The sequence below is a fragment of the Actinoplanes sp. NBRC 101535 genome (assembly GCF_030269225.1).
Classification (GTDB): Bacteria; Actinomycetota; Actinomycetes; order Mycobacteriales; family Micromonosporaceae; genus Actinoplanes; species Actinoplanes rectilineatus.
The window spans coordinates 686054-743479 of record NZ_BSSY01000002.1 but is presented as its reverse complement, the minus strand read 5'-3'; the positions used below and the strand labels follow the sequence as shown (position 1 = coordinate 743479).

The window sequence follows — 57426 nt, the reverse complement described above, 5'->3', positions numbered from 1 at the left end:
CCCTTGGCGAGGCTCTGGAAGCCGGCCGCCATGGCCGACAGGTGTTCGGCATCCTCGCGGTCCATCGCGGCGGAGGCGCCGAGCATGAGCCCGTCGGCCGAGAGGACCACGGCCTGCTGTGCCGTCGGCACCCGTTCGACGAGGTCGTCGAGGAGCCAGGTGAGGTTCGCGCTCTGCTTCGTCTGTGCCACTATGCGTCCTTCTCCAGCCTGAGATTCTCACCGGGATCGCCGGCGCGGTCGCCGGCCGCGCCCGTGTCCGTCCCGGATGGTGCTTTCTCCCGCGCCGCCGCGACATCCACGAGGGCCGGGAAACTGACGGTAGCCGCTGCGGAAAATGCCGTTCCGTCCGGATCAGCGGCGTTTCCGGTGCCCTGCGGCGCGGGGGTCGAGGCTTCGACACGGGCTGCTGCGACACGGCCACGGTTGGTGCCCAGCTGCAGTGCACTCATGATCGTGCGGACCTGTTCCGGGGACCGGGCCGGCGCGGCAGCGGACGGCTGGGCCATCGGCTGGCGTAGCTGCGGGGCGAGACTGGCCTGGCGTACCCGACGGGGCAGGTTGTCGTCGGTGGCGGCGACGGGCATCGCAGCGGTGATCTCGTCCGGCTCGCCGGGACCGGCGTCCGGCTCCCCGGCCGCGACAGGCTCGGAGCCCCGCGGCACCGAACGCAACGGCTGTACCACGGTCGGCTCGTCGATCGGCTCGTCGATCGCGGCGGGCCCGGAACCGCGGGGAACCGCGCGTACCGGCTGCACCATGGTCGGCTCCTCTGCCGCGGCGGACTCGGAACCGCGGGGAACGGCCCGGGGTGGCGGTGGCACGGCGGCCGCCGTCCCCGAGTTGCGCGGCACCGACCGGGCCTCGGTGTCCTCCACCGGCTCGGTCTCGATCTGCTGGGGAACCCGCTTCACCCGGCGCCGCTGGACCAGGCCGTCGGCGCTCAGCTCGGGGGCGACCACGCTCGGCGCCGGGCCGGTCGGGTCGACCGCCGGAACGGGCGTCGGCACCTGTGCCGTGGCGCGGTTGCCGTTGACCGGAACCTCCTGCAGCTCCTCGCCACCCTGCCACTGCAGTTCCGCGAGAGAGCCCCGGGCCGGGTCACTGGTGCCCGTGCCGACCAGCGGCGCGTTCCAGCCCTTCTCCGGGCCGCTCGGGCCGCCGGAGGACCCGGTCCGCGGGCCCGCGGTGACGAGCTCGCCGGGCACCAGCACGATCGCGGTCACACCGCCGTACGCCGACGCGCGCATCGAGACCCGGATGTTGTGCCGGTTCGCCAGCTGGGCCACCACGAACAGGCCGAGACGGGCGCTGTCGGCCGGGTCGAACTCCGGCGGCTCGGCGAGACGGCGGTTCGCCTCGGTGATCGCGTCGGGCTCCATGCCGAGCCCGCGGTCCTCGATCTCGATCGCGTAGCCGTTCGGCAGCACCTGCCCGACCACCTGCACCCGGGTGTGCGGCGGCGAGTACGACGCGGCGTTCTCGATCAGCTCGGCGAGCAGGTGGATCACGTCGCCGACGGCCCGGCCGAGCAGCGCGGAGGACGTCACGGCCCGGATGTCGACCCGTTTGTACTCCTCCACCTCACTGATCGCGCCGCGGATCACGTCGATCACCGGGACCGGGTTGCGCCAGCCGCGGCCGGGTGCCGCGCCGGCCAGGATGACCAGGTCCTCGGCGTGCCGCCGCATCCGGGTGGCCAGGTGGTCGACCCGGTAGAGGTCCTCCAACTCCCGCGGCTCGGTCTCCCGGCGCTCCATCTTGTCGAGCAGCGAGAGCTGGCGGTGCAGCAGCGTCTGGCTGCGCCGGGCGATGTTGAGGAACACCTCGTTGATGCCGCGGCGGACGTTGGCCTCGTCGACCGCGGACTGCACGGCGGTCCGCTGTACGTCGCTGAACGCGTGCCCGAGCTGGCCGATCTCGTCCCTGCCGTACTCCAGCGGAGGCGTCTCCACGTCGACGTCGACGGCCTCGCCCCGCTGCAGGCGCTGGACCACCGAGGGCAGCCGCTCCGAGGCCAGTTCCAGGGCCTCGCGGCGGAGCCGGATCAGCCGGCCGACGATCGAGCGGCCGACCCGGACCGACACCCAGATCGACAGGACAAGGGCGACCAGGCCGAGCAGTCCGGAGAGGGCGAGCCAGAGCAGCACGCTGAAGGCCACCGGGATGGCGTCCTGGGAGACCTCGTCGACCACCCGCGTCCCGAAGTTGCGCAGCTCCTGCGACACATAGTCGTAGGTGGGCTGCCAGCGGGAGCCGGAGACCGGCGGCGCGCCACCGGCGTAGCTCTGCCCGATCAGCATGTTCTGCATGATGTCGAGCTCGATGAAGGTCGGATGGGTGATCAACCGGGAGTAGTCGCCCTGCGCGTCGGCGGGCATGTCGGCCACACCGGAGGCGATGAGGTATCGCGAGGTGCTGATGTCCTCGATCATCGTCTCGCGGGCGACGGCGTCGATGCGGCCCTCGGTGTTGGCGCCGGCCAGCACCGCGTCCACCCGGCTCAGGTACTCCTGGCCGCGCAGCGCGCCGATCAGGCCGCGGACCTCACGGTCGACCCGTTCCTCGAAGAAGACCGCCGCGGTGCTGAACACCTCGAATCCGGCGTCGATCGCCCGGTTGAAGTCCTGCACGGCGTTGAGCAGCGTGATGCTGCGCTGGTCGATCTCGGTGCGGGTGTCCTGCACGTCCTCGAGCCGGTCGAGCAGGTCGGTGACCCGGCTCTGCACCGCCTCGTCGAGATCGGCGCCGGAGACCGCCTTGCGGAACTCGGCGCCGACGGTGTCGGTGGCCGCGCGCTCACGGGCCAGTTCGGTGCGGGCCGGGCGTTCGGCGGAGATGTAGATGGTGGAGAAGTGCCGCTCCCGCTGCAGCTGGGCGATCAGGCGCAGGCCCGGGTCGCCGAGCTGGTGCACCGCGTCCCGCGCGTTGAGCAGGGTCACGGCCGGACCGGAGGTGGCCACGATCGCGAAGATCCACAATGCGAAGAGCGCGGTGAGCGGCACGGCGCTCATCGCGATGATCTTCGAACGGATCGACCAGTTGCGGCTTCTCATCAGGCTCCGCCCGAGGGGTTCGGCAGGAAACGATCAACGCGCCCGCCGGCGTGCGGACCGATCAGAAAGGGACGGTCGACACGTCTGAGTGACGCGCTCCGGCAGAATACGTAATGACGTCCATCTCAGCTAGCTCTCGGTGACACCAGATCCTAGGCTTAGATCCCGTTTGTCCAGCCAGATTGGCACGCGATCTTTTTGCGAGATCGTCGGGGTTACGACAGCGGAGCGAGGCGGCGTCAACAAAGCGCCACCGTCCGTGATGTACCCGCCCGACTTCTGACGGGTTTCGTCGATAGGGATTGGTGAGTGGGTGCGGGTGGGAATACCTCCTTACGAAGAAGGAGGGACCAGATGTCCGCCACCGCCACCATCGTCCTGATCATCGTCGTTCTCCTGGTGCTGGCCGCGATCGTCCTCGGTGTCCGGGCCACGCGGCGACGCCGGCTCCAGCAGACCTTCGGCCCGGAGTACGACCGCGTGGTCGCCGACACCGGCAACCGCACGGAGGCCGAGCGCGAACTGCTCGAACGCACCAAGCGGCACGCGCAGCTCGAGCTCACGCCGCTCTCCGCGGAGTCCCGCGCGAAGTACTCGGCCGCCTGGGAAGAAGTGCAGATCCGCTTCGTCGACGACCCGAAGGAAGCCGCCGAGACCGCCGACGAGCTGGTCACCCGGCTGATCGCCGAGCGCGGGTACCCGACCGGCGACTACGACGAGCGCCTCGCCGACCTCTCCGTCGAGCACGCCGCCACCCTGGAGCACTACCGCGCCGCGCACGAGATCACCGCGCGCAGCAAGAACGACGAGACCGAGACCGAGGACCTGCGCCAGGCGCTGGTCCACTACCGCTCGCTCTTCGCCGACCTGCTCGGCGAGGAACCGGTGCGGTCCACCACCCCGGCGCCGCGACCGGCCACAGAGGACACGCCCGGAACCGGTGCGACCACGCGCGTCGTGCACGACACTGAGAACACCTCCACCGAATCCGGCGTCGCCCGCCCGCGGCCCGACGCCACCAGCCGCTGAGGAGCCCCACGATGCGCTTCTTCTCGAACGAGGCCAAGGACAACGACACCGACCAGCGCACCGACGACGATCGCACGGAGCCGTTGCGCACCGAGCCGTCGACGGTTCCGCAGCAGCGCGCCGGCTCCCCGTGGCAGCACGGCCCGGCGGACAACGCCGTCAAGGACGAGCAGGACGACCGGACCGTCGCCTTCAGCAGCGGCGCGGCGCAGGACCGGGCCGGCTCGCAGGACCCGACCGTCGCGATCAACGACACCGGCCGGAGCGACACGGACCGGCTCGACAGCGACCGGCTCGACACCGGCAACGACAGCGACCGGCTCGACACCGACCGGACCGTCACGGACCGGCTCGACACCGACCGGACCGACGCGGACGCGGACGTGGACAAGACCGCTCCGCTGAACGACGGCCGCCACCGCCAGGAGAACGACGCCGACGACACCGGCGCCGGGACCTCGTGGGCCGGCCCGACGGTCACCCACCCCGACGAGGCCGGCGTCACGGACGCCGGCGTCAAGGACTCCACGGTCAAGGACTCCACGGTCAAGGACGCCGACGAGGCGAAGCGGGACGACGAGCCGGTGGACCTGCCGCTCGACGACCACGACACCCCGAAGGACCGCGTCGAGGACCCCGCGCCGGTCGACACCACCCCGGCCGTGGTGACGCCGGTGACGCCGGTCGAGGAGACCCCGGTTGCGGAGACCCCGAAGGAGACCACGATCTCCGGTCCGGCGCCCTTCTTCCCCGAGTCGGACACCCAGGCCCTGCGCGAGCGCTGGCGTGACGTGCAGCTGCGGTTCGTCGACGACCCCAAGGCCGCCACCTCGGACGCCGCCACCCTGGTGGACGAGGCCGTCGACAAGCTCACCACCGCGCTCAAGGAGCACCGCGGCGCGGTCGTCAAGGGCGAGGACGACACCGAGGGTCTGCGGGTCGAGCTGCGCAGCTACCGCGACATCCTGGACCGCCTGCTGGGTCTCTGAGGACCGCCACCGATCCCCGGCCGACGGAGGATCGACGGCACGGAAGCCGAAAAAAGGAGCTCCGAGTTCGGGGCTCCTTTTTCATGACTCCTGGACGTCGGGTGCCGGCTCCGCCGAGAAGGCCGGCTCCGCCGAGGTGGGCCCGGTGGAGACCGGGCCGGACGACGCCGACGGCTCCGGTGGTGCGGGTGGTGGGCTGCTCGACGGCGGGACCGACGCCGAGACGGAGACCGGTGGCGACACCGACGGGCTCCGGGTGATCGACACCGACACCGACACCGTCGGCGAGGCGGACGGCCGGGCCGGGGGCGGCGTCGTCGCCCGCGCCCGCGGTGTCGCCGATGACGGGCGGGCGGTGTGGTCCGTGACGGCGTCGATCGAGTCGGCGGTCTCCCCGGCCCCGACCCCGCCGAAGTCCCTGTCGTTGTCCTGCAGTTGTTCGCCGACCGTGTTGGGACGTTGATCCGGCGCGATGGTCACGGTGCCCAACTGGGCGCCCAGCCAGAGAGCCGGACCGATTCCGATCGCCACGATGGTCCCGAACGCGAGCAACGGCCCTCGCTCCATGAGCGCCTCCCCGGACGTCGAGACGATCGTCGCGCCTCACCCGGGACCGTGCTACCCATTCCGGGCAATGCCGAAGCGAACAATCGCCGAGGTTATTGTGACCCAAAGTGACGTAAGAGTTACTCCTGCGTCGCAGACACGACTCGGCTCACTCCGGTGTACGAAACCGGTCCCCGGGCGGGTTCACCGGCGCCCCCGATCAGGGCACCCGATTCAGCGCGATCCGGTCAGATAGGCGACCGTGTCGTCCCACGCGGCCCACCCGCCCGGCAACTCGTCCGCGTCGAGAGCCGGTTTCAGGGTCATGCTCCCGCCGTCCCGCAGTCCGATCACCCAGCCCTTGCGCCGTCCGGGCAGGGTGGTCACCCCGGCCACGTCGGCGAACGGCACGAATCGGCCGTCTCCGTGGCGTTCGGGCTTCGGCTCGTCCTTCGGCACATCCTTGGGCCCGTCCGTCACCTCGGTCTTCGGGTCCGTCACCCCGGCCTTCGGGTCCGACTCCTTCCCGGCCTTCGGCTCGGTGGGCGCCGGAACCCCGGGCGACGACGGCACCCCGTCCGACGCGATCCGGGTGAGCCGTTTCTTCGCCTCGATCACCCGGCCACGCGGCAGCCCCGGCACCAGGAACAGACCACGGTCGGTGATCAGCAGATCGGTCCGCTCCCCGTCCGCCGACAACCCGACCAGACCGCCGAGCACCTGCGCCCGGGCGGCGGCCGTGGCACCCGCCGGGGCGGCCAGGTCGACCCCGATCTGCGCGAAGTACTCCCGCACCGACCCGACCATCTCCGGCACCGCGGCCGCCTGGGACAACTCGGCGAGGTTCAGGTAGGCGCCCTGCACCCCGACCACCTCGGCGGCACCCGTCCAGCTGTGCCGCCACCGGACCACACCACTGCGCAGGGCGGCCAGCGCGAACATCAGCCCGAGCAGTTCCACGATCCGTTCGGTGGTCTGCTCGGCCGGCTCCTCCGGGAAGATCGATTCGGCGGCGGTGCGCAGCCGCCCGTCGGCCGCCAGTTCGAGGACGCTCGCGGCGTCGGTGACCGTCGTGCCCGCGGCCCGGGAGATGGTGGCGAGCGCGGCGTCGGCCTCCCGCTCCATCTCGGTGGTGCGCGCCACGCTGAGGCATTCGTCCCAACTGACGACGGTACGCCCGCGCGGCGGGAACGCCACGGCCTGCAGGGCGCGGCCGAGCGCGGGTAGGTCCGGCACCAGGTCCCCGGCCGGTTCGGCCGTCTCGTCCGATGTCGATGCCGAGCTCTCCGGTGCGGATTCCGAGGAAGCGGATTCCGAGGAGGCAGAGGGAGCGGGAGAGGGGGCGGAGGGAGGAGAGGAAGGATCGGAGACAGCGCCCGACGGCTCCGGGGCGGGAGCCGTCAACGCCGCCAGACGCTCGGCCATCGACGGATGCGTGTCCCACGCCCCGTTCGCCTCCGGCTGCTGCGTCCGCAGCATCTCCATCTCGCCGGTCCGGGCCGCCAGCACCCGCAGCAACCCGCCGAAGACGTCGTCCGGCACGTAACCCGCCTGCCAGCCCGGCCCGAGGTACTCGGCGTGGAACAACCGCTGCATCCCGGCCAGCGCCGGCAGGTCCCGGATCGCGGTGACCGCCGCCTCCGTCCCGGCGTGCGCGGCGGCGATCCGGTCCGCCGCCAGCTCCTGGGCCCGGCTGAACGGAGCGTCCACCCGCCGGTAGAACCCCGCGTACGCCCGGAGCACCACCCCCGCCGGATTGCGCCGGGAGATCCGCGGCACCTTCCGGCCCACCACGATCCGCCCCCGGTACGCCAGCGGCGCCCACCGTCCGAGCTTCGGCGACCCGTGCGCCAGTTCGTGCGCCACGGCGGCCCGCAGCGTCGCCGGTTCCCACGCCTGCAGCAGGGGCAGACCGAGGTAGAGGTCGCGCCGCCCGCCGACGAGTCCCAGGGCACGGGCGCGTTCGCCGAGCACCAGGGTCGCGTCGGCCACCACGGTCACCCCGTCGGGAGCCGGCACACCCGCCGCCTTCGCCGCGCCGTCGATCAGTTCCCACAGCTGCGGCGCGCGGTCCCGGGGCACCACCGCACCGGCCGGCACCCGCATCCGGGTGTGCACGGCACGCCAGGTCGCGTACGCCAGTGCGCCGAACGTGGCGATGCTCAGCGGCACGCCGGCACGCAGCGCGAACGTGCTCGGCAGCAGCTTCAACACGATCCAGAGGGCGAGCAGCACCAGGGCGAGTTGCAGCCCCGCGACCACCAGGAATCCGGCCAGCGCGGCAGCCGACCTGGCCGCCGCCCGTGCGTCGTTGCTCAAGCCGCTCTCCTCCTTCGAACCGGGCCCCCAGGGTAGGTGCCCGGTCTGCCCGGCGCGTTTCGCGTCCGCGCAGCAGGAAATACGAGCGATATGGCCGACCTGGATCAGACTCTCGCGCTCGCTCTCAAGGGCTACGCCTGGCTGCCCGATCTGCGCCGCCGCTCGCCCGGCGAGCCGGTGCGGATCCGCGTCATGGGGCAGCCCGCCGTGGTGATCTGCGGACCCTCCGCGGCGCGGTTCTTCTACGGCCACGGCAATCTGGAGCGGCACTCGGCGCTGCCCGGGCTCGTGGTCCGCACGCTCTTCGGCCGGGGTGCCGTGCACACCCTGGACGACGAGGCGCACCGGCACCGGAAGGCGCTGTTCACGTCGCTGCTGCTCGGCGATGGGATCGAGCGGCTGGCCGGGCTGGCCGGTACGGCTTTCGACGAGGCGGCGCCGCGATGGCGGGGCGAGACGCCGGTCCGGCTCTTCGACGCGACGGCCGGTGTCCTGACGACGGCCGTGTCGCGCTGGGTCGGCGTACCCCAGAAGGAGCGTGAGCGTGCCGTCCTGGCCTCCGATCTGATCGCGATGGTGGACGGTTTCGCCACGGTGGGTCCGCGTGCCGCGCGGGCCATGATCGCGCGGCGGCGGCAGGAGCACCGCTTTTCAAAGATCATTGCGGGGGTACGCTCCGCGCCCCCGACCTCGGACCCGTTGTCGGTGATCGCGCACCACACCGACGACGGCGAACTGCTGGATCCGCGGACCGCGGCGGTGGAACTGCTCAACATCATCCGGCCGACCGCGGCGGTGACCTGGTTCGTCACGTTCGCCGCGCATGCTCTCGACCGCTGGCCGCGGCATCTGGAACCGTTGCGGGCCGGCGACGAGGAGCACATCCGGGCGTTCGTGCACGAGGTGCGCCGGTTCTACCCGTTCGCGCCGTTCCTCGGTGGGCGCGCCACCCGTGACCTGTACTTCCGCGGTGAGCCGATCGCCGCCGGGACGCTGGTGCTGCTCGACGTCTACGGCCAGAACCACGACCCGGAGCTGTGGGAGGACCCCTACCTGTTCCGGCCGGAGCGTTTCGCCGGCCGGGTGCTCGGCGAGTTCGACCTGATCCCGCAGGGCGGCGGTGATCCGCGGACCGGGCACCGCTGCCCCGGCGAGCAGATCACCATCGCCCTGCTGGAGACCCTGCTGCCGCGGCTGGCCCGGCTCGACCACTACCTGCCGCCGCAGAACACCGACATCGATCTCAGCCGGATCCCGGCCCGGCCGCGCGACCGTATCCAGATGGTCTTCCCGGACTGGGCGCCGGCCCGGGACCACGCCGCCCGTCAGCGCCAGTCGATCTCCGGCGACCGGTAGTAGTCCACCCCGGCCGCGTCCCAGCGCGGACCGTACGCCGCGAGCCGTTCCCGGAACGACGGCCAGTCCCGGGCGGCCCGCGGCGACCAGGCCACCTCGGCGACCGCGGGCAGCCGGGGGAACGTCATCCGGTGGACGTCGTCCACGCTGCGCAGCGTCTCCGACCAGAGCGGCGCCTCGACCCCGAGCAGCGACTCCTCGCCCACGCCGGGCAGGCGGTCGGCCGGGTCCCAGTCGTACGCCCGCTCGACCCCGATCAGTCCGGCCCAGTCCAGGCCGAGCGGGGTGTCCGCGTCGTACTTCATGTCCAGGTAGACCCGGTCGGCCGGGGACATGATGACGCGCCGGCCCTCGGCGGCGGCCCGGGCCGTGCCCGCGTCGTCCGCCTCCGGCCGCCAGTACTGGACGACCACGTGGTCCGGCAGGTCCACGGCGGCGATCTCGTGCCAGCCGATGACGGTTTTGCCGTACTTCGCCGGTATCGGCAGGACCCGTTCGAGGAAGGCGCGGTAGTCGGCGGCCGGTGTGGAGTGGCACTCGTCGCCGCCGATGTGCAGGTACGGCCCCGGGGTCAGGTCGGCGACCGTGCGGATGACGTCCTCGACGAAGGCGTATGTCGTCTCCGGGCCGGCCGGCAGCGAGCTGTATCCGACCGCCGTGTCGGTGCGCGGCGCGACCGGCTGCCCGTCCGCGGTGAGTTCCGGGTAGGCCACCTGGGCGGCGTTGACGTGGCCCGGCATGTCGATCTCCGGGACGATTCCGACGAACCGGTCGGCGGCGTACGCGACGACCTCCGCGTACGCCGCGGTGGTCAGGAAGCCCGGTCCGGCGCCGTCGACGCCGGTGCCCGGTCCGCCGCCGATCTCGGTCAGACGGGGCCGCCCCGGGATCTCCAGCCGCCAGCCCTGGTCGTCGGTCAGGTGCAGGTGGAGGTGATTGATCTTGAACGGGACGAGCTGGTCGATGTGCGCCTTGATCTCGTCGACGGTGAAGAAGTGCCGGGCCAGGTCGAGCATCGCCCCGCGGTACGGGAACCGGGGACGGTCCTCGATCACGCCACCCGGGAGTACGCCACCGCTCTCCAGCTGGAGGACCGTCTGGACGCCCCAGAACAGCCCCTGCGGGCTGCCACCGGTCAGGGTCACCGCGCCGGCCGTGATCTCCAGCCGGTACGCCTCGGCGCCCAGACCCGGATCCAGTGACAACCGGATCGATCCGCCGTCACCGGTGGTGACCGGCAGTCCGGTCGCCGTGCTCAGGCCGGCGGCGAGACGGCCGGCGACCGCCTCGGCCTCGGGGACCGTGCTCACCCTCGTACTCGAAACGATGGTGAATGTCGTGGTGGTGACCGGCCGCACCACGGCCGGGACCGGGATCACATCGCCTAGCTGCTTCGTCGGAAGAGGCACTCCCAGGACTCTAAACTGTTTTGCCATGACGATCACCACGCGTCACGGCGTCATCGGCGATGACCAGCTGTTGCGCGACCTGGCGGCACGAACGTTCGGTCTGGCATGTCCCCCCGGCACCGCGCAGAGTGACATCGACGAATTCCTCGCGGCGCACCTGTCCGCGGACAACTTCGCCCACTACCTCGCCGACCCGAACCGGATCATCCTGCTGGTGTCCGACAGCGATCAGGTGGTCGGTTACTCCATGCTGGTCCTCGGCCCGATCGCCGATCCGGACGTCACCGCGGTGATCGACGAGGCGACCAGCGTCGAGCTGAGCAAGTTCTACGTCGCCGAGGAGTCGCACGGCAGCGGCGCGGCGAGCGTGCTGATGGCCGAGACACTCGACGTGGCGTCCAAGATCGGCGCGCGGTCCTGCTGGCTGGGCGTCAACCAGCAGAACGAGCGGGCGGCGAGGTTCTACACCAAGCACGACTTCGCGATCGTCGGGACGAAGCGTTTCCTGGTGGGCTCGGACTGGCACGACGACCACATCCGGCGTCGCGAGTTGGGCGCCTGAGGCCCGGCGCGATGGCATCGGTCCGGGCCGCGCACGACGGCGACGTCGCGGACATCCACGACATCTGCCTGCGGGCCTACGTCGCTACCTACGACGGCGTCGCCCCCGAGTCGTACTGGCGCCGGATGCTCGCCGAGCACTACACCCCCGCCCGGGTGGCCAAGTCGATCGCCGCGCAACCGCCGGGCTGGCTGGGATATCAGGTCGTCGAGGAGTCCGGCCGGGTCCGGGGGTTCGCCGCCGGCGGCCTGGTCCCCGCGTCGGCCTTCCCCACCTCCCCATCGGAGGTCCTGGGTGAGCTGCACGTGCTCTACCTGGACCCCGAGGACCTCGGCCGGGGTCTGGGCACCCTCCTGCTGGACCGGGTGACCGGCCAGTTGCGCAACCGGGGCGCGACCGCCATCGGCGCCGCCGCCCTGGCCGGCAACACCAAGGCCATCCCGTTCTACCAGGCACGGGGATTCACGCCGATCGGCCGCCGCCGGGCCGCGGGCTCCAGCGAGGCCGAGGACGTCTGGTCGGTCCTGTTGCTCCGCCGGCTCTCGCCGAAATGACTTGAGATTTATATAAGCGTGGAGTCATAACTTTACGCGGAATTGTCGCACCCGGGCGCTACTTTCTCTCCTGCGGACCGGCGCCACGGGGGCACCGGTCCGTCCACGCTCGACAGCGAGGCGCTGCTCGGCCGTGCCCGGACGGCGGGACCCGCCGGGCACGCGACCGGCCCGGCGGCCTCGTCGGCGAGCAGGCCTGGGGCATCGGAGTCCCCTCCCCATCCGATGCCCCGAGGCCGGTCATCCCGCCGCGTGTCGGCCCGGCGGCCGGGCGCCCCGCAGCAGGGTCTCGGCCACCCTGCCGACGTGCTCACGCAACTCGGGCGGCGACTCCACCGTGAACGGTGCGCCCAGCACCCCGAGCACCATCACCGGCCACCCCAGATCGTCGACGCTCATCCGGATCCGGCACCGCGCCCGGTCCGTCAGCGGTTCCACCTTCGTCCAGTCGCCCATCACGGCGCGTACCCGTTCGGCCGGCGCCGCCACCACGACGGAGACGTCGTACCGGTTCGGGAGGGTGGCCAGCCGCTCGCGAATCCAGGCCACCGGGTCGCCGCCCGGCAGCTCCCGCGGACGGAACCGCGCCCCGGCCGGCTCCGGATCCGTCAGCCGGTCCAGCCGGAAATTGCGCCAGTCGCCGCGGTCCAGGTCCCAGGCCACCAGGTACCACCGGCGCCCCAGCGACACCAGACGGTGCGGCTCCACGTACCGGCGCATCGGCTCCCCACCGGAGGCGGTGTGCGTGAACCGCAGACGCTCCTCGCCCCGGCACGCCAGCGCGATCGTGGTCAGCACCCCCGGATCCAGGATCGGGCCGTCACCGGGGACCGCCGGCGCGGTCACCGCCCGGACCGCGTCGACCCGGCGGCGCAACCGGGGCGGCAGCAGCTGGATCACCTTGGCGAGGGCACGGACCGAGGTCTCCTCGAACCCCGCCACCGAACCGGCGGCGGCACTGCGCAGTCCGACCACGATGGCGACCGCCTCCTCGTCGTCGAGCAGCAGAGGCGGCACCGCCGCCCCCGCCTGCAGCTGGTAGCCACCGGCCACACCACGGCTGGCATCGACCGGATAGCCCAGGTCACGGAGCCGGTCCACGTCACGGCGCAGGGTGCGGGGGCTGACCTCGAGACGGCCGGCCAACTCCGCGCCGGGCCAGTAACGGTGGGTCTGCAGCAGGGACAGCAGCCTCAGCATCCGGGCACTGGTGTTCGCCATGCCCGCAAGGATCCCGCGGATTACGGCCGGAACCCGACCGCTACCTTCTCCCGATGCGGCGGATCCTCATCGTGCCGACGGCACGCCGATTACTCGAAGGACTCACCCGGCCGGTGATCGCGGCACCGGCCCCGCACGGCACCCGTGCGGACGCGGTGGTGGACTGCGCGATCTACCAGGCGGGCGGGCGCCGGCCCGGCGCGCCGCCCTTCCGGGAGGCGGCCCGGATCGCCCGGCGCCGGCGGGGCGCGTTCGTCTGGCTGGGCCTGCACGAGCCGGACCGGGCGGCGATGGACGCGGTGGCCGAGGTGTTCGGCCTGCACGAGCTACTCGTCGAACAGGCGGTGGCCGGCGGGCACCGGCCCGGGGTGGAGAAGGTCGGCGAGGTGACCCGGCTGGTGCTGCGGACCGCGCGCTACGTCGAGCACGACCGGCTCACCGCGACGTCCGAGGTGGTGGAGACCGGGGACGTGACGGTGCTGATCGGCCCGTGGTTCGCGATCACCGTGCGGCACGGTCCGGTGGGCGCGCTGCGGGCGGTCCGCACCGAGCTGGAGTCCCGTCCGGAGGTGCTGTCCCAGGGGCCGTGGTCGGTCGCGTACGCGGTGGGCAGCCGGATGGTGGACAGCTACCTGGAGGTCGCCGAGCACGTGGAGAGCGACCTGGACCGGATCGAGGAGGAGACCTTCGCGGCCGTCCGCACGTCCGACTTCGCCCACCTCTACCAGCTGAAGCGGGAGATGGTGGAGTTCAAGCGGGCGGTGCTGCCGCTCGCCGATCCGCTGTCCCGGCTGCTGGAGGACCCGGCGCTGCCCGCAGGGCTGCTCCCCTACCTGGTGGACGTGCGGGGCCGGCTCGCACGGGCGGTGGACCGGGTGGCCGGTTTCGACGACCTGGTGAACTCGATCCTGCAGGCCCGGCTGACCCAGGTGTCGGTCGACCAGAACCACGACATGCGCAAGATCGCCGCATGGGCCGCCATCGCCGCGGTGCCGACCGTGATCGCCGGGGTGTTCGGGATGAATTTCGAGCATTTCCCGGGACTCGCCTCGCCGTACGGTTTCCCGGGGTCCGTCCTGGCGATGCTGCTGATCGGTGGATTCCTGTACTGGAAGCTGCGAAAGGGCGGTTGGCTGTAGCAACCATGATCACTGACGGTTACAGAGATGAAGGTCACAGTCTCGACGCGCGCCGGATTCGCCCGCGATGCGCGAGTTGAGGACCCCCAACGTGGTGCACTCATTCAACCTTCCGGGTGATGGCAACCACCGATACGGCTAGTCTCCACACCGGACGGTTGGCGAACCCCGGGCGTCTTGCCGTAGCCCACGAACACGGCGAGTTACTAGTTTTTGTGACTGCGTCGATCTTTGGGGGATTTTCGGAATGACGGCAACCGACGCCGCACCGCAGCACGCGGAGTCGCCGGGTAAAAGCGGCATATTCGCGGCCCTCAAGGGCCACGTCGACCTCTTCTTGAACGCCGGCTCGCTGATGGCGACCACCCTTCTCACCTCGCTCTTCGGCTTCGCGTACTGGTGGGTCGCCGCCCGCGTCGCACCGATCGACGCGGTCGGCGAGGCGTCCGCCGCGGTCGCGGCCATGACGACCATCGGCACCATCGGCATGTTCGGCATGGGCACCATGCTGATCGGCGCGCTGCCGAGCATCCCCCGCGGCAAGTGGGACCTGATCTCCACCTGTCTGCTGACCGCGGGCACGGTGGCCACGGTGGGCGGCATCGCGTACGTGGTCGTCGCCGACCTGTGGATCCCCAGCCTGCGGGAGGCGTTCGGCGGCACCGCCGGCATGATCCTGCTGATCGTCGGCATCGCGCTGAACGCGATGACCCTGGTGCTCGACGAGGCCATGGTCGGCCTCCTCCAGGGCCCGCTGCAGCTGATGCGCAACGCCTGGTTCTCGGTGATCAAGCTGGTGCTGCTGGCGCTGGCGGCCCTGCTGCCGTTCACGCTGACCGGCGAGATCCTGCTGCTGACCTGGGTGGCCGGCATCGTCATGTCCACCGCGATCCTGTTCCGCACCCTGCGCAAGCGCGGCATGATCGACTCGATGCGGCCCCGGCCCGGCCTGATGCGCGGCCGCGGCAAGGCCACCTTCGACCACAACCTGCTGAACCTGGCGACCTACCTGCCCCGGGCGGCACTGCCGCTGGTGGTGACCGCGACCCTGTCGAAAGAGGTGAACGCGGCCTTCTACACCGCGTTCATGGTGCTGTCGTTCCTGGCGATGGTCCCCGGCAACGTGGCGATCACGCTGTTCGCGGTGACCGCCGGCGACAAGGCGGCCCTGCGCAGCAAGGTCCGTGTCGGCCTGCTGATCTGCCTGATCGTCGGACTGCCCGCGGCACTGGTCGTCTACGGGCTCAGCGACTTCATCATGTCGCTGTTCAGCTCTCAGTACGCCGACCTGGCCGGCAACGCCCTGGCCATCCTGACGCTGTCGTACCTGCCGTTCGTCTTCCACCACTTCTTCCTGGCGATCTCCCGGGTGCAGAACCGGCTCCGCGGCGCCGGGATCTTCGCCTGCTTCGCCGGTGTGGCCGAGTTGGGCGCCGCCTGGTACGGCGGCACCACCGGCGATCTGGACACGCTGGTCACCGCGGTCGTCGTGGTGATGGCGATCGAGATGGTGCTGGTCGCCCCGATGGTCCTGAAAGTCGTCTTCGCCCCTGTCGTCGACATGTCCGCTGCGGCGGAGGGAGTAAACGTCGTGTCCACCACCAGCATGACCCTGCGCGAGCGGTCCTGGCTGCCGCTGGAGTACATCCGCACCGTCGGCCCGCTCACCGGGGTCACCGCGGACCGGGTACGCCACGCACTGATCGGCCTGCACGCCGCCGACCCGACCCACCGCGCCGTCTCCCGGCTGGACCGGTCCGGCGCCCGCTGGCAGCACATGGACGCCGCGTCGTTCGCCGCGTTCGTGCAGCACGCCGTGACCGACCTGGGCCCCGGCCCGGTGGACTTCGACGCGATGACCCGACAGCTGCAGTCCGAGCCGCGGGCCCACCACCCGCTGCGGATCCTGGTCGGCGGCGGCTACTTCGCCCTCAAGGTGTCGCACGCGTACGGCGACGCCGGCCCGGTCGGCACCCTGGTGCACGAGCTGGTGCAGGCCGCCTACGAGCAGCGCCCAGCCAGGATCGCCCCGTCCCGGCGGCACCGCACGGCCCTCGTGAAGGCGTGGTGGAAGCAGTTCGGACTGCAGCCCGGCCGCTGGAAGGAGGGCCTGAGCTTCGCCCGCCCGCCGCACCCGGAGGAGTCGGCGACCCGCCCGTGGCAGGCCGACCTGACCGTCCGCACCGCCCGCTCCGGCCGGGTCCTCGGCCAGATGCGCGGCTGGCGCGACGACCACGCCCCCGGCGTCACCACGTCGGCCATCACGTTCGCCGCGTTCACCTCGGCCCTGATCGAACTCGGTCTGCGCCCCGACCTGCGCGGCGGCACGTTCCTCGCCGACGCCCGCCGGTACCTGGACAAGGGCGTCAGCATCGACAGCAACTTCTGCATGGGCCCGTTCCTGACCCCGCAGAGCCTGACCGACCCGCTCGCCATCCACACGACGCTGAAGGCGGAACTGGCCACCGGCCGGATCCTCACCATGCTGCTGCTGCGTGAGGGCAAGATCCTGCTGACCGGCGCGCCCGGCATGCCGGACCCGTACCCCACCGAGGCCCCGGTCGAGCCCCGCCCCAGCCTGACCTTCAGCAACCAGGGACGGCACGACTTCCTCAGCGATCTGCCGTGGGCGGTCGAACCGGCCGGCCGGATCAACCAGAGCGTGCCGACGCTGAACGGCCCGGAGGGCATCACGCTGACCACCAGCGAGATGAACGGCGTCCTGCACCTGGAGGCCACCTTCCACGCCAGCACGTACGACCCGGCGCTCATCGCCCGGGCCCTGGACCTGGTCTGCACCGACCCGGCCGGCCTGATCATGGCCCGCCGCTGACCGTCACAGCAGCACAGCGCCCGCGTACTCGAGCCCGGCCGGCACACCCCCCGATCGGCCGGACTCTCCCCCCGGCCGCCGGACCCTCGCGGGGTCCGGCGGCCGGCCCCTTTCCGTTCCCTCCGGAGAACGGTGAAGTGGCACCGGCTGGAAACGGCGAAGCGGCACCCGCTGGAAACGGCGAAGCGGCACCCGCTGGAAACGGCGAAGTGGCGCCCGACCGAAGTCGGACGCCACCCTCGAGCAGCCGGAATCAGATCACGGCCGCGGGGTACCTCCGTGCCAGGGGCCGCCCTGGCCGTTCTGACCCCCACCGGGCTGTCCCTGTCCGGGACCGCCCGGGCCACCCTGCATCGGCCCACCCTGGCCGGGCCCGTTCTGACCGCCGGGGCCGCCTTGGTTGTTTCCGGGCCCACCGGGACCGTTTCCAGGACCGCCGGGACCGCCTGCTCCCGGTCCGCCCGGCTGCCCCTGCCCCGGTCCGCCCGGCTGTCCCTGCCCGGGACCGCCTGGCTGGCCCTGACCCTGTCCCTGCCCGCCCGGCTGGCCCTGCCCGGGACCGCCCGGACCGCCCGGACCGCCCGGCCAGTTGTCGGCCCGCAGCACCGGCAGCGACAGCACCGCCGTCCGCGTCTGGGGCCGGGCCTTGAACCCGCAGTCGTCGTACGTCATGGTCGTCCAGAGCTGTGTCACGCCCTGCCGCTGCAGGAACGGCGTGACCCGGATCCGGGTGAAGTCGGTGCGCCCCGGGAACAATGAGTCGCCGCGGGAGAAGGTCGCCGAGCGCGCGTTCCCCGGGTAGTCGACGCGGGCCTGTTCGGCCCGGACGCGGACTTCGACGTCGCAGATGCGACGGTCGGTGCGCCAGTAGATGTTGACCCAGCTACTGGTGTTGGCCCGGACCGATTGCAGCCAGGTCGAGACGGGCTGCGGGCCGCGGGGTGCGGCGGCGGCCGGGGCCGCCGCGACCGCGAGGAGCCCGGTGGCCGCGGTGGCGAGGGCGACGATGCGCCTTGTGGTCTGCATGGGAATTCCTCCGTGCCATGTCGTCAGCCGTGAAGCCGTGCGGGAACTGGCCTGACAAAACGGACACTATGGGAATTCCGTCCATCCCATTGCAGGCTTCGCAATGTTTCGGGACAAAAGACGGATTCTGTACAAAACGTTTAGGGCGGATCGGCCGAAAAGATGATGTCCCTCACCACGTGCCGACGAGCCGGAACGCGGGTAAGGAGAAGGGTCATGACCCAGCACAGGAACACCACGTCGGAGGACCTGGGCGCGCCGGTGGCGTACCTGGTCGTCAAGAACGGGACGCCGGTCTACGACCGGTCGGGCGCCACGGTGGGCACGGTCGAACACGTGCTCGCCGACGTTCCCGAGGACATCTTCCACGGACTGCTGCTCGAGACCGGGCTCGGACACCGGTTCGCCGCGGCCGACCGGATCGACGGGCTCTTCGAGCAGGGGGTGATCGTCAGCGAACCGGCCGAGAACCTGCCCGAACCGGACGAGTCGCAGCCCGCGATGAGCGGACTGCGACGCGCCTGGGACTGGCTGATCCAGCCCAAAGGTTGATCAGAAAAGGTCAACGACCCCAGCGCAGCAGGCAGGAACCCATCGACATGCCACCACCGAAGCCGGCGAGCAGCACCAGCTGACCGTCGCGCAGCGAGCCGTTGCGTGCCGCGTCGTCGAGGGTGACCGGGATCGAGGCGCTGCCCACGTTGCCGTACCACGGCAGCGTCAGATGCGTGTGCGCGTTCTGGAAGCCGGCCGCCTCGACCAGTTCCTGCAGCATGATGCCGTTCGCCTGGTGCGGGACGAAGTGCTCGACGTCGTCGGCCTTCAGTTCGTTACGGCGCAGCAACTCGTCGAGGGCCGGCGGGACCGCGCCGGCGACGAAGTCCCGCACGCCCCGGCCGTTCATCCGGAAGTAGTGATCGCCCGCGGCCACCGTCTCGGCCGTGGGGGGCATCCGGCTGCCGCCACCCTTGACATAGATCAGGTCGTTCGCCTCACCCTTGGAGGAGAGATCGATGTCGATGATGCCGTGTCCGTCGGCAACCGAACCGACCACCGCGGCACCGGCGCCGTCGCCGAAGAGCACCGAGGTGCGCCGGTCGCCGAAGTCCAGGATGCGCGAGTAGATGTCCGACGCGATGACCAGGACGAGTGCGCCCGGGTTCGCCGCGACCAGGCCGTTCGCGATGTTCAGCGCGAAGACGAAGCCGGCGCAGACCGCGTTGACGTCGAAACAGGCGGCCTTGTCGGCGCCGATCGACTGCTGCACCAGGTTCGACGTCGGCGGCTGCGGGGAGTCCCCGGTGGACGTCGAGACGATCAGATAGTCGATGTCGGCGGCAGCGATGCCCGCCCGTTCCAGTGCCGCCTTGGCTGCGTTCGTGGCCAGGTCGGACGTGGCCTCGTGAGGCGCCGCGAACCGGCGGGCCTCGATCAAGGTCTTGCGCGACACCCATTCCGGGTCCGCATCCGGCACCAGCGTTCGCAGGTCCACATTGGTCACGACCCGCTCCGGGAGGTAAGACCCTGTCCCGAGTATGCCGACCGCCACGCGTTCCCCCGTTTGCTCGGAGCTTTCGCTTACAAGTTTCATGTTTTGCCCCACGACCCTAACCAGCGACACTGCTGTCGTGCGGATCGATCCCATGGCGGTTCGGCTGATAAAAGCCGCCCCTCCGGCCTGCGGTTCTGCTCTACTGAGGACCGCGATCGCGGTATGTCCAGTCGCCGTTACCGAGCGCTGAACGCCTCGGTCCCGGATCGGCCGGCTGACTCGGCGGGCGCTGACCCCACAGCTGCCCCGGCTGCACCCCGGTGGCGGGCGCCTGCTCCCGCGCCTCCAGACGGCTGGCCAGGTATTCCGCTGCCGCACGGTCGTCCTCGTTGGGCGCGGCCATCAGCGAATACCCCATGCCGATCACGGCGAAGAGCACCGCCGCACCGATCGGGATGAGCATGGTGGTGGCGTTCGCGCCGGACACCGAACCGAAACCGGTGTCCCGCGTCACCGACATGGCGAGCATGCCGGTGAAGTGCATGCCGTTCACCGCGACGCCCATCAGCAGCGCGGATCCGGCAATGGCCAGCGGCCGGTGCACCACCAGGGCGAGCCAGAGCGCCACCGTGGCGGCGACCACGGCGATGGCGATGGAGAGCACGACCTCCCCGCCGGCGTAGTGGATCTCGCCGTGCAGCCGCATGGCCGCCATGCCGGTGTAGTGCATCGCGGCCACCCCCAGACCGGCGAGCAGACCGCCGGCCAGGATCCGGACCTGCTGCGCGGCGGTGCCGAGCAGCGCGATGGCCAGGCCGGCGCCGACCGCGACGAACGCGATCACCGCACTGGCCACGGTCAGGCCGACGTCGTAGCGGATGGGCGTACCGTCCACCTTGAACCCGGTCATGGCCACGAAGTGCATGCTCCAGATGCCGGTCGCGCCGATCGCCACGGTGGCCAGGATCAGCCACCAGATGCGCTCGCCGGACCGCGTCGAGCCGCGCAGGCGCACCGCGGCGGTGAGCCCCAGCAGCGAGCCGAGAACGGACAGCAGATAGCTGACCGCCGGGGTAATCCATCCATGATCGAAATGGTGGATCTCCGCCATGACGCCGTCCCTCTCGCTCACGTGATTCGCTGGTCTGCATCCTGCCCGCACCTATCTCATGGGCGTGACTGATTGTGACGCAGCTTTCGTCGCAAGAGAACGTGCGGCGCATCTCGATTTAGATCCCTAGCGATGAAACGCCGGGCGTTTTGAGCTTTGTCGTCCGTGTTTCCACACTTAGAAACACACATGCCGCGCTCAGTAACCGCACCGTCACTCAAAGACGGGCAGATGAACGCGGCGACAACTTATATAACAATCGGTAACATCGGGCGATTCGCCACCGGCTCAGCGGGGCCCCGGCTTCATCGAAAACCTTCTTTGGGGGTACGCGCTACGCCAACCGGATGATCCAGGATCGACGTTCGGTCGCACCCATACTCGGTCGGCCGGCCGGACTTCGCGCCGTCCGGTCATCCCGCCCGGGACAACAGGTTCAAAGCGGGCGCGCGCTGCGAATGCAGGATCTGCACGGTGTCCTCGGTGCAGGTGCCCGGCTTCTCGTCCATCACGCACAGGGTCCCGACCACGTGCCCCTCGGCGGAGTTCAGTGGCACGCTGGCATACGACCGGACACCACTGATCGCGAAGAGCGGGGTGTCCGCGTACTCGTCGTCGGTCGCACTGTCACCGATCAGCACCGGGACGTCCTCGGCCACCACGATGGTGTCCGGCGACCACTCGACCGGCACACCGCCCGCCTCACGGACCCACTTGGGCAGGCCGTGCGAGCCGGTCACCACCACACTGTCGTTGAGGACCAGGCTGATCGCCGCCATCGGCACCCCGGTCAACTCGGCCAGACGCTCGGCGAAGGTGTCCAGCGCCGCCGCGTGCGCCGGGCGGGTGAGCAGGTCGGAGACGGCGAGCAGCCGCTTCACGTCCACCAGGTGGGCTGCCGCGTCCGGGCTCGTCCGACGTCCCGCCTCGCGGGCCGCCAGCAACTCCTTGGCCGCGACGACCACATGCCGGGGACGGACCGGCTTGGAGATGGTCACGTCGCACAGTCCGCGGGCCGCGGCCGGCGCGGCGGCGGACAACATGATCACCGGAATGCCGGCGGTGTCCTTCTGCGCGCGCAGACGCTCGGCCACGTCGAGACCGCTCATCCCGGGCATGTGGTGGTCCAGGATGATCAGATCCGGTCCGGACTCGGCGATCAGATCGAGGGCGGCGGCGCCGGACGGTGCGGTGCGAACCGCGTACCCCTCACTGCTCAGCACGGTGGCGAGCAGATCGGCGATGTCCGTGTCGTCCTCGGCGACCACGATCGACGCCATGCCTGCCCTCCTCCTCGAGTCGGCTGGTGGATCGACCTTAACCCGCGGAAGGCACACCATCCGGGCGAAACGGCAACCCGGCCGATTGCTCGGAGCCCCAGGACTGCTCTCCCGACCGAATCCGCCCCACCAGCGTCGCCAGCCAGTCGATCTCGGCCGCCACGATCCCCCGCCAGTAGGCCTCCTCGAGCGGCGCGGTCCCGTCATCGGCGACCTCACCGGCCAGCCGCCGCGCCCGGTCGTCGAGGATCCCGGCGGCCCGGTCCGGGGCGAGCGCCTCGGCGAAGCCGACCGCGAGCACGAAGTCGACCGAGGCGGCCGGCGTGTCCCGGAGGCCCACCTCGAGCTTCTCCCTGAAGCAGGCGACCCCGGCGGCGGTCGCCTCGTAGACCGTCCGGGGTGGTCGATTGCCCACCCGTCCGGGCTTGCGCGCCCGCACCAGACCGGCCCGTGCCAGCGACTTGAGCAGGGTGGTCACCGTGCTGCGGGTGACCGTCAGCGGAGCACATCGCTCCCGCAGCCGGGTCGACAGGTCGTATGCGTGAGCGGGCTGCTGGACGAGAAGGCCCAGAATGGGTAGCACAAGGCTGTTCCGAGAGGCATCCAGCGGCATCGCCCGATTTTAATAAGCGTATACATCTAAAGACAACCGTGCAGGTCGTCGTAGGGTGAAGCGATGCGGGAATTGACCAACTGGGCCGGCAACATCGTCTTCGGCGCGCATCACGTGCACCGCCCCACCTCCACCGCCGAGGTCCGCGCGATCGTCACCGCGGCACCGAAACTGCGCGTGCTCGGCAGCGGCCACTCGTTCAACCGGATCGCCGACACCGACGGCGACCTGATCTCCCTCGCCGACCTCCCGCGCACCGTCGAGATCGGACCGGACCGGACCACGGTCCGCGTCGACGGCGGCATCCGGTACGGCGAACTGGCCACCGCCCTGCAGGCCGAGGGCTTGGCCGTGCACAACCTGGCCTCGCTGCCGCACATCTCGGTCGCCGGCGCGGTCGCCACCGCCACGCACGGCTCGGGCATCCGCAACGGCAACCTGGCCACCGCCGTCGCCGCCGTCGAACTGATCCGCGCCGACGGCGAAACGGTCACCCTGCGCCGGGGCGACCCCGACTTCGCCGGCGCCGTCGTCGGGCTCGGCGCGCTCGGCGTGGTCACCGCCCTCACCCTCGACGTGGTGCCGTCGTTCCCGCTGCGCCAGTACGTCTTCGAGAACCTGCCGGCCGCCGCCCTCCGCACCGACCTGGAGGAGATCCTCGCCGACGGTTACAGCGTCAGCCTCTTCACCAGCTGGACCGGACCCGACATCGACCAGGTGTGGCTGAAACGGCCCGACCCGCTGACCGGCGACGACTACTTCGGCGCCCGCCGCGCCGACGGCCCGCGCCACCCGGTGCCCGGCATGCCCACGGTGAACTGCACCGAGCAGGGCGGCGTCCCCGGCCCGTGGCAGGAGCGCCTGCCACACTTCCGGATGGAGTTCACCCCGAGCAGCGGTGAGGAACTCCAGTCCGAATGGCACATCGCCCGCGAACACGCGGTGGCCGCCCTCGACGCGGTCGGCGGACTACGCGGACGGGTCGCCGACGTCCTGCAGATCTGCGAAATCCGCACCATCGCCGCCGACGACCTGTGGCTCAGCCCCAACCACGGGCGGGACAGCCTGGCCCTGCACTTCACCTGGATCGCCGACACCGAGGCGGTGCTCCCGGTCGTCGCCGACCTGGAGAAGGCGCTCGCCCCGCTGTCCCCCCGCCCGCACTGGGGCAAGGTCTTCACGATGGCCCCGGCCGACGTGCGAGCCGCCTACCCCCGTTTCGACGACTTCGCCGCCCTGACCCGCCGCTTCGACCCGTCCGGCACGTTCCGCAACCCGTGGCTGGACGCCCTCCTCGACTGACCCGCACCCAGCAGAGGGAGTCCCCGGAGCGCGAGCCCCTTGCCTTGCGGTCCCCTTGCCTTGCGGTCCCTTTACCTTGCGGTCCCGCAGCGCGAACCCCTCGCCGTGTGACCCCGCAGGGCCGCCCCAGCCGTCGGCCACGGTTACCTGCAATCCGAGCACAGCCGTGGGCGACGGCCCACAAACACGAGCCGTCGCCAGCGGTCGCCCGACGCCGCAGAAAGAACCCTGAAGAACGGCTGACGACCCCGAGCCGTCGTCCACGGCTGAACCCCACCTCCCGAACAGCCGTGGACGACGGCTGAACCACCCCCAGCCGTCACCCACGGCTGATCCAAGAGCCGGAAACGACCCTCAACGACGGCCGCCCATCCCGAGCCGCCACTCAGGGCTGAACTTCGCCTCCTGAACAGCCGTGTCCGACGGCTCCGCCAACCCAGCCGTCGGACACGGTCGAGCCATGGACTGACGACGACCGTGGACGACGGCTGACGACCCAAGCCCGGCACGACCCCGGCCCGGCACAACCCGAACTCGGCACGCCCCGAACCCGGCACGCCCCGGAGTCGGCACGATCCGAACCCGGCACAACCCAAACCCGGCACGATCCGAACCCGGCACGCCCCGGAGTCGGCACGATCCGAGAGTGCGGGTGCCGACGCCGGGCGTGACGGAGCACCAGCGCGGTCAGCGTGACCGGGCGCCAGCAGTCAACAAGACGGGGACTGCTGCTGGGCAGCGCTGAAGGCACGGCGGTAGGCGGACGGCGACGTACGCATCGCCCGGCTGAAGTGGTGGCGGAAGGTCACCGCGGCGTCGAAGCCGACAGCCGCCGCCACCTCCTCGATCGGCAGCCCGCCGTCCTCCAGCAGGGCCAGGCTCGCGTGTACGCGCTGCGCGATCAGCCACCGGATCGGGCTGGTGCCGGTCGCCCGGGCGAAGTGCCGCAGGTACGTCCGCGACGACATGTGCGCGCGCCGGGCCAGTTGGTCGACGGTGATCGGGGTGGCGAGGTGGCCCAGTGCCCACGCGATGCTGCCCGCGACCCGGTCGTCGTCCGCGTCGGCGGGCATCGGCGTCTCGACGAACTGGGCTTGGCCGCCGTCCCGGTGGGGTGGGACGACGAGGCGCCGGGCGACCGCGTTGGCGATGCCGGTGCCGTGGTCGCGGCGTACCACGTGCAGGCACAGGTCGAGTCCGGCGGCGCTGCCCGCGCTGGTCAGGACCGTGCCGTCGTCGATGTAGAGCACGTCCGCGTCGACGTCGACGGCGGGGTGCCGCCGGCGCAGGGCGGCCGCGTATCGCCAGTGGGTGGTGGCCCGGCGGCCGTCCAGGAGTCCCGCGCCGGCCAGGGCGAACGCGCCCGAGCAGATCGACATGATCCGCGCGCCCCGGGCGTGGGCCCGGCGCAGCGTGGACACCAGGGCCGGGGAGGTCGCTGCTTCGACGTCCGGCACCCCGGGCACGATCAGCGTCTCGGCCTGCTGGAACACCTCCAGCCCGTGCGTGGTGTGCAGGGTGGCGCCGCCGACGAGACGGATCGGTCCGGGCCGTTCGGCGCAGATGGTCAACTCGTACCAGGGCACGTCGAACTCGGGCCGGGGCAGCCCGAAGATCTCGGTGACGATGCCGGTTTCGAACACCGACATCCCGTCGTATGCCAGCACCGCCACCGCGTGGCCGCGCCGTCCCACCGTCAGCATGGCGCGATGTTAGCGCCCGCCGTCGTTCCCGCCACTGGTCCGGCCGGCCCACGACATCGCAGGATCGGATCATGAACAACAGCGCTGAGGCCTTCTTCGCCGCGAAACTGGCCTTCGAGACCGACGTCAGTGACGTGCACGCCGCCCTGGAGTCCGGCCGGCCCGGACTGATCCTGATCGACTCCCGGAACACCGCCTCCTGGGATCAGGGGCACCTCCCGGGTGCCGTCCACCGGCCCGATCCGGCAACCCTGCCCCGGGACGCCGAGCTGGTCGTCTACTGCTGGGGGCCGGGCTGCAACGGCGCGACCAAGGCGGCCCTGGAACTCGCCCGGCAGGGCCACCGGGTCCGCGAGATGATCGGCGGCTTCGAGTACTGGGCTCGGGAGGGTTTCCCGGTGGTCACGTCGACCGGCGAGGTGACCCGTCCGGTCGACGAACTGACCGCCCCCTGCGGATGTTGATCAAGCCAAGAGATCGAGCCACAAGAGATCAAACCGAAAAAGATCAAACCGCAGAGAGCCGCGCGATCAGACAGCCCCCACCGGCGACCGTGACGGCACCGTGCAGCGGCCGGCCCGTCACCGCGTCGACCGCCGGACCGGGCAGCGGCAACGACGCCGCGACCGGTCCGTGGTTGAACAGGTACAGCAGGTCGTCCCGGCGTACCGCCTCGACGTCGCGGGGCAGCCCTTCCAGCACCGGCCCCACGCCCGCCTCGGACGCCACCGTGCCGAGCAGCCGTTCCAGGCTGTCGTCGTCGAGTCCGGTGGAGAGGTACCACGCCACGCCCGCCCCGACCTCGCGACGGGTGATCGCCGGGGCGCCGGCCAGCACCCCCGACGTGTACAACGCGACCGTCGCGGCGCCCGCGGTCTCCACCCGTTCCGCCCAGCGGCCGGCGACCGTGCCGTCGTCGAGCAGCAGCGTCGTCTCCGGGGGCTGCGGGTGCCATTCGACCGCCCGTACCCCCAGAAGGTCGCGGAAGGCGCCCGGGTAACCGCCCAGCCGGATCCGGCCGGCCGGGTCCGCGATGCCACTGAGGTAGCCGACCACCAGGTGGCCACCGGCGGCCACCCAGTCGCCGAGCGCCGCGGCGGCCCGGTCCGAGACGAGGTAGAGGTGCGGCAGCACGATCATCGAGTAGGCGCCGAGGCTGTCCGGGAAGGATTCCAGGCCGGGGAAGACGAAACCGGTCTGGCGTTTGGCGCGGAACAGCGCGCGGTGGGCCTGCCGGACCGCGGCGAGGTAGTCGATGTCCGCGGCCGGGAGTCCCGCCCCTTGCAGCGCCCACCAGGAGGGGGCGTCCCAGGCCACCGCGATCCGCGCCGCGGGCGGTGCCGCGTCGGCCGTGGTAGCGAGGTTCTTGAGGGCGCGTCCCAGTCCGACCGCTTCCCGGAACACCGGGCTGTCCGCGCCCGCGTGCGGCACCAGCGCCGAGTGGAACAGTTCGGCGCCGCCGCGGGGCTGCCGCCACTGGAAGTACATCGCCCCTCGGGAGCCGCGCGCCACGTAGCCGAGGCTGTGCCGGGTGAGACGTCCCGGCTCCTTGGCGTGCATCCGGCCCGGCGTGTAGATCAGGTTGGGCGCGGTCTCCATCAGCAGCCACGATCCCCCGCCCCAGCCGCGGGCCAGGTCACCGGCGAAGGCGGTCTCCTCCTCGGCTCCCGGTCCGGCCGAGTCCGGGTAGTGGTCGACCGCGACGAGGTCCACCTCGGCGGCCCACCGGGCGTGGTCGACGCTGACCCAGCCGCCCTGGACGAAGTTGGTGGTCACCGGGATGTCCGGGGTGAAGGAGCGCAGCACGTCGCGCTGCTCGGTGAACGCGCCCAGCAACTCGTCGGAGAGGAACCGGCGGAAGTCCAGCACCTGGGCCGGGTTCGGCAGGTACTGGGTGGCGCGCGGCGGCATGATCTGCGACCAGTCCGAGTACCGCTGGCTCCAGAACGCGGTGGTCCACGCCTCGTTCAGCACGTCCAGGTCGCCGTGCCGGTCCCGCAGCCAGGTCCGGAAGGCCTCGGCGGTCAGATCGCAGCGGCAGTCCGTCCCGTACTCGTTGTGCACGTGCCACATCGCCAGCGCCGGGTGCCCGGCATACCGCTCGCCCAGGGCGGCGGCGATGCGGCGGGCGGCCGCGCGGTAGGCGGGTGCGGACGCGCAGTAGGTGTCGCGGCTGCCGTGGGTGAGGCGGACCCCGTCGGCGTTGACCGGCAGGGCCGACGGGTGGGCGAGCGTGAACCAGGGCGGCGGTGAGGCGGTCGGGGTGGCCAGGGCGACCCGGATGCCGCCGTCGTGCAGCCTGTCCATGATCCGGTCGAGCCAGCCGAACTCGTACTCGCCCTCGCGGGGTTCCAGGTGCGACCAGGCGAAGATGCCGAGTGACACCATGGTGATGCCGGCCTGGCGCATCAGCGCGACGTCGTCGTCCCAGACCTTCTCCGGCCACTGCTCGGGGTTGTAGTCGCCGCCGAAGAAGAGCATCGCACCGCCTTGACTTTAGTTTGGACGATAAACAAAGTAGGCAGAGTGCATACCGCTGTCAATCAGTCCTTCCGCATCACGACGAGCACCGAGGACTGGGAGCACGCGCTGATCAGCGGGAACGGCCGGCAGGGTGTCCTCTGCTACGGCTCCCCCACCGCGCTGCGCTTCACCCTGGCCCACGAGGAGATCTTCCAGCCGGTCACCGAGCCGCTCCCGGCACCGGCCACCGCCGCGGCCCTGCCGCGACTGCGCGATCTCATCGCGGGCGGGCGCTTCAGCGAGGCGGCGCAGGCGGTGTGCGACCTGGCAGTTCAAGAGCATCCGGGGTACGCGGAAACGCGCTGGACCGATCCGCTGATCCCGGCGGCGACGATCACGTTCACCCCGGACGGTCCGGTGGGCGCCGGCTGGTCGCGGGGCACCGACTTCGCCACCGGTGTGGTGACCCAGACCTGGGACGGGGTGACCTGCGAGACGTTCGTGTCCCGGGTCCACGACGCGGTGGTGACCCGGATCCGGGGCGTCGACGGAACCGTGACGATCGGGCTCACCGACGGGCGACCGGAACGACCGGTGGACGCCGTCACCCGGCGGTCCGGAGACGAACTGCTGCTCACCGCACGGTTCCCGGGCGTGGACTGGGCGGGGGCGCTGCCGGGATACACCGTCGGCGTGCGCGTCACGCGTACCCGGGAAGAGGTTTTGATCGTCGCCCGGACCACCCCCTCCCCGGACCGGCCGGGAGCCCTTCCCGACGGCGACTTCGACGGCCTCCTGGCGGCCCACGTCGTCCGGCACGGCGACCTGGCCGGACGGGTCACGCTCGACCTGGGCGGACGCCGGGAGCAGCAACTGTTCGACGCCGGCCGCTACGCGATCATCAGCAGCACCGGTACCCGCCCGCCGACCCTGCAGGGCGTCTGGTCCGGTTCCTGGTCGCCGCCGTGGCGCAGCGGCTGGACCGTCGACGGCAACCTGCAGGCCGCGCTGCTGTCGGTGCATTCCACCGGCACTCCGGAACTGATGACACCACTGTTCGACCTGCTCGACACCCTGCACGACGACTTCCGGGAGAACGCCCGGCGGCTGTACGGCGCGCCCGGCGTCTACATCCCCGCACACCTGGGCAGTCACGGCCGACAGAACCACTTCGGACCGGTCTGGTGCCTGACGTTCTGGACCGCGGCAGCCGCCTGGCTGGCCCGCCTGTACCTCGACCACTGGCAACACACCGCCGACCGGGAGTTCCTCGCCGCCCGGGCCCTCCCGTTCCTCCGCGAGGTCGCCGACTTCCACCTGCACGTCGTCGAGATCGTCGACGGTCGCGCCCGGTTCAGCCCGTCCTACTCCCCGGAGAACGATCCGGACGGCGCCGGCGCCCAGGCCTGTGCCGACGCCACCCTCGACGTGCAGGCCGTCCGGGATCTGCTCCGCGGTCTGCTCGCCCTGGACCCGGACCACCCGTCGGCGGACCGCCGGCGCACCCTGCTGGAGGCGCTGCCGCCCCACCGGATCAACGCCGCCGGCGAGCTGGCCGAATGGATCGACCCGAGGTTCGGCGACCACCACGAACACCGGCACTCCAGTCATCTGGTCCCGTTCCTGTACGCCGGCGACCCGCTCGTCGACGCCGACCCGGCTCTGCACGCGGCCGCGGTGGCGACGGTCCGGGCCCGCCTGCGGTGGTGGCTGAGCGAGGCGTCCGACGAGATGGGGTACGGCCTGGCGCTGCTCGGCGTGGCAGCCGCGCACCTGGGCCTGGCCGCGGAGGCGTACGCGGCACTGGAACGACTGGGTGACGCGTACTGGCGTCCGACGATGGTGCCCACCCACAACCGCGACCACATGTTCAACGTGGACGTGGCCGGCGCCTACCCGGCGCTGATCGTGGCGATGGTGCTGCGCAGCCGGGACGTGGGACCGGACGGGGTGGCCCGGGTCGACCTGCTCCCGGCGCTGCCCGGCGCGTGGCCGTCCGGGAGCGTCCGCGGCCTGGTCGCCCGCGGCCCGGTGACCGTCGACGTGTCCTGGACCCCGGACCGGGTCGACGCGACGCTGACCTCACCCGTCGACCGCACGGTCGAACTGGGCCTGCCCGGCTTGACGAAAACGGTCACGTTGCGGGCGGACCACCCCCACCAGGTCTCCGCCCCGCGCTGACGCTCCCGCTCACACGGCTTCCCCCTGGACGACCGCGACCATCCGGTTCAGCGCCGCCTGCATGTAACGCTGCCACAGCGGGCGGAACGGCCCGGCGATGATCAGCTTTCGTCCGGGGAGGGGCTTGAACTCGTACGTCCAGCGGATCGTAGTACCGTCCCCGTCGGGCAGGAACGAGAACTCACCGCGGACGCCGCGGGCCAGCGCACCCAGGGCGTTGGTGAAGCCGGTCAGCTCGTACGCGAAACCGTGGCCGTCGACGTATTCGGTGAGCGCCTCGGTGGCGTGCGAACCGTCGGTGAACCGTGGCCGCCGGGACACCCCGGCGTGGTCCCAGTCGCTGGTCTGGTCCTCCACCCCGGCGATCCCCGGGAACAGGCGGTCGGCGACGAAGACCCGGCTCAGGTCGATCGGGGCGATGATCCGGAACGTGACGGCGGGGGTGGCGGACGTCCGGGCGAAGACGGTGATCGGAACGGTCCGGTCGGTACTGGTGATGAGCATGGGATCAGCTTCCGGCCATCGGCAGGGGGCAGCCAGGCACCTGATCGACCCTGGTACCAGCGGTACCCAGGCTGCGATCATGAAGCGATGAGCGCGGTGACCTTCGGTGCCCTGGTACGGCGATGGCGTGATCGGCTGGATCCGGCCGACGCCGGGCTCACCCGGACGGCCAGGAGCCGCACTCCCGGCCTGCGACGTGAGGATCTGGCCGGACTGGCCGGGCTGTCCGTGGAGTACGTGCTACGCCTCGAACAGGGCCGCGCCACGAATCCGTCGGCGCAGGTGGTGGCCGCGATCACCCGGGCTCTTCAACTCCGGCGACCGGAACGCGACCAGCTCTTCCGCGCCGCCGGGCTGCTGCCGCCGCAGGACGGGATGGTCGACGACCATGTCCCGCCGGGTGTCCAGCGGCTCGCCGCCCGGCTCGGTGACGTGCCGATCGGGATCTTCGCGGCGGACTGGCGGCTGCTGTGGTGGAACCCCATGTGGATCGCCCTGCACGGTGACCCGGCCGTCATCCCCGAACCGGAGCGCACCATCGCGCACATGCTGTTCGGCACCGGGTCCGCGCCCGCCTACCTGCGGCCACTGACCTCGACGGCCGGGCCGGACGCCTTCGCAGCCACCATCGTCGCCGACCTCAAGGACGCCGCGGACCGGTACCCCGCCGATCCACGGCTGGCCGCGCTGGTGACCGGCTTCCGGCAGGCCTCGCCGGAGTTCGAGCGCCTGTGGACGACGGTCGGCGCCACGACGCTGACCAGTGACGAGAAGACGATCAGCCACCCGGAGATCGGCGACGTGACGCTTGACTGCGATGTGCTGACGGTGCCCGGCGCCGACCTGCGCATCGTCGCCTACACCGCGGCAGCGGGGTCCCCCGACGCCGACAGGCTGGACTGGCTGCGGGTGACGGCCGACCGCTCGACGGAGAAGGAACGGGCCACCGCCTAGACACGTAGGGACGAAGCCCATCCGTGTGGTGATTACGGGCGCGCTGGACGCCCGAAGTCACCACACCATGGCGGGTGTGGTGAATACGGGCGCGCTGCACGCCCGAAGTCACCACACCATGGCGGGTGTGGTGAATACGGGCGCGCTGCACGCCCGAAGTCACCACACGGATGGGCTTCGGACCCCGATGACGAGAGGTGTCTAGGCGTCGAAGGTGACGGTGGCGACGGTGAGATCCGGGTGGTCGTAGCGGAGGTACAGGTCGTGGGTGCCGGCCACCGGCGGGAAACCGGCGGTCACCTCGGTCAATTCCTCGCGGCCCTCGACCGGCGGGACCGGGACGGTGGCCAGGACCGGTCCGGAGAGCGGGTCGTCCAGGCGCAGGGTGAGTGTCGCGGCCTCGCCCCGGGCGGCGGCCTCGGCGCGCAGGCTCGTGACGCCGGCGCCGAAGTCGACGTCGTCGAAGACCGCCCAGGCGCCGGCGTGGACGCTGCGCAGGGCCTCGCCGGGAGCGCGGTCGACCGGGGCGGGCAGGACGGCGTCGTAACCGTCGTTGTCGATCAGGCGCAGGCCGGCCCGCGGGTCACGGGACGGGATGCGTTCACCGTCGACGCGCAGGGTCGCGGTCTGCGTCCAGTCGGTGCTGGACCGGCCGACGGCGATCGTGTGCCCGGCGTCCTCGACCACCCAACGGGACCGGGTGACGTCCCAGAACGCCAGGTCGGCGGCGGCCAGCGGGATCTCGACGGTGGCGCGCGCCCCGGGTTCGAGGTGGATCCGGCGGTATCCGCGCAGGCTGCGCAGCGGCTGCTTGACCCGGGAACGCTGCTGACGGGTGTACAGCTGGACGACCTCGGTGCCGGCCCGGTCGCCGGTGTTGACGACGTCGACGCTGACCGTGACCGTGCCGGACGGGTCGACCGTGGTCGCGCTCAGCCGCAGGTTCTCGTGGTGGAACGTCGTGTAGCCGAGGCCGTGGCCGAACGGGAACAGCGGCGTGCCCCGGTAGTAGAGATAGGTCGCGTCGGTCGCGATGATGTCGTAGTCGAGGAGTTCCGGCAGGTCGCCGGTGTCCGCGTACCAGGTCTGGGTGAGGCGTCCGGTCGGCTCCGCGCCGAACAGGACGTCGGCGAGCGCGGCGCCGTGTTCCTGACCGCCGTGCGACGACCAGAGGACGGCCGGCAGGTGGTCGGCGGCCCAGCCGATCGCATACGGGTACGCGCTGGTCAACGCCAGCACGGTCCGCGGGTTGGCGGCGTGCACCGCGTGCAGCAGGTCGTTCTGGGTGCCGGGCAGGGACAGGTCCCGCCGGTCGGCGGTCTCCCGGCCGGCCACCAGTGGATGGTTGCCGAGGGCGAGCACGACCAGGTCGGCCTGCGCGGCCACCGCGGCGGCCGCGGTCACGCCGTCGACGAGCAGGTCGACGGTGAAGACGGTGGCGTCGGCGGGCACCTCGGCGGCGGTCCGCACCACCCCGTCGGCCCCGGCGGCCAGGAAGCGGCCGCTCTGTACGTGCCGCAGCAGCACACCACCGGAGACCGGCACGAAACGGAACGTCTCGCGCACCTCCCAGCCGTTCGGGCCGGGCCGGTCGTGGACGAGTCGGTGCGCCTCGGGCCCGAGACCGTCGGCGCCGACGAACAGACCGTTCGACACGGCGCGCAGCGAGATGGTCTCCTCGCCCCAGTCCAGCACGTCGAAGAGCGCGTCGTCCGGGGTGCCGTGCTCTGCGCGTACCCGAAGAAGATCGTGATCAGTGACCAGGAGCCCGGCCGCGCAGCGCAACGCGACGCGGTCCACCCCCTCGTGGAAGAGGACGGTGCCGATCCGTTCGGTGATGCCGTCGCGCAGGGTCCGGCGGTACGGCGGAGTGCCGCTGTACCAGTCGTCGAAGGTCACGTCGGCGAGCGGCCCGATCACCGCGACGGTCCGCGGCGTCGCCGGGTTCAGTGGCAGGATGCCGTCGTTGCGCAGCAGCACCACCGAGGCGCGGGTGGCCTCGCGGGCCAGCGCACGGTGCTCGGCGGAGTCGACGGCCTCGGGGCCGATGTGCCGGAACGGGTCCTCCTCCGGGTTGAACTCGCCGAGGCGGATCCGCACCGACAGGATGTGCCGGACGGCGGCGTCCACGTCGGACTCGCTGAGCAGGCCCTGTTCGCAGGCGGCGGTGAGGTGGGCGACCGACGCGGCGGGGTCTTCGGTGATGCAGTCGACGCCGGCCCGCAGCGCGGCGGCGAAACCGGCCACGTGGTCCTCGCTCCACTGCTGGTCACCGGCGAGGTTGTGCACCGCCCAGGCGTCGCCGACGACCATCACGTCGTCCTCGGTCCAGGACCGCAGCGTCTCGTTGATCAGCGGGCTGAGGTGTGCCGGGCGCCCGTTGACCAGGTTGTACGAGGCCATCACGGCGACCGCGGCACCGTCCGCGAGCGCCGGCCGGTATGCCGGGAGCTCGTATTCGTGCAGCACCCGCGGCGGCAGGTTGCTGGAGGTCAGACACCGGTCGGTCTCGTTGTTGTAGGCCAGGAAGTGCTTGAGGGTGGGTGCCGTCCGCAGCCAGAGCGGGTGGTCGCCGCGCAGCCCCCGCGAGTACGCCGTGCTGAGCACCCCGGTCAGCCAGGGGTCCTCGGCGTAGCCCTCCTCGTTGCGTCCCCACCGCGGGTCGCGCAGCAGGTTGACCACCGGCGCCCACACGTTGAGGCCGACGTTCTCCGGGTCGCGGTGGTGCATGGCGCGCACCTCGACGCCGACCGCCTCGCCGACGCGGCGCAGCAGCTCCGGGTCCCAGCTGCTGGCGAGCCCGACCACCTGGGGGAAGGTGGTGGCGACGCCGAGCCAGGCCACCCCGTGCAGCCCCTCGGTGCCGGTCCGGAACGCATCGACGCCCAGGCGTGGGACGGCGGCCTGGTGCTGGTGCAGCAGGCCGATCTTCTCCGCCAGGTTCAGCCGGCCCAGGAGGTCGGTGACCCGCGTGGCGAGTTTCTGCTGCGGGTCGCGAAAAACGATGCGAGTGGGGGAATCGGTCACAACGTATTCCTTCGGGCCGAGTCGGTCGTCGAAGCGCTTCGACAATCGAGCGGCGAAAGCCACCACGCGTGGATTTCGCGAATGTTTCGGACGGAGTTCCGTCAGGCTCGCACCCTCGTCACACGTTGGTCAAGAGGCGAGGATCGTTACGACGGGGCTCGATCGGCCACCGCCGGGATGTGTCGGGCGTCTCCGTCAGCGGGTTTCCGGCAGGTGCCCGGTGTCGATCCGGTCCAGGTGCGAGACGGCCGCGCCGAGGGCCGCGGCGTGCCGGCCCAGAGCGGACGCGACCAGGCGCGCGCCACCCGCGGCGGGTGCCAGTGTGTGCCGGGCGAGCTCCGCCTCGGCCGCCGGGACGATCCACTCCGCGAGGCTCGCGTAGTGGTCGCCGAGGACGATCACCTCGGGGTTGACCAGGTTCGCCACCAGGGCCAGGCCCTGACCCAGGTGACATCCGGTGTCCCGGAGCGCCGCGACGGCGCCGGCGTCGCCGGAGCGGGCCAGGACGGCCAGTTGCTCGACCGCCGGACCGAGGTCGGTGAGCGCCTCCGGGTCGACGTCCGGCAGGGTGCGGCGGACCAGCGGCTCGATGCCGGCCAGGTCCTGCAGCGTGGGGGAGCCGGCCGGGCCGAGCGCGAACCGCCCGATCTGCCCGGTGAAGCCGCGGGCGCCGAGCAGCAGGCGGCCGTCGGCGACGATCCCGGCCTCCAGGCCCGCGGCGCCGGTGACATAGGTCAGGTCGAGACCGGCCGGATGGCCGCCGTGGCGCAGCTCGGCGAGCGCGGCCAGGCCGGCGTGGTTCGCCACCGCGACGTCCAGGCCGGGCTGGCGCAACGATCCGGCGAGACGGCCGCCCAGGTCCACGTCGGACCAGCCGAGCGGCGGCGACAGCCGGACCGTGCCGTCCTCCACCAGGCCGGGAACCGCGACGGTCAGTCCGAGCACGCGCCGCCCCTGCTGACGGACCCGGACCGCGGCGCGCTGGGCGAGAGCGGTGATCGCGGTGACCGCCCGGCCGGCGCCGGTGGTGGCCGGCTCGCCGTCGAACGCACGGTGCCAGAGCAGCAACCGGTCGCCGGCGAAGTCGACGGCGAGGGCGGTCAGGCTGTCCGCGGCGACCTGCAGGCCGATGGCCGCATAGGCCGAGCCGTCCAGGGCGAGCACGGTGGAGGGCCGGCCGATCCGGTTGCCGGACAGGCCGGTCTCGCGCAGCAGCCGCTGGCCGATCAGGTCGCTGGTCAGGCTGGAGACGGTGGCCTTGTTGAGCCCGGTCGACGCGGCGATCGAGGCGCGTGAGCTGGGCCCGTTGACCCGTAGATGGCGCAGGACCACGGCCAGGTTGGTGGCGCGCACGTCGGCGAAGTCCGCCGGTTGCGGCTCGGCCTTGGTCGTCTTCACATCAAGCTCCGCTCTCGGCCGTCCCGTGCCGTCCCGCTGGATCATCTTGCCGCATCTCCACGGAGCGTCGCAGTGGGCGCGCTCCCAAGAGACCGCTTGTCCGGTCGTCGCACGTCAGTTAGCTTGTCTTCGATGCACTTAGTTTAGACGCTAACCAAAGTAACTCCATAACGGAAGGGTGGTAAGCCCGTGGGTGGAACGACGAACAGGCGCAACTTCCTGGGGCTGGTCGGCCTCGGCGCGGCCTCACTGGCCAGTGGCGGGACGCTCGCGGGCTGCAGCAAGGAGCCGGGTTCCAAGGGTTCGGCGACCACCGCCGAGCAGGCCGCCGGAGTGGTGCCGACCTTCAAGGACTCCACCCTGGTCCCGCCGGACATCAAGGGCACCCGGCCGGTGGCCGACGGATACCAGAAGTACCCGACGTCGCTGGCCGACGCGGTCGCCGAGAAGCCGATCACCAGCGGACAGCCGATCTCGGCCACCACGCCCTGGTGGGGCCCGGCGCCGCCGACCGACAACAAGCTCGTCGGCGGGGTCAACGCCGACCTGGGCGGCACGATCAACTTCAGCATCCAGGACGGCGTCACCTACGGCGACAAGCTGAACACCATGCTCGGCGCCCGAGACGTGCCCGACCTGACCTGCATCCCGGGCTGGGAGATCAACAAGCTGGCCCGGTTCAACGAGGGCGTACACGCGCTCTTCGAGGACCTCACGCCGTACCTGGCCGGGGACAAGGCGAACGCCTATCCGCTGCTGGCCGGCCTGGACACCAAGTCGTGGCAGGACGCGGTGTGGGGCGGCAAGCTGATGGGCGTCCCGTTCCCCAGTGACAACCCGTTCCCGACCATGCTCTTCTACCGCAAGGACATCGCCGACCAGCGTGGGATCGCCGCGCCGACCACGCTGGACGAGGTCTACGAGTTCGGCAAGAAGATGACCAACGCGGACAAGGGCGAGTGGGCGTTCGGCGACATCTTCCAGGAGGTGCTGCAGATCTGCGGCAACACCGGGTCGCAGAACGGCTGGGCCAAGGGCGCCGACGGCAAGGTCTACCACCGGTACGAGACCGAGGAGTACAAGCGGGCCGTCGAGTTCATGGCCCGGATCTACGCCGAGAAGCTGATCCACCCCGAGCTGGCCAGCAGCAAGGGCGGCGACGTCAAGACGCTCTTCAAGGGCGGCAAGATCTTCATGTTCGCCGACGGCGGTGGGGCCTGGAAAGAGGTCCAGCGGCCCGCGATCGCCACCACGCCCGGCTTCAACATGCAGGCGGTCAAGGCATTCGGGGCGGATGCCGGCAAGCCCCCGGTGCGCTGGGGTGGCACCCCGTCGATCATGTGGACCTTCGTCAAGAAGGGCCTGGGCCAGGAGCGTACGGCGGAGCTGCTGCGGGTGCTCAACTATGTGGCGGCGCCGTTCGGCACCAAGGAGTACGAGCTGATGAACTACGGGACGGAAGGCACCCACTTCACCCGGGACGCCAGTGGTGCACCGGTCACCAACGACCTGTACGTCAAGGAGTTCGCCAACCAGTTCATCTTCCTCGGCGGCCGTCCGCCGGTGGTGGTCGGCGGCCCGGACATCCCCAACTACGCGTCCGACTTCGTGAACTGGGGCAACGACGCCACGCAGTACCTCGAGAAGAACCCATGGGAGGGGATCAAGGTCGAGGTGCCGACCCAGCAGGCGGCGATCCAGCAGCCCACCGACGACAAGATCACCGACATTCAGCGCGGCCGGCGTCCCCTCTCCGACCTGCCGAAGGTGATCGACGAGTGGAAGGCCGGCGGCGGCGACGCGGCACGCGACTTCTACGCCAAGGTCCTGGCTGACAACGGACGATGAGCGCCCCTCCGATCGTGGCGGAGTCGGCCCCCGACACGAAACGCAAGAAGGCCAAGGTCTCGCCGCAGCGTCAGCAGCTCTCCTTCGGGGCGCGGCTGCGGCGGGACTGGCCGCTGCTGCTCATGTGCTTCCCGGCGATGGCCCTGCTGGCGGTCTTCCACTACCTGCCGGCCCTGGGCAACGTGATCGCGTTCCAGGACTACAACCCGTTCGCCGGGGACAACCCGCTGGAGGCGTTCCTCTACAGCGAGTGGATCGGGTTCGGCAACTTCGAGTACCTGTTCAAGAACCCGTCGTTCTGGGATGCGGTGGTCAACACCCTGTCCATCACGGCGTTCCAGTTGGTGTTCTACTTCCCGATCCCGATCATCCTGGCGATCCTGCTGAACAGCATCATGTCGCCGCGCCTGCGGTCGCTGGTGCAGAGCGTCGTCTATCTGCCGCACTTCTTCAGCTGGGTGCTGGTTGTCTCGCTGTTCCAGATGATGCTCGGCGGTGCCGGGTTGATCGCCCAGACCCTGCGCCAGTCCGGGATGGCCGTTCCGGACATCATGACGAACCCGGACACGTTCGTCTTCCTGATCACCTCGCAAGCGGTCTGGAAGGACGCGGGCTGGGGCATGATCGTCTTCCTGGCGGCGCTGGCGGCCATCGACCCGAGCCTGTACGAGGCGTCCGCAGCCGACGGTGCCGGGCGGTGGCGACGGCTCTGGCACATCACCCTGCCCGGGCTGCGGCCGGTCATCGTCCTGCTGCTGATCCTGCGACTGGGCGACGCGCTCAACGTCGGCTTCGAGCAGTTCGTGCTGCAACGTGAGGCGGTCGGCCGGGACGCCGCCGAGGTGCTCGACACCTACGTCTACTACCAGGGCATCGCGGTCCAGCAATGGGGCGTCGGTGCGGCCGCCGGCCTGTTCAAGGCGGTGGTCGGCCTCCTGCTCATCATCGGGGCCAACAAGATCGCGCACCGGTTCGGCGAGCAAGGGATCTATTCCAAGTCATGAGCGTCAGCGCTGTTCGCAAGAGTTCCCGGCCGGTGTGGGAGGAGAAGCCCACGCTCCTCGGTCAGTTCGGCAAGGGCACGATCCTCACCGTGGTGGTGGCGGCCGTGCTCGTCCCGCTCTGGGTGGTCGTGGTCACCAGCCTCTCGTCCGAGAAGACGATCAACGAGGCCGGTGGCTACGTCTTCCTGCCCCGCGAGTTCAACCCGTCGGCCTACGTGGTGATCTTCTCGGGTGGGCAGGTCACCGACGCGGTCCTGGTGAGCACGCTGGTGACGGCGGTCGGCACGGCACTGAGCCTGATCGTCACGGTGCTCGCGGCCTACGGGCTGTCCCGGCCGGGGACACTCGGGCACCGGCCGATCCTGTTCTACTTCCTGCTGACATTCCTGATCTATCCGGGCATGATCCCGAGCTATCTGGTGGTCACCGGCCTGGGCCTCAAGGACAACCTGCTCTCGCTGATCCTGCCCACCGCGATCAGTGCGTTCAACCTGGTGGTGCTGCGGGCGTTCTTCATGAGCATCCCCGGCGAGCTGCTGGACAGCGCCCGGATCGACGGCGCCGGCGAGTTCCGCATCCTCACCCGGATCGTGCTGCCGCTCTCCAAAGCGGTGACCGCTGTGGTCGGGCTGTTCTACGCGGTCGGCTACTGGAACGCTTTCTTCAACGCGATCCTCTACATCGACCGTAACGACCTGCAGCCGGTGCAGCGGGTGCTGCAGCAGTTCATCCTGGCCGGGCAGTCGCCGTTGACGTCGGGTGCAGCGGTCTACATCCCCGGGTTGGGGGCGTCGATGCCGCCCAGCCTTGCGATCAAGATGGCCGTGGTGGTGGTCACGATCGTGCCCGCGCTGATCATCTATCCGTTCGTCCAGCGCCACTTCACCAAGGGCGTGATCATCGGAGCAGTCAAGGGATAGGCGTCGAGGCCGGGCCTTCCGGTACGGCCCTGGCCCCGGCCAGGGCCGGTGGTGCAGGATGCGGGCAGACGACGACCGCGCACGTTCTGACCTTCGCCGGCATCACGGCCCTGGCGGCGAAGTCGCCCGGACCGGACTTCGCCGCGCCGATCGATGGTGGGTGGCCGGCGGCACGACATCTGGCGGCCGCCGGGATCGCCGCGGGCGTGTCTCAGCCCGAAGGCCGGCGTCTTCTTCATCGCCTTACTCCCCCAATTCGTCGCCCCCGACAGCTCCTTCACCGGCGTGCTGCCTGCTCTCCGCGGTGGCCGTGGTCGTCACGATCGCCTGGTTCACCGTCGTCGCCAGCCTGGTCGCGACCCAGCGCCGGGTGCTTGCCCGGCGGTCCGGCGTTCGCTCGATGCCCTGACCGGCGCCGTGGTGATCGCCCTGGGCCTGTGCCTGGCGGCCACCACCGCCCCCTGACGGGCCCTCGCGGCGTGCCGGAATGCCGGGACACGGTGTTCGAACAGTTCGAGGAATCCGGGATTCCGCCCGGTCCGGCGGCACCGGCGTGCCCGCAGTCCTCGAACAGACCGTATTCACGGTCGATCACCGGAATACCGTGGGCGACGAAAGCGGTAGGGATTCACCGGTCGATGCCGCAGGGAACCTGACGTGCAGTGCCACCGAAACAGTGACCGCCGGCGATGTTCACGCAGAAAGGCCGGTACTCGCGGTAGTGCACGAGGACGGTTTCCGCCTTGTCACACGACGACGAGCCACCCGGGGCGGCAGGGGGATGCGCTGACCGCCGGCGTGGCCCGCCGTGTGCCGGAGCCGCGCCCGCCGGTGTCGTCGAAGGGTGATCCGTGTCAGGCTTCCTCCGCGCATTCACGCTGATGCACTCATGTACTCACGCGTCTGCGCGGGCGAGTACAAGGAGTACTGAACACGAAGGCCAGTACTCGGTGCATTTCACTGAAAGGCCGACCCACGGAATACTGCACTTGCCGATTACGATTCCGGCGGCCTGGGCGGAAAAATGCCGGCGCGGGTCTCGACGGGCTGCGATCCGGCAAATCTACCTGCAACTTTGCAAGTTGCAGCGGCTTCGGACCAACGGCAACCCTCCAATCTGGAATTGGCACATGATTTTCCCCGCACACGCATTGTCGCGATGCCAATTCGCTTCGTACTCTGTTGGTCAACTGCAATCGATCGACATAAGTACGAGCGATGCGAGCCGGCTCGGCACGGAGCCCGGGGAGGAGCAGTCATGCTTGTCAAGGTCATCGACCAGATCACCGACGACGAGTTGCACAAGGCCGCATGGGAGCTCTATGAGCGAGCACTGGGTGAGATGCGCGCACTGGCGGTGCAGCGTCATCTGATGTACCAGTCGGAGTTCGACGAGGTCATGCTGGACCGGCGCGTGGAGAAGTACCTCTGTTACGACGACGAGGGCACTCTCTGCGGGTTCGCCACCCTCAGCAATGATCTCTATTCGATGTCACTGATCTCTCCGGAGTACTTCGAACGTCGATGGCCGGAGCTGTACCGGCAACGGCGCATCTGGTACGCCGGGTTCGTCGCTGTCGATCGTGACCGTCGATCCTCCCGCGCACTCCTGGATCTCATGGAGGCGATGTACCGCACCGCTTCCAGCCAGAACGGGATCATCGCCCTCGACTTCTGTCGATACAACGACGCGAAGCGCAACATGGGTCGTGCGACCGAACGGATCCTGAACCGGTTCGCCGGCGGCACGATGCATGCCGAACGCATGGACGAGGAGCAGTTCTGGGCCTACGAGTTCCGGGCGGCTGCCTGAGCCTCTCGGGTCGGCATCAGACCATAGGCGCCCTCCACATCGTCCAGAGCGGCGGCCCGTCGGGTAGGTCGATCACGGACCGGACCTGGTATCCGTGTCGAAGGTAGAGATCCCGGTTACGCGGGTCGTTCGCCTCGAGATAGGCGGGAATGCCGGCCTGGTCCAGCCGGGCGTGATGGCGGCCGATCAGGGCGCTGCCGAGACCGTGGTTCTGGCGGCTCGGGCGGACGGCGAGGAAGGCCAGGTAGTGGTGCGGTTCCAGCGGGTGGTTGGCGTCAAGGGCGACGTCCAACTGCTGGACCCGGTCGATCGCGTCCTCGGCGGCCTCCTTGACGCGCCGCTCGTACTCGAAGGGCGGCGGAATCATCGAGGTCAGCGGGAACCACAGGGCCACCGCGGCCATCCGGCCGGTCTCGTCGGCGGTGCCGTAGACCTCCCCGTACTGGACGGCGTAGTCCACGAAGATCTCGAAGTACCGGGGAACGTTGCGGCGGCGGGCCATCGGGTCGGGTTGCAGCCAGCGGGCGACCGGGCCGTCCCACATCGCGTCGGCCACCACCTCGGTGATCTCCGCGGTGTCGAGCGGAGACACGTGACGGACCACGAGCTCCTGAATCGCGTACGTCATTGAACCTGTCCCCTACCTGATCGACTGCTGCATGTGAGTGGGGTCCTGCTGGTCAGGGTGTTGCGCACCCGGGTACTGCGGAGCGGGGTACGGCGGGGTCACCGGCTGCTGCTGGGTCGGGAAGTCCTCGCTGGGGTAGCCCTCACCCGGGTATTCGTGCGGGTATCCGGGACCGAGGTGCGGACGGCCCTGGAAGTGCTCGTCCGGGTATGCCGAGCCGGGGTAGTCGGCATCGGGGTACTCCGGTCCGGGGTACGGCCCGGAGGGGTGCATCGGCAACGCGTGCGAGTGCGGCCGGGGAACCGCCGGCAGGTTCTCGATCACCGCGCGGCCGTCTCCCCCGCGTCCGATCACCGCGTACGCCTGCGGGCGGGTGCGCCGCATGATCAATGCCCAGGCGATGCCGACGACGGCACACACCGCGTACGCCACCGGGAAGATCCAGCGGAAGGGCGAGCCCTCCGGCACCTGCAGGATGTCTCCCAGACCGATCACCGTCGCGTCCAGGACGATGCTGAGCAGGAAGAACGCCATGATCGGCGCGACCATGGACCGCCACACGTTCTCCCGGCCCGGATTGCGCAGGAAGAATGCGACGACCGCGGCCGAGGCACCCCACATCAGGATGAGCACGCCGAGACCACCGATCGTGGTCAGCCAGGCGAAGAGGTAGACCAGCGGGTCCTGGTCGATGAACGCGTACAGCACGATGACGCCGAGGGCGACGACGCTCTGCGCGATCGAGCCGACCACCGGGGCGCCGGTGCGCGGATGGGTGTAACCCCAGGCGCTGGGCAGCACACCCTCACGGCCGAGGGCGAACTGGTAGCGGGAGACCGCGGCGTGGAAGGCCAGCAGCGCCGCGAAGACACTGGTCATGAAGAGCAGGTAGCCGATGCTCACCAGGATCTCCGGCACGTGCGGCGCGACCAGGGCGAAGACCAGGTTGGTCGTCTCCTGCTGGGCCACCGCGACGATCCGGGCCGGTCCGGTGCTCACCGACATCGCCCAGGCGGAGACACCGAGCAGCAGGCCGGCCACCATCACCGAGATGTGCGTGGCCCGGGCGACCGTCTTCTTCGGATCGCGGGCCTCCTCGGAGAGCACCACGGTCGCCTCGAAACCGACGAAGCCGGCGATCGCCAGCACCATCATCGCGGCGACCTCGGGGGTCAGCAGCTGCACCGGGTCGAGCGTGGCGAAGCTGATCTCGCCGCCCGCCGGGTTGGCGATCATGATCACGTCGTAGACCACCACGACCAGGATCTCGAGCGCGAGCAGCACGCCGAGCACCTTGCCGCTGAGGTCGACCCAGAGGATGCCGAGGACGGCGACCAGCGCCCAGGCCACGAGCGCGCAGACCACCCATGAGGTGACCAGCCCGAACGCCTCGAGCACGCTCGCCGCGACGACGCCGAACAGACCGAACAGACCGATCTGCATCATCGCGTACGCCGGGAGGGCCACGAAGGCCGAGGCGACCCCGAGAGCCCGGCCGAAACCCTGGGCGATGTAGGAGTAGAAGGCGCCCGCGTTGACGATGTGGCGGCTCATCGCGACGAAGCCGACCGTGAAGATCGACAGGATGAGGGCGACCACGATGTAGACGATCGGGGCGGCGGTCTGGCCGATCACGGCGTAGACCGTCGAGATGCCGCCGATGACCACGGTCAGCGGGGCCGCACCGGCGACGCCGAAGAACACGACCGACGGGACGCCGAGACGGTTGCTGGCGAGGGCTTGGGAGATCAGGTCCGGCTCGGCCTGGCGCCGGCGCTGCTCCTGGAGCACACGCCCGGCCCACTGGTCGACGTTGTCGCGCCGGCGCTGATGGCGGCCGGTCAACGCCGGCCCACCGCGAGGGCGGAGCCCACCGAGGACTCGGTGCTCTCGACCAGCTCGCGCAAGTCACCGGGCAGGGACGCGATCATGCTGGGCAGCGCGTGGTAGATGTGCGGGTACATCTCGAAGCCGTACATCACGTGCCGGGTCAGGCCGGTCGCCACGGTCAGGCCGACGAGCATGCGGTCGCTGAGGTTCAGCTCCATGCCGCGGACCAGGATGTTCGCCACGCGGGTGGAGGCCCAGGCCGCCGCGTTGCGCTGCCGCGCGGTGTTGGGCAGATAGAGGGTCTGCAGCGTGCCGAGCATGCGGCGCTTGGTGACCAGTTCGACGGCGCCGACGCGGACCAACCGCTCGGCGACCCGGACGGCCGCGTCCTGCGAGAGGAAGGCCAGCCAGGTGTGCACGTCGCGGTGCTGCGACTGTGCACAGAGGAGATCGAGGATGTCGTGGTCGAGCGCGTCCCGAGGGGGACGCTGGTCGAGAATGATCAATTCGCCGTCACTGACGCCGATGCGTCCTTCGAGAACCAGCTCGCCGAGTAACGCGGCGGCCAGGCCCAGGCCGGTCGCACGAGGGTGCAGCCGGGACCTTCCGGTGCGGTCCTCATGTGCGATCAGGTAATACTGGTCAGCCAACACTCCGCCCACGCCCCTTAGACGCAAGTTCCAATGATCATTTCACCTATGTAGGAAACAAGACAGAACTCGATGTCCGATGCATCATGTACCCAACATCAAGGTCAATACAAGAAGTACTAGACTTCTTATTCAGGCCCCGCCGTCCAGCACCCCATTTGTGATCATGATTTGCTGATCTTGGAAAGACTGATCATGAATGAGTTGCGGAAACGTGCGGAAACGGTCGTAATATCGACTTCACTAGGACGGTAGGGAGTCCAGGTGTCCGATATTGAGGGTCCGACGCTACGACGCCGCAGACTGGGGGCCGAGCTCAAGCGCTGCCGGGAGGCGGCCGGGTTGACGCAACAGGACGTCTCCCGGCACTTCGAGTGGCACGCCGCCAAGGTCACCCGCATCGAGACCGCACGGGTCGCGGTGACCCCGCGCGACGTGCGCGACCTGCTCACGCTCTACAACGTCCGGGACCAGGGCTATCGCGAGGCGCTGGTGGAGCTGGCCCGGCTGTCCCGGGAGCGGACATGGTGGACCGACTACCGGGACATCATGCGCCCGGGCAACTTCGTCGGGCTGGAGGCGGCGGCCACCGCCATGCGCACGTGGGAGGCGGTCCTCGTGCCCGGCCTCCTGCAGACCGAGGAGTACATGCGGGCACTGATCAATACCGGTCGATCGATGGATTCACCGCAACACATCGACCGGCGGGTGGCACTACGGCTCACGCGACAGAGCCGGCTCAGCGGCGAGCGCCCCCTCGAACTGTCCGCGATCATCGACGAATCCGTGGTGCGCCGGGTGATCGGTGGCGAGGACGTGATGCGTGGCCAGCTGCAGCATTTGATCGACTCCGCAAGATTACCGAATGTAACCCTGCAGATCGCGCCGTTCAACGTCGGCGAACACCCGTTCCTGGGCGGGTCAGCAGCGCTTTTGGAGTTCCGCGAGACCACCCATTTGGATGTTGTCTACCTGGAAGGCATTGCGGGAGACTTCTACGAAGAGCAACCAGACGAGGTTGCCAGGTACCGACAGGAGTTCGAGCGATTGAGCGCAAAGGCGCTCGACCATCGGACTACGATAAAGATGATCGAGAGCCTGCTCGTCGCGTAGCACTCCCGAGGAAATCTCATATCGAAGGGAGGTGCCCGAGTTGCTCGCGCACCAACTCAACGGTGCCGTCTGGAAAAAGGGCAGTCGCAGTAACGGCAACGGCGGTAACAACTGCGTCGAGGTTGCTTTCCTCGACGATGGAATCGCCGTCCGTGACAGCAAGGACCGAACAGGTCCGGCCCTCATGTTCACGCAGGCGGAGTGGACCGCCTTCGTGGACTCTGCCAAGGACGGCGAATTCGACATCGTTCGCTGAGAGAGCCTACCGATAGGCGTACGACGATGGAAGTGCCCGACCGCAAGGTCGACTTCCACGATGTGCGACTAGCGGTGTGCCGCGACGTTCCGGGAGGAACGCCGCGGCATCGGGGCAGCAGCCCTGCCGCCGATCGCGGCAGGGCTGTCCGCGCCCCGGACCTGCACGGACAGCGGGGACAGCCGCCCCCTCCGGGCCGGCGAAGGACCGGGCTGCCGAACGGCGCGAGGTCACACCCGCCCATCCGGACACGCGGTCACGAACACGGCCGGACCGGTCGATGGTGGTGTCATTCCCACCGCCGTGATCGACGCCATGATCACCAAGCATACATTCACTAACGTCTTTGTGTGATTAAAATCGGTCAGGCGACCGGCGCCAAAGCCGGGCGTGGGACCATCGCCCGCGGTGCCGCCGGGGCCGCCGGCAGCAGGTGCCGGACCAGAGCGGCCTGCGCCTCGGCGACCAGCGCCTCGTGCCGCAGGCTGTCCCGGCTGCGACGGGCCAACTGCAGGTCGTGCCAGGCGGAACGCTCGGCGGCGACGGCGGCCCGCAGAGCCCGCTCCAGGTGACCGGCGCAGGCCCGGTGCACCGCCAGCTCCTGCCGGACCGGGTGCAGCCGCGGATCCCAGCCACCACGGCCGTGCACGGCGTCGCTGAGCGCCTCGACCGGCAGGTCACCCCGCTCGACCGCGGACCGGACGGTGCGGTGCAGGAAGTTCTCCCGGTCGGCGTATTCCGCCGGGGTCTGCGGGGTCCACGGCGCGCAGTACGGGACCGCGACGCGGCTGCGGGTCCAGCGGGCGTCCGCCACGTGCCACGCGACCGCGGTCGTGTCGACCAGTTCGGACGCGACGGCCCAGTGCTCCTGCCAGCGGCTCACAGCATAACCGGCCTGCTCGGCGGCCACGCCCACCTCTTCGGCGTAGCGGGCCGCCCGGATCGCCCGCTGTTCCCGGTCGATCCGGCGCTCCTCACGGCGCTGACCGGTCCGCATCACGAAGAGGGCGGCCCGGGTGAGGGTCCGCACCGGGTGCCGCATTCCCACCGGACTGGCGAGCAGCACCACGGCGGGGAGGGTCAGCAGCAGCAACGAGGCCCAGATCGCCATGGTGGCGGGCTCGTGGACCAGGATCTCGGCAACGATGTTCATCAGTGTTCTCGTCCACTCGTCAAGGTTTCCGCAGGGGGACTCGCGTGAACCCGCGCGGCCGTCGGCCGCCGGGTGCTCAGGCGACGGGCGGCGGAGCGCGCGAGGCGCTGGTCCCGGCGGCGTACTGGTGCCGCAGGACGCGGGCGATGCCCGGGACGACGAGGGACGGCGTACGCGCTTCGTGCTCCGGGGCGGGTTCCGCGACGGGAACCGAGGCCACCTGCTCCGCCGGGACGCGGGCGGAGGTGCGCTCCGCCGCCGCGCCGGCCAGGAGGCGGGCGGAGCCGCTCACCGCCGTCGTGCCGGTGAGCCGGGCAGAGGTGCTTCCCACTGTCGCACCGGCGAGCCGGGCGAGGCCGGGCTGGGCGCCGGCGGCCGGACGGCCGGACGGGGCCGCGAAGAGGGCCAGCAGGAGCGTGAGGAGCAGCGCGGGCAGCGACCGGCGCAGCAGGTGGCTGCGTCGTCCGGTCGTCGTCATGGGGACCAAAGTACCCACATGGTGCAGGAAGTCCGGTTTCGACGCGCGCGGGTCACCCGGTGTTGCACCCGAAAGGATCTGATTCCCATCGATGTCTTTGCCTGTTACGTTGCGGTAACACCGCGAGAACACGAGAAGGAATCACATCGGAGCCGCATGTGGATCAGCCCGGCACACCCCCGGCCGCGCCCCCGCGAACCCCGGCCGTGACCGGCGACGCGCTCGCCGCCCTGGTGCACGGCCTCGCCGGTGACACCCGACTGGTCGACGAGGTGGTCGCCGCCGCCCGCACCCAGTCCCCGGAGGCGGCCCGGCTGCACCGCCAGGAGAGCCGGCACCACGTGGCGGCACTGATCAAGGCGGGCTGCCGGGCGTTCCTGCGCACCGGCGAGCCCGGCGACGACGACTTCACCGAAGCCGCCCGGTTCGGCGCCGAGGGCGCGGCGCTGGGCGTACCGGTGGCGGCCCTGCTCTCCGGGGCGCACGCCGGGCGCAGCCGCATCCTGGAGATCGCGATCGGCCGGGGACGCGAACTCGGGCTCGCCGACGACGTCCTGCTGCAAGGCCTGCTGCGCCTCGACCGGTACGGCAACGCGCTGGCCCGGCACGTGCTGGAGGGCCACCGGGCGGCGGAACGACAGCTGAACATCGACCGGCGGGCGGCCCGGATCCGGTTGCTGCGCCGGCTGCTGCTGGGCGAGGAGAACGACGAGGACCCGGCGCGGTTCGGGCTGTCCGCCGTCGCGCACTACCACTGTGTGGTGTCGGACGCGGCGGATCCGGCCCGGGTCCGGGAACTGGAGCAGGCGTTCACCCGGTGCGGCGGCGTCCTCGCCCCGGTCGGCGGGCGGCTGAGCGGCGTGACACCGCGGATACCCGGGTTCGGGGAGAAGCCGGGAAGTCTGGTCGTGACCACTCCGCCCGTACCCCTGGAGAAGGCGACCGAGGCGCACCGCCTCGCCCAGACCGCGCTCGACGCGGCCCGCGCCCATGGGACGACGGGGGTGTGCGGTGTCGTGGATCTCGCCGGGCAGACCGCGCTGGCCGGGCAACCACTGCTGGCCGGGTTCCTGCGGGACGGGCTGTTGACCGCGCTCGATCCGGCGGACGACTTTCATCAGGACCTGGCCGGGACGGCCATCGCCTATCTGGACCACGGGCAGCGACTGGACCGGACCGCCGAGTCGCTGCATCTGCACCCGAACACGGTCCGCTACCGGTTGCGGCGGCTGCGGGAGCTGACCGGGTTCGCCGAGACCGGCGCTCAGCTCACTGTGCTGGAGACGATGCGCTGGTGGTGGGCGCTGTGGGCCTGGCACCGGCCGCCGGCATGACCGTGTTCGCACACACGGCCACACCGGCGGTCAGCTCAGGTCACCACTTGCGGTAGTCGTCCTGGGTCTGCGCGTTGAAGAGGTACGTGCGCTTCTTCTCCGCCTTGTCGATCCGGCGGTCGCTGATCTCGAGCACGTCCAGACCCTTCTGGATGTCGCTCGAGTAGATGAAGCCGTTGTACCAGTACGCCGACCAGGAGCCGCCGACGATGAGCCGGTCCGCGCTCAGCGGGCCCCGCTCCCAGTAGGCGATCTCCTTGGGCTTGCGGGAATCGGTGAAGTCCCAGACCGAGATGCCGCCCTGGTACCACGCCTGCACCATGATGTCGCGGCCCGCCACCGGGATCAGCGAGCCGTTGTGGGCCACGCAGTTCTCGAAGTCGGTGTTCTCCCGCGGGATCTTGTAGTAGCTGCGGAACGCCAGCTTGGCCTTCTTGCCCTTGCCGACGATGTCGTAGATCGCGTCCGCTCCCCGCGTCGGACCGACCTCGGCGTTGCACTCCGCGCCGCCGCCGCCACCGAGCTCGTCGGTGAAGACGATCTTGTTGCCGTCGTTGTTGAACGTGGCCGAGTGCCAGAACGCGAAGTTCACCGTGTCCCGGACCGTGGTGATCACCTTCGGCGCCACCGGGTTCGCGATGTCGAAGAGCGCGCCGTCACCCATGCAGGCTCCGGCCGCGATGTCCTTCGCCGGGTACGCCGTGATGTCGTGGCAGCCGGTCGTCTCGTTGCTGTCCTCGTCACCGGGGAAACCACCGTCCGGGAAGAGCACCGGCGTGGCCACCACGGCGGCCGCGGTCGGGTTCTTCAACGGAACCTTGACGATCGAGATCTTGTCGTGCGGCAGCGCGCAGTTCGGCACGCTCGCGCCCGACAGGTTGTACGACGAGACGTAGATGTAGACCGACTTGTCCTTGCCCTTGCCGGGCACCAGGGTCTGCGTGTGCGAACCGCAGTCGGTCTTGACCGCCGCGATGTACTTCGGCGTCAGCGGGTCGCTGATGTCGAAGATCTTGATGCCCTCCCAGCGCGGCGTCTCGGCCGGCGAGGAGCCCGGCACGCTCGTGCTGGCGCACGAGTCGTCGTTGCGCTGCGAGTCGGTGCCCAGGAACAGCAGGTCACCGTAGATCGACGGGTCGTTCTGCGCGCCCGGGCAGAGGACCTGGGCCGCGACCGCAGGCTGACGCGGGTTGCTGATGTCGTAGACGGTGAAACCGTTGTAGTTGCCGCCGTAGGCGTATTTGCCCTTGAACGCCCAGTCGGTGTTCAGGGCGCTCTCCGTGGCGAACGGCCCCTGCTTGGGGATGTTGGCCACCTGCTTGATGTTCGCGCTGCTGACGATCTCGTCAACGCCCGGGATCACGGCCGCTTCCGCCCTGGCCGGGTTAACGGCCAGGAAGCTCAGCAAGACCGCTACCGCACCGGCACCGGCCAGGCGCGTGATCCGCCCTCGTGAGGCAGGGTGCTCCATGAAGCTCCTTCTTCCGGCTGCGCAGCCACCGGCGACACACGGTAAGTCGTACACCACACACCGCCAGCGACAGCGATATCGATCGTTACGATAACCGCCGAAGGCCCGCCGTGGGTGGCTCGAGACGGAAAGGACATACATGCAACACCGTCGTCTGTGGACATCGACCCTCGTGGCCGTCGTGCTCGTCGCCACCGCGGGGCTCGTCGCGCTCACCCGCGACACCGGCGACCCGGAACCGGCGGCGGCACCGGCCGCCTCCACGGCACCGGTGCGCGTCGTACTGCCGGGGCGACCGGGCGAGTCAGCGGCGGTGACCGGCTCCGATCAGGTGCAGGCGCCCGACGGTTCAGCCTACAACGGGATAGATGTCGCGTATGCCCAAATGATGATCGTGCACCACCGGCAGGCGATCGTGATGGCCGACCTGGCGCCCGGACGGGCGGTGAACACCGGCGTCACCGGGATCGCGGCCCGGATCAAGGCCGGCCAGGGCCCGGAGATCGTGACACTCCAGGCCTGGCTGAGCGATCGGGGACAACCGGAGAGCGACCCCGCGCACGACCACGCGACCATGCCCGGGATGCAGGCGGACACGGCGATGACGGCACTCGCCGCGGCCACCGGGGCGGACTTCGACCGGCTCTTCGTCACCATGATGACCGCCCACCACCGCGGGGCCCAGCAGATGGCCGGCGACCTGGTGCGGGGCGGAACTGATCAGCGGCTGGGCGAGATGGCCAACGAGACCGCGGTCGAGCAGGTGGTGGAGATCCGGCGGATGGCGGAACTGGGCATCGCCTGACCATCCGCCGCCGCGGATGGTCGACGGCTTCAGCGCGTACCCCCGGGAAGGGCTTCAGCGCAGATGGACCGGCAGCTGTTCCAGGCCGCGCAGCAGCATGCCCGGCCGCCAGCGGACGTCCTCGGCGGGGACCGCCAGACGCAGGCCGGGATGGCGGGCCAGGAGGTCGCTGAAGGCGATCTGCGCCTCCAGGCGGGCCAGCGGCGCGCCCAGGCAGTAGTGGATGCCGTGGCCGAACGCCAGATGCGGGTTCTGGGTGCGGTCCAGCCGGAGCACCCCGGCGTCCGGAAAGCGGGTGTCGTCGCGGTTCGCGGAGAGCAGGACCACCATGACCGGGTCACCGGCGGCGATCCGCGCACCCCCCAGCGTGAGGGGTTCGGTGGCCACCCGGAAGGTGGCGGTCTCCACCGGGCCCTCGAAACGCAGGAACTCCTCGACGGCGGTGGGCAGCAGCGCGGGATCGGCCCCCAGCTCCCGCCAGCGGGCACGGTCCCGCAGGAGCAGGTAGGCGCCGTTGCCGATCAGGTTGACGGTGGTCTCGTGGCCGGCGATCAGCAGCAGGAAGACCATCGAGGACAGTTCGGCCTCGGTGAGCCGGTCGCCCGCGTCGCTGACCCCGATCAGGCCGGAGAGCAGGTCGTCACCGGGGGTGCCGCGGCGTTCGTCGAGCAGGGCCAGGATGTACGCGGACATGTCCCGGACAGCCGGCTGCAGGCGGTCGCCGGACTGTGAACCCGCGACGATGATGCCGGACCAGGCGCGGAAGGTGTCCCGGTCGGCGGCGGGCACCCCGAGCAGCTCGCAGATCACCTGGATCGGCAGGGGGAAGGCGTAGGTGTCGATCAGGTCCGCCTCGTCCACGCCCTCCAGCGCGTCCAGCAGGTCGCGGGAGATCTCCTGGATGCGGGGGCGCAGCGCCTCGATGCGGCGGGCGGTGAACGCGGCCGAGACCAGGCGGCGCAGGCGGGTGTGGTCGGGCGGGTCGGCGGCCAGCATGTGGTGGGACAGGACGTTGCTCACCGACGGGGACCGGGTCGCGGTCCGGGACGAGCCGACCGCGAACGCGGTCTTCTTGGACAGCCGGGGATCGGTCAGAGCCTGGCGGGCATCCTCGTAACGGGTGACCAGCCAGGCCTCGACGCCGCTGGGCAGCCGGGCGCGGTGGACCGGGGCGACCTGCCGCAGGTGCGCGTAGGCCGGGTGCGGATCGGACTGGAAAGCCGGGTCGGCATAGTCGAGGACCGTCACGAATCCGACGATACTCTTCGATCTCCGGCCCCGGGATCCGTCAGCCGGCCCGCCGGGGTGACCGCGGCGGGCGCAGCGGCAGGCGCCGGCGGCGGGCGAGTCGCCGGGGACGGCGCGGATGGGGGCGGGAGCAGGAAGACACGGAATACCTCCCGGAGTCGGCGAGAGTGTCCACTATCCGCCGTTTCAGGGTTTCGCGACCGACTGTTGAGACATTCTTAAAGATCATCTCAGCCGGAGGTAAGCAACCCGACGGTTCGAGAAGGGCCCGCACGGTTCGCCGGGCAGCGGGCGCCTACTACCCTCCGGGGGTCGCCGCCTACCCCCGGACGGAGCACCCGCGCCACATGTTCTCCCGCCACCGTCGTGCCCTCGGCACGGTCACCGCCGTCGCCCTGCTGCTCGCCACCACGGCGTGCACGTCGAACACCGGGAGCGGAACGGCCATGGCCGCGCCCGACGGCGAACCCGCACCGGTCCGGACCGCGACCACACCGAACATCGTCTACGTGCTGGTCGACGACCTGTCGAAGAACCTGGTGCAGCACATGCCGAACGTGGTGGCGCTCCAGAAGGAGGGCACCACGTTCAGCAACTACGCGGTGACCGACTCGCTCTGCTGCCCGTCACGGGCGTCCATCCTCACCGGACAGTTCCCGCACAACACCGGCATCTTCAAGAACCACGGGTCCGACGGCGGGTTCAAACTGTTCCACAGCAAGGGCAAGGAGAAGTCGACCTTCGCGACCGACCTGCAGGCCGCCGGCTACCGGACCGCGTTCCTCGGCAAGTACCTCAACGAATACCAGCCACGGAACCCGCTGGGAACCGGGCCGTACACGCCGCCGGGCTGGGACTACTGGGTGGCGGGCGGGAACGCGTACGACAACTTCGACTACTCGCTCAACGAGAACGGGACCGTGACCAAGTACGGCACCGCGCCCGGCGACTACCTCACCGACGTGCTCTCGGCGAAGGCGTCCGCGTTCATCACCAGCACCGCCGCCACCGGGAAACCGTTCATGATGGAGGTGGCGACGTACGCGCCGCACAGCCCGTACACGCCGGCGCCCCGGGACGCGGCCTCGTTCCCCGGACTGAAGGCGCCACGGACCGCGGCGTACGACAAGCTGCCCAGCCCGGCACCGCAGTGGCTGGCGAACCACACGCCGCTCACCAAGAAGGAGAAGGCGGCGACCGACGCGGACTTCCGTAAACGGGTCCAGTCGGTGCAGTCGATCGACCGGATGATCGGCTCGCTGCGGGCGACGCTCACCACCGCCGGCGTCGCCGGGGACACGATCGTCGTCTTCAACTCCGACAATGGCTACCACCTGGGCGAATACCGGATGGCGTCGGGCAAGCAGACCGCGTACGACACCGACGTCAACGTGCCGCTGGTGGTCGCCGGCCCGGGCGTGCAGGCCGGGAAGACCGTGGACGCGCTGGTGGAGAACATCGACCTGCGAGCCACCTTCGCCGACCTGGCCGGGAGCAGCGCGCCGGCGGACGCGGACGGGCGCAGCATCAAGCCGCTGCTCGCCGGGGAGGTGCCCGACCAGTGGCGGACCGTGCAACTGATCGAGCACCGGGACCCGGCCGCCGACCCGCTCGACCCGGACTACCAGGTCGACAAGCGGAACATCCCGCCGGCGTACGACGCGATCCGCACCGCGACCTTCACCTACGTCGAGTACGTGGACGGCACCCGCGAGTACTACGACCGGACGACGGACCCGGACCAGCTGCGCAACCTGGGGCCCACGCTGAAGCCGGAACGGATCGCCGAGCTGCACGCGGCGCTGCGCGGACTGGCGACGTGCGTGGGCGCGGCCGCCTGTGCCACGGCCGGGCGCGCGATCAGCTGAGGATCATCCGTCGTTGCCCTTCCACGTCTGCACGCCGGGCCAGGCGGACTGTCCGCTGACGAAACCCGGCGTGCTCGGCGCCTGGATCACCGGGTAGACGCTCGAGTGCACCTGCCACGACGGCTGCTGCTTCGGCTCGGGCAACGCCATCGCGCCGATCAGGGCGTGCAGCATGTCCTGCAGGGCCAGGTGCAGACGGGGATCGGTGACCGTGCCGGCCCCGTCGACCGAACTCATCTCCAGCGGCAGCCGGATGCAGGCGGCCTTGAGCAGGCGGGCGTCGCCGTGACCGAGCACCGCCTCCAGGGCCTCGCAGGCACCGTCGTCCTGCCCCGGCGGCACCACGGACAGCCAGGCGGCCGGTTTGCGGGCCAGGTCACCGCCGTCGACCAGCCAGTCGAGCAGGTTCTTCAGGCTGCCGGGCAGCGAACCCGCGTACTGCGGGGTGCTGAACATCAGGGCATCGGCCTCGGCGATCAGGCGGCGCAGCTCGGCCACCGGCGGCGGTCCCGGATCACCGGGGACGAACGCCGGCAGCCCGGTCAGGCCGCCGTAGAGCAGGGCGGCGATGCCCTCAGGAGCCAGGTGGGCGGCGGTGCGCAGGGCGGAGGTGTGCAGCGAGCCGTCACGGGTGCTCCCCGGGATCAGCAGGACGCGCGTCATGGGCCGACGATAGACGACGTCCGACCGGACACATCGCGGGAACTTTCGGACCCGATCAGGGCGGAAGGGTAGCCCGCGCGGGACGTGCCCGGCAGCATGGGACGACGGTCTACCAGGAACTCGGAGCTCATGTCAGAACCCACCTCATCGCCGTTCGACCCGACGCAGCCGACGGCTCCGTTCCCGGCTTCCTCTCCCTTCCCGGAGTCGGACAGCGCTCCGCCGACCACGCCGCTGTCGTCGGCCTGGGCGTCGGTGAACGACCCCGCGCCGACCTCGCCTTTCCCGCCGCAGCCTTATTCACCGGCGCCGGATCCCTACAAGGCCCCGCCGCAGGCGTACGCGCCGCCTCCGCAGCCGTACTACGCGCCGCAGCAGCAGGCCGGCTATCCCCCGCAGTCGCCGTACCCGCCGCAGCCGATGTACCAGCCGGTGGTGATCGGGCACATCGGGCCGCCGACCTCCGGGCTGGCCGTGGCGTCGATGGTGCTCGGCATCATCAGCGCCCTGACCTTCTTCTGCACGTTCGGCGTGGTCAGCCTGCTGGCGATCATCTTCGGGCACATCGGGCTCAACGAGACCAAGGACAACCGCAAGAGCGGCAAGGGCATGGCGATCACCGGCCTGGTGCTGGGATACATCGCCCTGGCGCCGGCCATCGCGATCCTGCTCACCAGCGGGATCAGCGGCCTGACGGCGATCTTCGCCGGCTCCTGATCCGGGCAGCCGCCACCGCGAATACGGCGAGCGCCACCAGCGCCCCGCCCAGCGCGGCCGGGCGGGCCAGGTCACGGCCGCCGGCGCCGAGGTCGACGGCGAGGGGCGGGACGGTCATCGTGCGGTTGTCGATCCGCACCTCACCGGCCTGCACGGTGGTCCCGCCCCGCCGGACCGAGACCAGGGTCACGTGCGTGACGACCTGGTGGACCACCACGTCGTACCCGACGGTGAGGTGCCTTCCGTCCTCGCCGGCCGGTGGGGTGAGCTCGACCGTGGCGGTCAGCTCGCGGTAGGGCCCGGTCGACGTCTGCTCCGCGGCGGTCGTCGCCAGGTCACCGACCCGGACCGTCCAGGGCCGGCCGGCGGGGCTCACGGGCCGGATGTGCGCGGCCAGGTAGGTCCGCAGTTCCCCGGCCCGGGCGGGCAGCTCGACGGGGACGCCGCTGGCGGCGGTCAGGTCGCCGGCCGGGATCTCCAGCTCGGCCGTCACCGACGATCCGTGCACGTCGAGCAGGACGACCGAGTGGGGCATCGGGTGCGCCGCGGCCGGGACCGCCGTGAGAAGAGGCCCGGCGCCGGCCGCCACGGCGGCACAGACCCGCATCATTCGTATCCGTCGCACCGCACCATGATCACCACGGGTGGGCGGTCGTGTCCCGGAATGCCGTCAGGGCCCCACCTGCGAATGAGGTGAGGCCCTGACTTCTGCCGTGCGTCGCGTAGGACTTGAACCTACAACCCGCGGATTAAGAGTCCGCTGCTCTGCCAGTTGAGCTAGCGACGCCTTTCGACGGGAGAAAATTTAACACACGGCCGGAGGCCGCTGCTCATCAGGGGGTCGGCCCGCTCACCAGGGGCGGGCTCACCAACGAACGAAGCCCTGACCGATCCCGGTCAGGGCTTCCGTGCGTGGTGAGAGTGCGTCGCGTAGGACTTGAACCTACAACCCGCGGATTAAGAGTCCGCTGCTCTGCCAGTTGAGCTAGCGACGCTCGCCGTGCAACGAGGAGAACATTAGCACGGGCCGGGACTGTCCTTGAAATCGCCCGGATCCCCCCTGAAGGAGGACCCGCTGGTTGCGTGGATGCGTCAGGATGGCTGCGCCGACAACTCCAGAACGGGGCCCCCGAGAATGGTTGACCTCCGCCGCTCCCTCGCGGCGATCACGGCGTGCGGCCTGATCGCCGCCCTGGCCGCCTGCGGTAACGACTCCGAGCCCGCCATCGCCGACCCCACGCCCGCCGCGAGCACACCCGCCGCGACATCCGGCTCGACCGCGCCGGTGACCGAGAGCACCACCGTGGCCGGCGGCCCGGTGACGCTCACCGTCACACCGGCCGCCGACAAGACGAACGTGCCCGTCAGCGCCGAGATCGGCGTCAAGGTCAACGGCGGGGAGGTCACCTCGGTGACGCTCACCGACGCCAAGGGCAAGAGCGTCGCCGGCGAGATGCGCGAGGACAAGACCTCCTGGGTGCCCGCCAAGCCGCTCAAGACCCGGCAGAAGTACGCGGCGACCGTCGTCGCCACCGGCGCCGACGGTCAGTCCACGACCGCC

48 protein-coding genes and 2 tRNA genes (2 of these 50 only partly in view) are annotated in these 57426 nt (G+C 70.5%); 24 read left to right on the top strand and 26 right to left on the bottom strand.

Annotated features, from left to right (window positions below; genetic code table 11):
* A protein-coding gene (locus QSK32_RS08455) for a roadblock/LC7 domain-containing protein (RefSeq protein WP_045742335.1) crosses the window boundary here: on the bottom strand, positions 1-194 show its 5' end (the start). The gene continues 229 nt to the left of window position 1, outside the view; only the first 194 of its 423 coding nucleotides appear in the window; the start codon lies at positions 192-194; its stop codon lies off the left edge, out of view.
* On the bottom strand, positions 191-3055 hold the full coding sequence (locus QSK32_RS08450) for a sensor histidine kinase (RefSeq protein ID WP_285471587.1): 2865 nt from the start codon (positions 3053-3055) through the stop codon (positions 191-193). Before QSK32_RS08450 ends, QSK32_RS08455 begins: the two co-directional genes overlap by 4 nt.
* Before the next feature lie 354 nt (positions 3056-3409).
* On the opposite strand from QSK32_RS08450, the gene QSK32_RS08445 reads away from it, so the two are divergent.
* The 3 genes from QSK32_RS08445 to QSK32_RS08435 all read left to right on the top strand — a co-directional run bounded on the left by QSK32_RS08445 (position 3410) and on the right by QSK32_RS08435 (position 5536).
* Entirely contained in the window at positions 3410-4084 is a 675-nt protein-coding gene (locus QSK32_RS08445) for a hypothetical protein (protein ID WP_045742333.1), read from the top strand.
* Between the two features lie 11 nt (positions 4085-4095).
* A complete protein-coding gene (locus QSK32_RS08440; RefSeq protein ID WP_285471586.1) occupies positions 4096-5073 on the top strand; it encodes a hypothetical protein in 978 nt (325 codons plus the stop codon).
* 145 nt (positions 5074-5218) lie between these two features.
* Positions 5219-5536, top strand: coding sequence for a hypothetical protein (locus QSK32_RS08435; RefSeq protein WP_285471585.1), 318 nt, complete (start codon positions 5219-5221; stop codon positions 5534-5536).
* Positions 5537-5853: 317 nt separating this feature from the next.
* On the opposite strand, the gene QSK32_RS08430 is transcribed toward QSK32_RS08435, so the two are convergent.
* Entirely contained in the window at positions 5854-7938 is a 2085-nt protein-coding gene (locus tag QSK32_RS08430; RefSeq protein WP_285471584.1) for a M48 family metallopeptidase, read from the bottom strand.
* A gap of 90 nt (positions 7939-8028) precedes the next feature.
* Here QSK32_RS08430 and QSK32_RS08425 point away from each other — a divergent pair, with 90 nt between their 5' ends.
* A complete protein-coding gene (locus QSK32_RS08425) occupies positions 8029-9294 on the top strand; it encodes a cytochrome P450 (protein ID WP_285471583.1) in 1266 nt (421 codons plus the stop codon).
* On the opposite strand, the gene QSK32_RS08420 is transcribed toward QSK32_RS08425, so the two are convergent.
* A complete protein-coding gene (locus QSK32_RS08420; RefSeq protein ID WP_285471582.1) occupies positions 9264-10730 on the bottom strand; it encodes a beta-N-acetylhexosaminidase in 1467 nt (488 codons plus the stop codon). The two genes, QSK32_RS08425 and QSK32_RS08420, sit on opposite strands and share 31 nt — an antisense overlap.
* Here QSK32_RS08420 and QSK32_RS08415 point away from each other — a divergent pair.
* Together QSK32_RS08415 and QSK32_RS08410 are read left to right on the top strand one after the other, a co-directional pair.
* Complete coding sequence (locus QSK32_RS08415) at positions 10729-11265, top strand: GNAT family N-acetyltransferase (RefSeq protein ID WP_045742329.1); 537 nt, start codon at positions 10729-10731, stop codon at positions 11263-11265. The two genes, QSK32_RS08420 and QSK32_RS08415, sit on opposite strands and share 2 nt — an antisense overlap.
* Positions 11266-11276: 11 nt before the next feature.
* Entirely contained in the window at positions 11277-11819 is a 543-nt protein-coding gene (locus QSK32_RS08410; RefSeq protein WP_052720457.1) for a GNAT family N-acetyltransferase, read from the top strand.
* Between the two features lie 240 nt (positions 11820-12059).
* Here the strand turns inward: QSK32_RS08410 and QSK32_RS08405 are convergent, their stop codons facing one another.
* On the bottom strand, positions 12060-13040 hold the full coding sequence (locus tag QSK32_RS08405) for a helix-turn-helix transcriptional regulator (protein ID WP_285471581.1): 981 nt from the start codon (positions 13038-13040) through the stop codon (positions 12060-12062).
* A gap of 53 nt (positions 13041-13093) precedes the next feature.
* Here QSK32_RS08405 and QSK32_RS08400 point away from each other — a divergent pair, with 53 nt between their 5' ends.
* Together QSK32_RS08400 and QSK32_RS08395 are read left to right on the top strand one after the other, a co-directional pair.
* On the top strand, positions 13094-14179 hold the full coding sequence (locus QSK32_RS08400; protein WP_045742327.1) for a magnesium and cobalt transport protein CorA: 1086 nt from the start codon (positions 13094-13096) through the stop codon (positions 14177-14179).
* A 247-nt stretch (positions 14180-14426) separates the two neighbouring features.
* Complete coding sequence (locus QSK32_RS08395; RefSeq protein WP_285471580.1) at positions 14427-17012, top strand: lipopolysaccharide biosynthesis protein; 2586 nt, start codon at positions 14427-14429, stop codon at positions 17010-17012.
* A gap of 258 nt (positions 17013-17270) precedes the next feature.
* Here the strand turns inward: QSK32_RS08395 and QSK32_RS08390 are convergent, their stop codons facing one another.
* The gene (locus tag QSK32_RS08390) at positions 17271-18038 is read right to left on the bottom strand and encodes a hypothetical protein (RefSeq protein WP_285471579.1); all 768 of its coding nucleotides are present in this window, start codon (positions 18036-18038) and stop codon (positions 17271-17273) included.
* Between the two features lie 216 nt (positions 18039-18254).
* Between QSK32_RS08390 and QSK32_RS08385 the strand changes: the two genes are divergently transcribed.
* Entirely contained in the window at positions 18255-18590 is a 336-nt protein-coding gene (locus QSK32_RS08385; protein ID WP_045742325.1) for a PRC-barrel domain-containing protein, read from the top strand.
* Between the two features lie 10 nt (positions 18591-18600).
* Here QSK32_RS08385 and QSK32_RS08380 read toward each other — a convergent pair whose 3' ends face one another.
* The 4 genes from QSK32_RS08380 to QSK32_RS08365 form a co-directional block, all read right to left on the bottom strand.
* Positions 18601-19629, bottom strand: a complete 1029-nt coding sequence (locus tag QSK32_RS08380) for a 3-oxoacyl-ACP synthase III family protein (protein WP_045742324.1) — start codon at positions 19627-19629, stop codon at positions 18601-18603.
* Between the two features lie 100 nt (positions 19630-19729).
* A complete protein-coding gene (locus QSK32_RS08375; RefSeq protein WP_285471578.1) occupies positions 19730-20641 on the bottom strand; it encodes an MHYT domain-containing protein in 912 nt (303 codons plus the stop codon).
* Between the two features lie 413 nt (positions 20642-21054).
* Positions 21055-21921, bottom strand: coding sequence for a response regulator (locus tag QSK32_RS08370; RefSeq protein ID WP_045742323.1), 867 nt, complete (start codon positions 21919-21921; stop codon positions 21055-21057).
* A 37-nt stretch (positions 21922-21958) separates the two neighbouring features.
* On the bottom strand, positions 21959-22534 hold the full coding sequence (locus QSK32_RS08365; RefSeq protein WP_285471577.1) for a PadR family transcriptional regulator: 576 nt from the start codon (positions 22532-22534) through the stop codon (positions 21959-21961).
* 63 nt (positions 22535-22597) lie between these two features.
* On the opposite strand from QSK32_RS08365, the gene QSK32_RS08360 reads away from it, so the two are divergent.
* Entirely contained in the window at positions 22598-23836 is a 1239-nt protein-coding gene (locus QSK32_RS08360) for an FAD-binding protein (RefSeq protein ID WP_045742321.1), read from the top strand.
* Positions 23837-24546: 710 nt separating this feature from the next.
* Here QSK32_RS08360 and ftrA read toward each other — a convergent pair.
* Complete coding sequence (ftrA, locus tag QSK32_RS08355) at positions 24547-25539, bottom strand: transcriptional regulator FtrA (protein WP_285471576.1); 993 nt, start codon at positions 25537-25539, stop codon at positions 24547-24549.
* Positions 25540-25610: 71 nt separating this feature from the next.
* Here ftrA and QSK32_RS08350 point away from each other — a divergent pair, with 71 nt between their 5' ends.
* The gene (locus tag QSK32_RS08350; protein ID WP_285471575.1) at positions 25611-26003 is read left to right on the top strand and encodes a rhodanese-like domain-containing protein; all 393 of its coding nucleotides are present in this window, start codon (positions 25611-25613) and stop codon (positions 26001-26003) included.
* Positions 26004-26046: 43 nt separating this feature from the next.
* Here QSK32_RS08350 and QSK32_RS08345 read toward each other — a convergent pair whose 3' ends face one another.
* The gene (locus tag QSK32_RS08345; RefSeq protein ID WP_285471574.1) at positions 26047-28020 is read right to left on the bottom strand and encodes a beta-galactosidase; all 1974 of its coding nucleotides are present in this window, start codon (positions 28018-28020) and stop codon (positions 26047-26049) included.
* Between the two features lie 45 nt (positions 28021-28065).
* On the opposite strand from QSK32_RS08345, the gene QSK32_RS08340 reads away from it, so the two are divergent.
* Positions 28066-30183: a glycosyl hydrolase family 95 catalytic domain-containing protein gene (locus QSK32_RS08340; protein WP_285471573.1), complete on the top strand. Its 2118-nt coding sequence runs from the start codon at positions 28066-28068 to the stop codon at positions 30181-30183.
* 9 nt (positions 30184-30192) lie between these two features.
* On the opposite strand, the gene QSK32_RS08335 is transcribed toward QSK32_RS08340, so the two are convergent.
* Positions 30193-30687, bottom strand: a complete 495-nt coding sequence (locus QSK32_RS08335) for an SRPBCC family protein (RefSeq protein WP_045742316.1) — start codon at positions 30685-30687, stop codon at positions 30193-30195.
* 87 nt (positions 30688-30774) lie between these two features.
* Here QSK32_RS08335 and QSK32_RS08330 point away from each other — a divergent pair, with 87 nt between their 5' ends.
* On the top strand, positions 30775-31641 hold the full coding sequence (locus QSK32_RS08330) for a helix-turn-helix transcriptional regulator (protein ID WP_045742315.1): 867 nt from the start codon (positions 30775-30777) through the stop codon (positions 31639-31641).
* 201 nt (positions 31642-31842) lie between these two features.
* Here QSK32_RS08330 and QSK32_RS08325 read toward each other — a convergent pair whose 3' ends face one another.
* Positions 31843-34668 (bottom strand): glycoside hydrolase family 3 protein, encoded by a 2826-nt coding sequence (locus QSK32_RS08325; protein ID WP_285471572.1) that lies wholly within the window; start codon positions 34666-34668, stop codon positions 31843-31845.
* 195 nt (positions 34669-34863) lie between these two features.
* Complete coding sequence (locus tag QSK32_RS08320; RefSeq protein ID WP_045742314.1) at positions 34864-36066, bottom strand: ROK family protein; 1203 nt, start codon at positions 36064-36066, stop codon at positions 34864-34866.
* A gap of 189 nt (positions 36067-36255) precedes the next feature.
* Between QSK32_RS08320 and QSK32_RS08315 the strand changes: the two genes are divergently transcribed.
* The 4 genes from QSK32_RS08315 (at position 36256) to QSK32_RS08300 (ending at position 41651) form a co-directional block, all read left to right on the top strand.
* Positions 36256-37914, top strand: coding sequence for a type 2 periplasmic-binding domain-containing protein (locus QSK32_RS08315; protein ID WP_045742313.1), 1659 nt, complete (start codon positions 36256-36258; stop codon positions 37912-37914).
* Positions 37911-38918 carry an ABC transporter permease gene (locus QSK32_RS08310; RefSeq protein WP_285471571.1) on the top strand — a complete coding sequence of 336 codons (1008 nt, stop codon included), beginning with the start codon at positions 37911-37913 and terminating at the stop codon, positions 38916-38918. The genes QSK32_RS08315 and QSK32_RS08310 overlap by 4 nt, the downstream gene beginning before the upstream one ends.
* Positions 38915-39838, top strand: a complete 924-nt coding sequence (locus QSK32_RS08305) for a carbohydrate ABC transporter permease (protein ID WP_045742311.1) — start codon at positions 38915-38917, stop codon at positions 39836-39838. Before QSK32_RS08310 ends, QSK32_RS08305 begins: the two co-directional genes overlap by 4 nt.
* 1258 nt (positions 39839-41096) lie before the next feature.
* Positions 41097-41651: a hypothetical protein gene (locus QSK32_RS08300; protein ID WP_045742309.1), complete on the top strand. Its 555-nt coding sequence runs from the start codon at positions 41097-41099 to the stop codon at positions 41649-41651.
* A 16-nt stretch (positions 41652-41667) separates the two neighbouring features.
* Here QSK32_RS08300 and QSK32_RS08295 read toward each other — a convergent pair whose 3' ends face one another.
* The 3 genes from QSK32_RS08295 to QSK32_RS08285 are packed head-to-tail and all read right to left on the bottom strand — an operon-like array spanning position 41668 to position 44762.
* Positions 41668-42279: a GNAT family N-acetyltransferase gene (locus tag QSK32_RS08295; RefSeq protein ID WP_045742308.1), complete on the bottom strand. Its 612-nt coding sequence runs from the start codon at positions 42277-42279 to the stop codon at positions 41668-41670.
* Between the two features lie 12 nt (positions 42280-42291).
* The gene (locus QSK32_RS08290) at positions 42292-44124 is read right to left on the bottom strand and encodes an APC family permease (protein WP_083449000.1); all 1833 of its coding nucleotides are present in this window, start codon (positions 44122-44124) and stop codon (positions 42292-42294) included.
* Complete coding sequence (locus QSK32_RS08285) at positions 44121-44762, bottom strand: GOLPH3/VPS74 family protein (RefSeq protein ID WP_052720456.1); 642 nt, start codon at positions 44760-44762, stop codon at positions 44121-44123. Before QSK32_RS08285 ends, QSK32_RS08290 begins: the two co-directional genes overlap by 4 nt.
* 261 nt (positions 44763-45023) lie before the next feature.
* On the opposite strand from QSK32_RS08285, the gene QSK32_RS08280 reads away from it, so the two are divergent.
* Positions 45024-45872: a helix-turn-helix domain-containing protein gene (locus QSK32_RS08280; protein WP_045742306.1), complete on the top strand. Its 849-nt coding sequence runs from the start codon at positions 45024-45026 to the stop codon at positions 45870-45872.
* 40 nt (positions 45873-45912) lie between these two features.
* Positions 45913-46128: a DUF397 domain-containing protein gene (locus QSK32_RS08275; RefSeq protein ID WP_045742383.1), complete on the top strand. Its 216-nt coding sequence runs from the start codon at positions 45913-45915 to the stop codon at positions 46126-46128.
* Positions 46129-46492: 364 nt separating this feature from the next.
* Here the strand turns inward: QSK32_RS08275 and QSK32_RS08270 are convergent, their stop codons facing one another.
* Both QSK32_RS08270 and QSK32_RS08265 read right to left on the bottom strand, forming a co-directional pair.
* Positions 46493-47281 (bottom strand): hypothetical protein, encoded by a 789-nt coding sequence (locus QSK32_RS08270; protein ID WP_052720454.1) that lies wholly within the window; start codon positions 47279-47281, stop codon positions 46493-46495.
* Positions 47282-47357: 76 nt separating this feature from the next.
* Entirely contained in the window at positions 47358-47759 is a 402-nt protein-coding gene (locus tag QSK32_RS08265; RefSeq protein ID WP_285471570.1) for a hypothetical protein, read from the bottom strand.
* 158 nt (positions 47760-47917) lie between these two features.
* On the opposite strand from QSK32_RS08265, the gene QSK32_RS08260 reads away from it, so the two are divergent.
* Entirely contained in the window at positions 47918-49093 is a 1176-nt protein-coding gene (locus QSK32_RS08260) for a helix-turn-helix domain-containing protein (protein ID WP_285471569.1), read from the top strand.
* 40 nt (positions 49094-49133) lie between these two features.
* Here the strand turns inward: QSK32_RS08260 and QSK32_RS08255 are convergent, their stop codons facing one another.
* A complete protein-coding gene (locus QSK32_RS08255) occupies positions 49134-50564 on the bottom strand; it encodes an LVIVD repeat-containing protein (protein WP_045742303.1) in 1431 nt (476 codons plus the stop codon).
* A gap of 139 nt (positions 50565-50703) precedes the next feature.
* On the opposite strand from QSK32_RS08255, the gene QSK32_RS08250 reads away from it, so the two are divergent.
* A complete protein-coding gene (locus QSK32_RS08250) occupies positions 50704-51369 on the top strand; it encodes a DUF305 domain-containing protein (RefSeq protein WP_285471568.1) in 666 nt (221 codons plus the stop codon).
* A 54-nt stretch (positions 51370-51423) separates the two neighbouring features.
* On the opposite strand, the gene QSK32_RS08245 is transcribed toward QSK32_RS08250, so the two are convergent.
* Positions 51424-52617 (bottom strand): cytochrome P450 family protein, encoded by a 1194-nt coding sequence (locus QSK32_RS08245; protein ID WP_285471567.1) that lies wholly within the window; start codon positions 52615-52617, stop codon positions 51424-51426.
* 347 nt (positions 52618-52964) lie between these two features.
* Here QSK32_RS08245 and QSK32_RS08240 point away from each other — a divergent pair, with 347 nt between their 5' ends.
* Positions 52965-54485 carry a sulfatase family protein gene (locus tag QSK32_RS08240; RefSeq protein ID WP_285471566.1) on the top strand — a complete coding sequence of 507 codons (1521 nt, stop codon included), beginning with the start codon at positions 52965-52967 and terminating at the stop codon, positions 54483-54485.
* A 3-nt stretch (positions 54486-54488) separates the two neighbouring features.
* On the opposite strand, the gene QSK32_RS08235 is transcribed toward QSK32_RS08240, so the two are convergent.
* The gene (locus QSK32_RS08235; RefSeq protein ID WP_285471565.1) at positions 54489-55148 is read right to left on the bottom strand and encodes an NADPH-dependent FMN reductase; all 660 of its coding nucleotides are present in this window, start codon (positions 55146-55148) and stop codon (positions 54489-54491) included.
* 129 nt (positions 55149-55277) lie between these two features.
* Between QSK32_RS08235 and QSK32_RS08230 the strand changes: the two genes are divergently transcribed.
* Complete coding sequence (locus tag QSK32_RS08230; RefSeq protein ID WP_052720452.1) at positions 55278-55865, top strand: DUF4190 domain-containing protein; 588 nt, start codon at positions 55278-55280, stop codon at positions 55863-55865.
* On the opposite strand, the gene QSK32_RS08225 is transcribed toward QSK32_RS08230, so the two are convergent.
* The 3 genes from QSK32_RS08225 to QSK32_RS08215 form a co-directional block, all read right to left on the bottom strand.
* Positions 55831-56490, bottom strand: a complete 660-nt coding sequence (locus QSK32_RS08225; RefSeq protein ID WP_157410991.1) for a hypothetical protein — start codon at positions 56488-56490, stop codon at positions 55831-55833. The genes QSK32_RS08230 and QSK32_RS08225 overlap by 35 nt on opposite strands.
* Before the next feature lie 89 nt (positions 56491-56579).
* Positions 56580-56652: transfer RNA gene (locus tag QSK32_RS08220), tRNA-Lys, on the bottom strand.
* A gap of 135 nt (positions 56653-56787) precedes the next feature.
* A tRNA-Lys gene (locus QSK32_RS08215) sits at positions 56788-56860 on the bottom strand.
* 140 nt (positions 56861-57000) lie between these two features.
* Between QSK32_RS08215 and QSK32_RS08210 the strand changes: the two genes are divergently transcribed.
* Positions 57001-57426 carry the 5' portion of a L,D-transpeptidase gene (locus tag QSK32_RS08210; RefSeq protein WP_285471564.1) on the top strand. It continues 825 nt past the right edge of the window, so only the first 426 of its 1251 coding nucleotides appear in the window; it begins with the start codon at positions 57001-57003; its stop codon lies beyond the right edge, outside the window.

Coding starts and splice junctions, on each gene's coding strand:
- QSK32_RS08450 (WP_285471587.1), bottom strand. CDS start 3,055: ATGAGAAGCCGCAACTGGTCGATCCGTTCGAAGATCATCGCGATGAGC.
- QSK32_RS08445 (WP_045742333.1), top strand. CDS start 3,410: ATGTCCGCCACCGCCACCATCGTCCTGATCATCGTCGTTCTCCTGGTG.
- QSK32_RS08440 (WP_285471586.1), top strand. CDS start 4,096: ATGCGCTTCTTCTCGAACGAGGCCAAGGACAACGACACCGACCAGCGC.
- QSK32_RS08425 (WP_285471583.1), top strand. CDS start 8,029: ATGGCCGACCTGGATCAGACTCTCGCGCTCGCTCTCAAGGGCTACGCC.
- QSK32_RS08415 (WP_045742329.1), top strand. CDS start 10,729: ATGACGATCACCACGCGTCACGGCGTCATCGGCGATGACCAGCTGTTG.
- QSK32_RS08420 (WP_285471582.1), bottom strand. CDS start 10,730: ATGGCAAAACAGTTTAGAGTCCTGGGAGTGCCTCTTCCGACGAAGCAG.
- QSK32_RS08410 (WP_052720457.1), top strand. CDS start 11,277: ATGGCATCGGTCCGGGCCGCGCACGACGGCGACGTCGCGGACATCCAC.
- QSK32_RS08405 (WP_285471581.1), bottom strand. CDS start 13,040: ATGGCGAACACCAGTGCCCGGATGCTGAGGCTGCTGTCCCTGCTGCAG.
- QSK32_RS08400 (WP_045742327.1), top strand. CDS start 13,094: ATGCGGCGGATCCTCATCGTGCCGACGGCACGCCGATTACTCGAAGGA.
- QSK32_RS08395 (WP_285471580.1), top strand. CDS start 14,427: ATGACGGCAACCGACGCCGCACCGCAGCACGCGGAGTCGCCGGGTAAA.
- QSK32_RS08390 (WP_285471579.1), bottom strand. CDS start 18,038: ATGCAGACCACAAGGCGCATCGTCGCCCTCGCCACCGCGGCCACCGGG.
- QSK32_RS08385 (WP_045742325.1), top strand. CDS start 18,255: ATGACCCAGCACAGGAACACCACGTCGGAGGACCTGGGCGCGCCGGTG.
- QSK32_RS08380 (WP_045742324.1), bottom strand. CDS start 19,629: ATGAAACTTGTAAGCGAAAGCTCCGAGCAAACGGGGGAACGCGTGGCG.
- QSK32_RS08375 (WP_285471578.1), bottom strand. CDS start 20,641: ATGGCGGAGATCCACCATTTCGATCATGGATGGATTACCCCGGCGGTC.
- QSK32_RS08370 (WP_045742323.1), bottom strand. CDS start 21,921: ATGGCGTCGATCGTGGTCGCCGAGGACGACACGGACATCGCCGATCTG.
- QSK32_RS08365 (WP_285471577.1), bottom strand. CDS start 22,534: ATGCCGCTGGATGCCTCTCGGAACAGCCTTGTGCTACCCATTCTGGGC.
- QSK32_RS08360 (WP_045742321.1), top strand. CDS start 22,598: ATGCGGGAATTGACCAACTGGGCCGGCAACATCGTCTTCGGCGCGCAT.
- ftrA (WP_285471576.1), bottom strand. CDS start 25,539: ATGCTGACGGTGGGACGGCGCGGCCACGCGGTGGCGGTGCTGGCATAC.
- QSK32_RS08350 (WP_285471575.1), top strand. CDS start 25,611: ATGAACAACAGCGCTGAGGCCTTCTTCGCCGCGAAACTGGCCTTCGAG.
- QSK32_RS08345 (WP_285471574.1), bottom strand. CDS start 28,020: ATGCTCTTCTTCGGCGGCGACTACAACCCCGAGCAGTGGCCGGAGAAG.
- QSK32_RS08335 (WP_045742316.1), bottom strand. CDS start 30,687: ATGCTCATCACCAGTACCGACCGGACCGTTCCGATCACCGTCTTCGCC.
- QSK32_RS08330 (WP_045742315.1), top strand. CDS start 30,775: ATGAGCGCGGTGACCTTCGGTGCCCTGGTACGGCGATGGCGTGATCGG.
- QSK32_RS08310 (WP_285471571.1), top strand. CDS start 37,911: ATGAGCGCCCCTCCGATCGTGGCGGAGTCGGCCCCCGACACGAAACGC.
- QSK32_RS08305 (WP_045742311.1), top strand. CDS start 38,915: ATGAGCGTCAGCGCTGTTCGCAAGAGTTCCCGGCCGGTGTGGGAGGAG.
- QSK32_RS08300 (WP_045742309.1), top strand. CDS start 41,097: ATGCTTGTCAAGGTCATCGACCAGATCACCGACGACGAGTTGCACAAG.
- QSK32_RS08295 (WP_045742308.1), bottom strand. CDS start 42,279: ATGACGTACGCGATTCAGGAGCTCGTGGTCCGTCACGTGTCTCCGCTC.
- QSK32_RS08270 (WP_052720454.1), bottom strand. CDS start 47,281: ATGAACATCGTTGCCGAGATCCTGGTCCACGAGCCCGCCACCATGGCG.
- QSK32_RS08265 (WP_285471570.1), bottom strand. CDS start 47,759: ATGACGACGACCGGACGACGCAGCCACCTGCTGCGCCGGTCGCTGCCC.
- QSK32_RS08255 (WP_045742303.1), bottom strand. CDS start 50,564: ATGGAGCACCCTGCCTCACGAGGGCGGATCACGCGCCTGGCCGGTGCC.
- QSK32_RS08250 (WP_285471568.1), top strand. CDS start 50,704: ATGCAACACCGTCGTCTGTGGACATCGACCCTCGTGGCCGTCGTGCTC.
- QSK32_RS08240 (WP_285471566.1), top strand. CDS start 52,965: ATGTTCTCCCGCCACCGTCGTGCCCTCGGCACGGTCACCGCCGTCGCC.
- QSK32_RS08235 (WP_285471565.1), bottom strand. CDS start 55,148: ATGACGCGCGTCCTGCTGATCCCGGGGAGCACCCGTGACGGCTCGCTG.
- QSK32_RS08230 (WP_052720452.1), top strand. CDS start 55,278: ATGTCAGAACCCACCTCATCGCCGTTCGACCCGACGCAGCCGACGGCT.